The following is a 51,112-nucleotide window of genomic DNA, read 5'->3' on the forward strand; positions in this document are numbered from 1 at the left end:
CGCCACGGGGGCCCCAGGGGGCGCGGGGACACCCCCACCTTGCCATCGGGGCGGGCGTTGAGGGGGGCCCCCCTCGCCGGGGGGCCGGTGCTCCGCGGGGGTCGCGGCCCCCCGACCCGCGACCTCGACGCGGCCCGCGTCGCCTGGGACGCGGCACGCCGCGCGCAGACGCGGTCCGCCCGGCGCCGCTGACCGCAGGGGGCGCCCCCGCCCGACCATGGACGGGAGCGGGGACCGACACCCGGTCGGTCCCCGCCCGCTCGTTCCTGCTGCCGCCGCTCAGGCCGTGCGGTCCCGCGTCCCGGCCACGGAGCTGGATGCGCTCCAGATCGCCAGGGCCGCGATCACGATGCCGGTGATCACCTGGTTCCACACGCTCAGCGCAGTGACGCCGGTGTGCAGGTTCGGGAGCCACGGAGCGACGATCATCCACGCTCCGAGCACCAGGTTGACGAGGCTGAGCATCATCGTCGAGATGGGCGCGAGCATCCGGCAGAGGCCGATGAGGGAGACCGCCACCCCGACCGCGACCTCGTTCCAGGTCGCGCCGGTCTGGCCGCTGTAGCCCGCGACCCACGGCGCGACGATCAGCCAGAGGCCCGCGAGGACGTTGATGCCGCTGGACGCGCTGACGATCGCGCCGGCTCGGCCGACGGCACCCCCTCCCGGAACGACGTCGGGGGCGGCGAAGCCCCTGGTGATGCGCTCGAACTGCGCGTCCGTGTCGTGCGTCCGCTGCACGGGCTGTCCGGTTTCGGTGTTGATGCGCTGGCTCATGTCCTGACCGTCCTTTCGTCGTCGGAGGAACCAGTGCACGTCCTGCGTCTGAGCCTCAGGCGGCAGTTCGGTCGGTACGCCCTGACCGTCCGGCAGCGCCAGATCGATTCGACCACTGATCAGGCACTCCGCGCCTCGGCTCGCTGCCGCGGATCCGACGGCGGCACGACGGGCCTGTCGAGTGGTTGACATCGGAGCACCGACCGGCCAGGCGTGTCGCCGCGGAATCCGTCGATCAGGCGAGCCGGCGCTTCACCGCCGCAAGGCGGCCGCCTCCTGTGGCCGAGAGCGCCACCGCGGCGCCACCGAAGAGCAGCGACATCACCGCCGCCGACCTGCCGAGACCGATGCGCTCGCCCAGACCGCGCCACACGCCGAGGGAGCCGAACAGGAGGGCCATCATCCCGGCGATCGAGGCACCCCCGAGCAGGCCCGCACCCGCGGCGCCCTGCTTGGCGGACCCGGAGAGGTCCTGCTTCGCCGCATCCAGCTCCCTGCGGACGAGGCCCGAGACGTCCTCCCCCATCCGCTGGGCCAGATCCCCCAACCCGTCCTGGGCTCCTGCGTCGTTCTTCGCGTCCGTCATCTCGTCCCTCCGTTCGTCGTCGTGCACGACCACCGGCCGGTCCGGTCGGCTTCCGGTCGCCGGCCGAGGGTGCGCCTGCAGTTCGAGAGACGCCCGAACGCGCGGTGTGAGGGCACGGACTCCTCCGCGCCCGGGGCGCGGGACGTGTGGCGGAGGCAAGACGCAGAGAACCCGGCCCGACCAGGCCTGACGCCTGGTCGATCCGGGTTCGTGCGATGGGGTGGCTCCCCGACTTGGACTCGAACCAAGAACCTGCCGGTTAACAGCCGGCTGCTCTGCCAATTGAGCTATCGAGGATCAGCGGTGGCGCACCACCGCGGCCAGACGAGTGTAGCCCACCGGCCGGCGCAGGCCCGACGGCATCGACCGCGTGGCGCGGCGGTCAGCGCGTGGCCGGCACGCTGATCGCGCCGGTGCGGAGGAAGTAGTCGTCTCGCAGGCCGCGCACGTACGGGTGGGTCGGGTCGGCGAGCACCTGCTCCGCGGTGCCTGCGGCGATGAGCAGGCCGCGGTGCATCACCAGGACCCGGTTCGTGGTCCGGTGCATCACCGCTGCGTCGTGGCTCACGATCACGGCGGAGAACACCCGCTCGCGGTGCAGCTCGAGCAGGGTGTCCAGCACCGGCCCTCTCGTCGCCACGTCGACGCTCGAGGTGGGCTCGTCCGCGATCCAGAGCATGGGCTGCAGGATCAGCGACCGCGCGATCGCGACCCGCTGCCGCTGGCCCGCCGAGAGCTCCCACGGGTAGCGCGACATGATCGCGAGCGGCAGCTGGACGGCGTCGACGAGCTCGGCCGCGCGGACACCGGCGTCGCGCTGGTCGAAGCGGCGGTCGCGCTCGAACAGCGGCGCCGTCACGTTCTCCGCCACGGTCAGCCCCGGCACCAGGGCGCGTCCCGCGTGCTGCGGCAGGTACCCGACCTGCGCGCCGAGCACGCGGGTGGTGGCACGGCCTGGCCGTTCGACCCGCATGCCGAGCACGGAGGCGGACCCGCCCACGACCCGCGGGCCGCCCTTCGCGGTCGTGCGTCCCGCGAGCACCTGCGCGAGGGTCGACTTACCTGCGCCGGTCTCGCCGACGACGCCGACGAGCTCGCCCGGTTCGATGCGCAGGTCGACCCCGCGCACCGCGTCGAACCGATGCGCTCCCGGATACCCCACGGTGAGGTCGCGGGTGACGACCACTGCGCCGCTGTCGACCATCGCGCCTCCTCGTCGGTGGTCCGGAGCGTAGCCCGCGGGCGGCGCGCCGGGTCCGCGACACCCCAGGACTGGGGTGCTGCGCCGGTCCGGTGCGGTCAGGCGCCTCGCAGGGTGCGCCGGTCGGCCTCCACGCCGACGAGGCGGCGGCGGAGCTCCCGGACCCGGTCGGCGTCCGCGGCGCCCTCCGTCCGCTGCAGCTGCCGCACGAGGTCGGCCTTCTGACGCAGGAGGTGGCGGTCGACGAGCGCAGCCACCGTCGCCTTCGCGGTGCGGGTCAGCTGGTCCTCCTGGCCCTCGCGGACCGGCAGGGGCAGGAAGGCGAGCTCCTGCACGATCGGGGCGATCGGCTCCGGGACCTCTGCGGTGAGGCGCTCCAGCCAGCCGGCTCCGCCGAGCTGCGCGAGCTGCGAACCGACCGCGTCGCGCACCACCGCGAGCGTCGCGTTGTGGAACCCCGCCTCCGTCGACCGGCGGATCAGATCCCCGCCGACGAGGTGCGGCACCTGCACGATCATCATCAGCGCCTCCCGCTCGAGCCGGGTCGCCGGATCGTCGGGGAGCGCCCGGAGGGAGGCGGGCGGCCTCGGCGGCCGCTGCGGCGCTTCCGCGTCGCGCGAGCCGCGGCGGTCGGGCGGTGCCGTGGCCGGGCGGTTGCGCCCGCGCTTCACGGCGCGCTCGACGGTCGGCAGGTCCATCGCGAGCCAGCGGGCGAGGAGGCGCACGTAGGCGGGCCGCACGTTGTCGTCGCGGATCGTCGCGACGATCGGCACGGCGGCCTCGAGCGCGGCCACCTGCCCCTCCACGGCGTCGAGGTCGTGCATGTCGAGCACCCGCCGGATCATGTACTCGAACATGGGGTGCTTCGCCTCGAGCATCGCCCGCACGGCCGCGTCGCCGCGCTGCGCCCGGAGGTCGCACGGGTCGAGGCCGTCGGCGCCGACCGCGACGAACGTGCGGGCGGAGAACCGCTGCTCCTCCGCGAACGCGCGGACCGCGGCCTTCTGCCCCGCGGCGTCGGGGTCGAAGGTGAACACGACCTCGCCGTTCGCGCTCGCGTCGTCGCCGAGCACCCGGCGGATGACCTTGATGTGGTCCGCGCCGAACGCGGTGCCGCAGGTCGCGACCGCGGTCGGGACACCGGCGAGGTGGCAGGCCATGACGTCGGTGTAGCCCTCGACCACGACCACGCGGTGCTCCCGGGAGATGTCGCGCTTCGCGAGGTCGAGCCCGTACAGGACCTGCGCCTTGTGGTAGATCGCGGTCTCGGGGGTGTTCAGGTACTTCGGGCCCTGGTCGTCCTCGAGCAGTCGACGCGCGCCGAACCCGACGACCGCGCCGGTGAGGTCGCGGATCGGCCACACGAGCCGCCCCCGGAAGCGGTCGTAGACGCCCCGGTCGCCGCTCGACACGAGTCCCGCCGCGGAGAGCTCCGCATCCTGGAAGCCCTTGCCGCGCAGATGCTTCGTGAGGGCGTCCCACGACTTCGGCGCCCAGCCGACCCCGAAGTGCGCCGCCGCGGCGGCGTCGAACCCCCGCTCCGTGAGGAACTGCTGCCCCGGCGCGGCGGCGGGAGTCGCGAGCTGCTCCGTGAAGAACTCGGCGGCGAGCCGGTTCGCCTCGAGGAGCCGCACGCGGTTCGCCGAGTCCTGCTGGGGCTGCCCGTCCTCGTACGTCAGCGTGAAGTTGATGCGGGCCGCCAGCGACTCGACCGCCTCGGTGAAGGAGAGGTGGTCCAGCTCCATCAGGAAGCTGATCACGTCGCCGTCGACCCCGCACCCGAAGCAGTGGTACCGGCCCACCGCGGGTCGCACGGTGAAGCTGGGACTGCGCTCGTCATGGAACGGACAGAGGCCCTTCAGCGAGCCGACGCCCGCCGGCTTGAGCGCGACCTGCTCCCCCACGACCGCCGCGATGTCGGTGCGGCTGCGGACCTCGTCGACGTCGCTTCGACGGATCCGGCCTGCCACGGCGGAATTCTAGGTTCGCGGGCGGACAGCCTCGGCGGCTGTGCACAGCTCGGGGTGATCTCGAGGCTCGCTCAGCGAGCCTCGAGACCACCGGACCTCAGACGGGCGGCGGCGAGGAGGCGCCTGGCCGGCAGCGTGCGCAGCCGACGAGGGAGAAGGCGCCAGGCCGGTGCGAGCGCACGGGCGAGCGGCAGCAGGTCGGGTCCGCGGCCGACGAGCGGCGCGAGCTGGGCGCGGAGCGCCGGCACCGTGCCGAACGTGGCTCGCGCGAAGGTCGGCATCACGAGTCGGACCCAGGCGGGGACGGCGCGGGCATGGACGAGCGCCCGGACGACCGACAGCGTCGCATCGTCGAAGCGCAGGACGCGCGCGGCGTCGGCGAAGGCGGCGTCGAACGCCGGGCTGGTGCGCGGCCACTCCTCCTCCGGCAGCCCGAGGGCGATCGCGAGCCGGCCGTTCCTGGCGAGCAGCTCGTCGGCCAGCGGGAGCGGGAGCGGCCCCCACACCGCCTCCACGATGCGGACGGCGGTGTCGTGGATCGTCGCCGCCACCCAGAACTGCAGCGCCGGGTCGCGGGCGTCGTAGGCGACGGGCGCGTCCGGGCCGCTCACCACCGGCCGGTGTGCGGCGCCGACCGCGCGGGCGACGCGGCGGACCAGGACGTCCTCGCCGGCCGCGACGACGTAGATGTAGGACAGCGTCCCCCAGAGCCGTCCGAGCGGGTCCGTCTCGAAGGCGCTGTGCCGGGCCACGCCGTGCCCGACCGCCGGGTGCGCGAGCTGCAGCAGGAGCGCCCGGAGGCCGCCGGCGAGCAGCACGCCCTCCAGCTGCAGCGCGGCGGCGGACGGGATGCGCCTCCCCCTCACCGCACGAGCCGCCCGTGCCACGCGAGGGCGGACTGGTCGGTGAGGCTCGCGACCTGATCGACGATGACCCGCTTGCGCGCGCGGTCGTCCTCGGCGGCCGCCCAGTCGGCGGCGAACGCGGTGTCGAGGTGCTGCGGGGCGGCGTGGAGGGTGTCCGCGAGCTCCTGCAGCAGCTCGCGCTGTCGCGCGTAGACCGGCCGCCGGTCGTCGTTCGCCATCACGAACGCCGCGACGATGCCCTTGAGGGCGGCGATCTCGGCGGCGATGCCGCGGGGCACGACGACGTCCGCACCGAACCGCACCAGGTCGTCCGCGGGGTGGGCGCGCCGCGTCGCGGACGTGGCGTTGCCGGCGAACCGGCCGATCAGCTGGCTGGTCAGGTTCTTCAGCGCGGCGTGCGCGCGCCGCGACCCGTCCCACTCCACGATCCAGGAGTCCATTGCCCTGAGCCGGTGCAGCGCCTCGACCAGCTCGTCCTGGTCGAACGCGCCCCCGACCCACGCCCACATCGCGCGGACGACGTCGCGCTGCGACGCGTTCCCGCGCAGCGCCGCCACGTCGACGGAGCCCCCCACCACGGCGTCCTCGAAGTCGTGGACCGAGTAGGCGATGTCGTCCGACAGGTCCATCACCTGCGCCTCGATGCAGGGCCGCCGCGCGGGGGCGCCCCGCCTGAGCCAGGCGAACGCGGCCTCGTCCTCCGGGTAGTACCCGAACTTGGCCCGACCGCTGGGGTCGCCGACGGGCGCGTCGAGCCCCCACGGGTACTTGACGGAGGCGTCCAGGCTCGCCCGCGTGAGGTTGAGCCCGTACGGCTCGCCGTCGGGGCCGAACACCTTCGGCTCGAGCCTGGTCAGCAGGCGCAGCGACTGCGCGTTGCCCTCGAACCCGCCGATGTCGGCGCTCCACTCGTGCAGCGCGCGCTCGCCGTTGTGACCGAACGGCGGGTGGCCGAGGTCGTGCGCGAGGCAGGCGGTGTCGACCACGTCGGGCGCGAGGTCGAGGTTGCCGGCGAGCTCCCTGCCCACCTGCGCGACCTCGAGCGAGTGCGTGAGGCGGGTCCGCGCGAAGTCGAGGCCGAGCGTCGGGGACAGGACCTGCGTCTTCGCGGCCAGCCGGCGGAGCGCCCCCGAGTGCAGGAGCCGGGCCCGGTCGCGGGCGAAGTCGCTGCGGCGGGAGGAGTGCTCCTCCGGCAGCCACCGCTCCCGGTCGGCTTCGCCGTAGCCGCGGTCGGCGTCGGTCGGTTCAGCCACCGCTCGAGTCCAGCTCGGCGCCCGCCACGACGGCCCGGTCGGCCGCGTCGAGGGTGCGGGACTCGAGCCAGCGGTCCGGCAGCGCGGGGGTCTTGGGGCTGCCCGCCCGGCCACGCTGCCCCTCAGCGGCCTCCCCGGGGTACGGCTGCTCGCGGTCGAGCTGCGCGAGCAGCTCGTCGAGGTGGGCGAGCGACTCGACCTGCGCGAGCTGCGAGCGCAGCTGACCGCCCACCCCGTAGCCCTTGAAGTACCACGCGACGTGCTTGCGGATGTCGCGGCACCCGCGGTGCTCGCCGCCGTCCGCGTCGTCGCCGAAGAACTCGACGAGCAGCTCGGCGTGGCGGCGGAATGCGTCGGCGACCTGCCCGAGGCTCGGCGGCTCCGGCGCGACGCCTGCGCCGAACGCGGCCGCGAGGTCGCCGAACAGCCACGGCTTGCCGAGGCAGCCGCGCCCCACGACCACGCCGTCGCACCCGGTCTCGCGCATCATGCGCACGGCGTCGTCGGCGCTCCAGATGTCGCCGTTGCCGAGCACCGGGACGCTCGTCACGGTCTCCTTGAGCTTCGCGATCGCGCTCCAGTCGGCGTGCCCGGAGTAGAACTCCGACGCCGTCCGGGCGTGCAGCGCGATGGAGGAGACGCCGGCCCCCTCCGCGATCCGGCCGGCCTCGAGATAGGTCAGGTGGTCGGCGTCGATCCCCTTGCGCATCTTCACCGTGAGCGGCAGTGGCCCAGCGGCCCGCACCGCGCGCTCGACGATGTCGCGGAACAGATCGAGCTTCCAGGGCAGCGCGGAGCCGCCGCCCTTGCGCGTCACCTTCGGCACCGGGCACCCGAAGTTGAGGTCCACGTGGTCGGCGCGGTCCTCCTCCCGCAGCATGGTCACCGCCGCCTCGACCGTGGCCGGGTCGACGCCGTACAGCTGGACCGACCGCGTGGTCTCCGACTCGTGGAACCGGATGAGGCGCATCGACTCGCGCGTGCGCTCCACGAGAGCGCGGCTCGTGATCATCTCGCTGACGTAGAGGCCGGCGCCGTACTCGGCGCAGAGCCGCCGGTAGGCCGTGTTCGTGATGCCGGCCATGGGCGCGAGCACGACCGGCACATCGAGATCGAGGGGCCCGATCCGGAGGGCGGGCGCGGGCGCGAGTGCCGTGGTCACGCCCCCATTCTCGCCGACGCGTCGGACAGCGCCGTCCGCTCCGCTCCTCCGCAGCGGGCGCTCGAGCACGTGAGCAGGCCGCACTCGCTTCAGCAGGCCGGAAGCGACGTCACGAGCCTGCCGAAGGAGAATCGGCCTGCTGAAGCGCGTCGGGCGCGGGGAGGCAGTCGTCGCCCTCGCACGCAGGCCCCGCCCCCGGCAGCATCGTGAACGGGCGGATCTCCGGCTCGCCGCTCACCTGGCGGCCGCCTGCTCCGCCGCCACCTGCGTCAGGGCGCCGGCGAACACCTCCGGTGCCTGCGCGCCGGAGACGCCGTAGCGCCCGTCGATGACGAAGAACGGGACGCCGCGGATGCCGTACGCGACGGCCTGCGCGAGGTCGGCCTGGACGTCGCCCGCGTACCGGTGGTCCTCCAGGGCCGCGCGGGCGGCGGCGCCGTCGAGCCCGGCAGCCTCCGCGATCGCGACGAGGTCGTCGATGTGACCGACATGGCCGCCGTCGACGAAGTAGGCCGCGAACAGCGCCTCCGTCACCTCGAGCTGCTTGCCGTTCGCCTTCGCGAAGTGCGACAGCTCGTGCGCGAGCAGCGTCTTCGTGTGCCGGATGGCGTCGTAGTGGTAGTCGAGCCCGACCTCGGCGGCGATGGCGGAGACCTGATCCGTCATCTGCTTCGCCTGGGCGACCGGGATGCCCTTGTGGCCGGAGAGGAACTCGACCGCGCTGCCCTCGAAGTCCACGGGCGTGTCCGGCGACAGCTCGAAGGAGTGGTACTCCACCTCCACGGGGACGCCCGAGGCCGCCGCGCCGGCCTCGAACTTCCGCTTGCCGATGTAGCACCAGGGGCATGCGACGTCGGACCAGACGTCGACCTTCACGGGATCCGTCACGTCGGCCGCAACCGCGCCTCCGGTCGCCGCATTCCCGCGGCTAGCGTGCACGCATGCGGGAGCGGGAGATCGTCATCGTCGGCGGCGGGATCATGGGCGCGGCCGCCGCCTGGGTGCTGGCGCGACGCGGGCGGGACGTGGTGCTCCTCGAGCGCTTCGAGGCAGGACATCATCGCGGCTCGTCGCACGGCGCGTTCCGCAACTTCAACACGAGCTACGCCGCCGAGCCGTACGTGTCGCTCCTCGTGGAGGCGCGACGGGGCTACGCGGAGCTCGGGGACGAGCTCGGCCGGCCGCTGATCGAGCCCGTCGGGCTGGTCCGGCACGGCGGCGCGCCGGAGTACCGGTCGATCGTGGCCGCGCTCGCCTCGGTCGGGCAGCGCGCCGAGCTCCTGCCGGCGGCCGAGGCGCAGGCCCGCTGGCCGCAGTTCCGGATCGACCGCGAGGCGCTGTGGATCCCGGAGGCGGGCCGGATCCGCGCGGAGGACGCGTGGCGCGGGTTCCTGGCCCGAGCCGAGCAGGCGGGAGCGGAGGTGCGCTTCGGCTCGCCGGCGCTGCGGCTGGAGGCGCAGGGCGATCGGGCCGCGGTCGTCCTGCACGACGAGACGCTCCTCGCTCGCCGGGCGATCGTCACGGTCGGTGGGTGGACCGCGAAGCTGCTGCCCGCGGCGATCCGGCTGCCTGGCCTCCGGGTCACGCAGGAGCAGCCGGCGCACTTCCGGCCGCTCGACCCCGGGCTCGAGTGGCCGACGTTCATGCACGACCTCGACCGGACGCGGCACGTCGGCTGGCTGTCGGGGATCTACGGGATGCGGACGGCCGGTGAGGGCATCAAGGCCGGCTGGCACGGCACGGGTCCGGTCGTGGACCCGGATCACCGGGACTTCGCGCCGGTCGCCGCCCAGCTCGCCGCCTTGCAGGAGTACGCCAGGACCTGGCTGCCGGGTGTCGACGCCGACGACGCCGCGCCGATCAGCTGCACCTACACGGCGACGCCGACCGAGCACTTCGTGCTCGACCGCGTCGGACCGATCGTCGTCGGCGCCGGCTTCTCCGGGCACGGCTTCAAGTTCGCACCGGCCGTCGGCCGGATCCTGGCGGACCTCGCGACGCACGACGACGCGCGCGCGCCGGCGGCGTTCGCGCTCGGTGCTCCGGGCGGCCGGATGGTCGTCTGACCGCACCTAGGCTCGTCGCGTGGGCGTCGAGCGGGTGACGGAGGCGGCGAAGACGCTCGGCATCCAGGTCGAGCTGGTCGAGCGGCCGGCCGCCGATTCGCTCGAGGGCGCAGCGGCGCTGCTCGGCCTCGACCCGTCCTCGATCGTGAAGTCGCTGGTCGTCGCACGGAGCGACGGCTCCTTCCTGTTCGCCCTCGTGCCCGGCGACCGGCAGATCGCCTGGGCGAAGCTCCGGGCCGTCGTCGGCGTGAACAAGCTGCGCCTCCCGAGCGCCGAGGAGGCACTCGCGGCGACCGACTACGAGCGCGGCACGATCACCCCGCTCGGGTCGAGCACCGCATGGCCGGTGTTCGCGGACGAGCGCATCAGCGGGCGCATCGCGATGGGCGCGGGCGCGCACGGCTTCAGCGCGTTCGTGGATGCGGCGGCGCTCGTCACGGCGCTCGACGCGACCGTGGCGGACATCTCGAACTGACCGCGGGCTCCTGTCGTCGCTGGACCGGAGGCGTCGGCTCCGGCAGAGGTCGTCGCGTCCGGCAGCGCGTTCCCTCGGTCAGCGGTGGAGCAGGCGCAGCCCCGCCTCTCCGCGGCTGAAGCGCACGAACCGGCTGGCGCCCGCGCCGGTCCTCGTCACCACGACGTGGGTCAGCGCCGGCGCGTGCTCGAACACCCGGAGCAGCCGCGCACCCGCGCGCTGCTCCGGCTCGAGCGCACGGGCGACGTACGCCTCGTACCCGGCCAGGTCGCCGGTCGCCGCGGCGGCGCCCGCGGCGAGCCCGGAGCGCAGCGCGAAGCTGATGCCCTCCCGCGTCCACGGCTCGAGCAGCCCGGCTGCGTCGCCCGCCACCAGCACCCGGCCGCGACGCGTCGGCGAGCCCGGCCGGCGCCATCGGGTGAGGTGCCCGGAGTCGTGGAGGCGCTCCCGGTCCGCGAGACCGAGGCCGTCGAGGAAGCGGGCGAGGTAGTCCCTCGTCGCGGCGCCCTCCCCCTTGCGCTGGATCACGCCGACCGTCAGGCGGTCGGCCTTCGGGAACACCCATCCGTAGGTGCCCGCGTCCCGTCCCCAGTCGAGGTGGATCCGGTGCTCCCAGTCCGCCCCGACCCCGTCGAGCTCGACCTCGAGACCCAGGTCGCTCCGCTGCACGTCGACCCCGACGTATCGGCCCACGGCCCCGGAGGTGCCGTCGGCCCCGACCACGACGTCCGCGCCGATCCGGCCGGCCGCGGTCGTCAGCGCGACCCCGTCGGCGTCCTCCTCGAGCCTCGTGACCCTTGTGTGATCGCGGAACTCGACGCCGGCAGCGATCGCGGCGTCGACCAGGGCCTGGTCGAGCACCTCGCGCCGTGCGAGCGAGAGGAACGGACGCGCCGAGCGCACCCGCCGCGCGGGGCCGCCGTGCAGCGCGAAGGACGCCGTCGCGACCGTCCGCTCGACCGCGGTGAGCGCCTCGGCCGGCAACGCCGCCAGGGAGGTCCCGACCAATCCCCCGCCGCAGGTCTTGTAGCGCGGGAAGCGGGCCGCGTCGAGCAGGAGCACGCGCGCGCCCCGCTCCGCCGCGACGCGTGCGGCGCTCGCGCCGGCCGGCCCCGCGCCGACCACGGCGACGTCCCAGCGCTCCACCACCACCCGCTCCCACCTTCCGGCCGCCGCAGGGACCCGTGCGCCGAGGCGCCCGCGGTCACCTGCCCCGATTCTCGTCAGTCGCGGACCGGCGCGGCGAACCTCGTCGTGACGCCTGGCGACACGAGCACCGAGTCCGGCGCCCGGTCGGCGAGCCCCGGGAACCCGGCCGCGTCGAGCAGCTCGTCCTCGAGGTCGAGCAGCTCGCCGCGGAACAGCGGCCACGGCTCGTGCTCGTTGCGCCAGTAGCGGGTCCCGGCCCACCGACCGACGTGCATCGCCCACCTCGCGGTGAGGAAGTCCGCGAGTGGATCCCCCTCCACCCGCTCGGTCGAGCGGCGCACGGCGATCCGGGTGCGCGGGCGCACCGCACCCTCGATGCGCTCCGACGCGTAGCGCAGCACGGCGCCGTGCCGCTCCCCGCGCATACGCGCCCACCGGTACGGCAGCCCGAGCCCGATGCGCGCCGCGAGCACCGGGAGGAGGTGCTCCGCGTCGAGGCTCCGGAACACGACGCTCCTCCTGCCGCGCTCGTCGACCGCGTACAGCCGGACGTTCGTCTCGAGGAAGCTGCCGAGCCACGGCACGGGAGGCAGCGGCGGGAAGGCGCTGCGTTCGAGGCGGAACGGGATGAGGCCGACCCAGGTGGCGCCGTCCTCCGTCGTGTCGGGCCGGGTGCCGGGAGGCAGCCATCCGACCACGGCGTCCGGGTCCACGCGCCAGTGGAGGAACACGGCGTCCCGCCACCGCTGCCGGATGACCGCGCGCGCCCGGAGGGCCGGAGCGGCCGGGGTGACCGCCTCCGCCTCCGCACCGCTCATCGACGACCGCTCAGGCGCCGACGAGGGCCTGCGCGAGATAGCCGTGCAGCTTGTCGAGGCTGACGCGCTCCTGCTGCATCGTGTCGCGGCCCCGGACCGTGACCGACTGGTCCTCGAGCGAGTCGAAGTCGACCGTGATGCAGAACGGCGTGCCGATCTCGTCCTGTCGCCGGTAGCGCCGGCCGATCGCGCCCGCGTCGTCGAACTCGACGTTCCAGTCCTGCCGGAGGTCCGCCGCGACCTGCTTGGCGAGCGGCGAGAGCTGCTCGTTGCGGCTGAGGGGGAGCACCGCCGCCTTCACGGGTGCGAGCCGCGGGTCGAGCCGCAGCACGGTGCGCTTGTCGACGCCGCCCTTCGTGTTCGGGGCCTCGTCCTCGGAGTAGGCGTCGACGAGGAACGCCATGAGGGAACGGGTGACGCCCGCCGCCGGCTCGATGACGTAGGGCGTCCAGCGCTCGCCCGCACCCTGGTCGAAGTAGCTGAGATCGGTGCCGGAGGCCTTCGAGTGGGTGCTCAGATCGAAGTCGGTGCGGTTCGCGATCCCCTCCAGCTCACCCCACTCGCTGCCGGTGAACCCGAACCGGTACTCGATGTCCACGGTCCGCTTCGAGTAGTGGGAGAGCTTCTCCTTCGGGTGCTCGAACAGCCGCAGGTTGTCGGGGGCGATGCCGAGATCCGTGTACCAGCGGTGCCGCTCGCCGATCCAGTACTCGTGCCACTGCTCGTCGGTGCCCGGCTCGACGAAGAACTCCATCTCCATCTGCTCGAACTCGCGGGTGCGGAAGATGAAGTTGCCCGGCGTGATCTCGTTCCGGAAGCTCTTGCCGATCTGGCCGATGCCGAACGGCGGCTTCATGCGCGCGGACTGCAGCACGTTCGCGAAGTTGACGAAGATGCCCTGCGCCGTCTCGGGCCGGAGGTAGTGCAGGCCCGCTTCGTCGTCGACCGGGCCGAGGAAGGTCTTCATCAGACCGGAGAACGCCCGCGGCTCCGTCCAGGCACCCGGCTGCCCCGTCTCGGGGTCGCGGATGTCCGCGAGCCCGTTCACGGGCGGGTGGCCGTGCTTCGCCTCGTACGCCTCGATGAGGTGGTCCGCGCGATAGCGCTTGTGCGTGTGGAGGCTCTCCACCAGGGGGTCGGAGAAGACCTCGACGTGCCCGGACGCCTCCCACACGCGGCGCGGGAGGATGACGGAGGAGTCGATGCCGACGACGTCCTCGCGGCCGCGGACCACCGTGCGCCACCACTGGCGCTTGATGTTCTCCTTCAGCTCCGCGCCGAGCGGGCCATAGTCCCACGCCGACCGGGAACCGCCGTAGATCTCACCCGCCTGGAAGACGAAGCCCCGCCGCTTGGCGAGGGCGATGACGCTGTCGAGCGACGTGGCGGCCACGGTTCTCCCGTTCCGGGCCTCGCCGGCTGCGGGGCCCCTGTGTGTGGATGTCCGGCAAGCCTACCGACCGCCCGGCGCGCCGATCCGGCGAGCAGTGTTGCGCCCCGTGACCGCCCGACTCCGGGTCCTGAACGGCTCCGCCTAGCGTGTCGGAACGCCGGACGGCCCGGCGATTCAGGAGCGGACGATGACCCACCACACGCGCGCGCAGCAGGCCTCGACGGCATGCGAGCAGGGCGCGATGTGCATCGACGACCGCCCGGGCCACGCGGTGACCCTGATGCACCTCCGGCTCTCGCACCTCCACCCGGGAGGCTGGGTGGACGCCGTCGTCGACGAGGTCCGGGACGACGGGGTCGTGGTGATGCGGAGGTGGACGGACGGCGAGCCCCTCCGGGTGTGGCACCACGTCGACCGCCGCGATCTGCTCGTGCCCGGCTCCGCCGTCTCGGTGCACGAGCGCTACGGCGTCCTCGCCGCCGGCGAGCACCGGCTCAACGTCGCCCTGCGCTGAGCGGGCTCAGGCGTCGGCCATCGCCGCGAGCAGCGCACTGCACGCGCCGTCGCACGCCTCGCAGGCGTCGGCGCACATCGCGCAGGTGGCGCTCTCGTCGGCGTGCGCGCGGCACTCCGTCATGCACGCCGCGCACATCGCGATGCACGCCTCGAGCATCGCGACCATCGCCGTCCGGTCCATGCCGGCCGGCCGCAGCATCATCCGCATCGTCGTGGCGCAGACGTCCGCGCACATCGCGCTGCGGGAGGCGCACGCCGCCATCCCGGCCGTGCCGCCCATCGCGTCGGCGCACATCGTGCACGCCTGCATGCACATCGAGCAGGCGTCGATCGCCTCCTGCATCGCCCGCTGATCCAGGCCCATGCCCGCCGGCATCGCCATGTCCCGCATCATCGCGGTGGTCGTCTCCATCATGTGCGCGTCCCCGTTCCCCGTGCCGACGGTCCGCCCGGACGGGCGGTGTCGCGAGCCGTCGACCGCATCCGCGCGTCACGGTAGGAACGGCGGCTTGAGATCCCCTGCGGCCGGGACACGACGCGGGCGAGCGCGGCCGGCGCGGAGGATCCGCGGTGCGACGATGGCGGCGTGGCCATCTCCGCTCGGCGCATCCTCGTGGCCGGCGCGGCGGGAGCCGGGAAGACGACGCTCGCGGCACGGATCGCCGCAGCGACCGGGTCGCCGCACATCGAGATCGACGCCGTGCACTGGCGGGCCGGCTGGACGGTGAACCCGACGTTCGTCGACGACGTGGACGCCCTCGCCGCGGGCGACGCCTGGGTGACCGAGTTCCAGTACCGCGCAGTGCTGCGGCTGCTCGCGGAACGGGCCGAGCTCCTCGTCTGGGTCCGCCCGCGCCGCGCCGTCGTGCTCACCCGGGTGCTGCGCCGCACGGTGCGCAGGCGGCTCCGCCACGAACTGGTCTGGGGCACGAACGTCGAAGCGCCCCTGCGGACGATCCTCACCGACCGGGACCACATCGTCCGCTGGTCGATGCGTACCTTCCACGAGCCGGAGGAGCGGATCCGGGAGGCGCGTCGGGCGAACCCGGGCCTCCGTCTGGTCCAGGTGCGATCAGGCCGCGACGCCGCCCGGCTGCTCGCCGCCCTGCAATCCGGGCGTGATCGGTCGATCCGGGCGTGAAAAGACGCCCGGGATGACCGATCACGCCCGGGTTCAGGGCGCGTCGGCGGTCGGGGCGTCGACCGCGCCGCCGAACCGTCGATCGCGCGCGTTGTACTGCGCGATCGCGTCCCACAGGTGCGTGCGGCGGTAGTCGGGCCAGAGCGTGTCCTGGAAGACCAGCTCGGCGTACGCGGACTGCCAGAGCAGGAAGTTGGAGGTGCGCTGCTCCCCCGAGGACCGCACGAAGAGGTCGACGTCGGGCATGTCGGGGAGGTAGAGGTGGCGCGCGATCGTGCGCTCCGTGATCGCGTTCGGCTTCAGTCGCCCGGCGGCGACCTCCTTGGCCACCTCGCGCACGGCGTCCTGGATCTCGACACGACCGCCGTAGTTGATGCACATCGTGAGGGTGAGGGTGCGGTTGTCGCGCGTGAGCTCCTCCGCCGCCTTGAGGTCGCCGATCACCGTGCGCCACAGCCGCGGGGTCCTGCCGGCCCACCGGATGCGCACCCCCCACTCGTTCAGCTGCTCGCGACGACGGCGGAGGACCTCCCGGTTGAAGCCGAGGATGAACCGCACCTCGTCCGGCGACCGCGCCCAGTTCTCGGTCGAGAACGCGTACGCCGAGATGTGCTTGACCCCGGCCTGCAGACCGCCCGCGACGACGTCGAGCAGCGACGCCTCCCCCGCCCGGTGTCCCTCGATGCGCGGCAGGCCCCGTCGGTTCGCCCAGCGGCCGTTGCCGTCCATCACGATCGCGACGTGCTCGGGCACCCTCGCGAAGGCGGGCGGGTACTCGTGGGTCCAGTCGACGGGGCGGATCGGGTCCAGCTGCACGCGGGCCATCAGAGGGTGACAGCTCGGTCGAGGTGGTGCAGCGAGCGCAGCCCGCGCTCGAGGTGCCACTGCACGTAGGCCGCGATGATCCCGGAGGCCTGACCGCGGGTCGAGGCGCCGGCCGCGTCGGCGACCGCCCAGTCGCCCGTGAGCAGCGCCCCGAGCAGCTCGAGCGCCTCCGAGGTGAGCCGCGGCGCTCCGGGAGGCGCCACCTCGTCCGCCACCACCCCGCCGAGCTGCGCGACGAAGGCGGTGTGCGGGCCGGGCGCCCCGGTGACCGCGCAGTCGCCGAAGGTCGGCGCCCAGCCGGCGATGGAGAGCGCACGCAGCAGATACGAGTCGAGCACGAGCGACGGGCCGTGGTCCCCTCGCGCGAGCGCACGGAGCGCCCCCACCAGCAGGAGGTACTGCTGCGGCGAGGCCTCGTCCGTGAGCCGGTCGGCGGTCTCGACGATCACGTTCGCGGCGGTGAACGCGGCGTAGTCCGCCGCGATCGGCGACCCGTACGAGCCGAGCGACTCGGCCTGCTGGATCACGTCGAGACTGCGCCCCTCGTAGCACTGCAGGTCGACGACCATGAACGGCTCGACGTGCGAGCCGAAGCGGCTCGACGTGCGGCGCACGCCCTTCGCGACGGCGCGGATCTTGCCGCGGTGCTTGCCGAGCATCGTGATGATGCGGTCCGCCTCCCCCAGCTGGTGGGTGCGGAGCACGACGGCTTCGTCGCGATAGGTCGGCACCGATCGATTGTCGCAGGCCTCACCGACGCCGAGGATGCTCGGACGACGAAGGGGCGCCGCGTCGCTGCGGCGCCCCTTCCCCGTCGTCGATCAGGCGGCTGCGGCGAGCGGGAACGCCCGCGCCTCCTCCAGGGAGGTGAACCGGTGGATGCTCGAGATCGAGCCGTTGCGCAGCCCGAAGGCCGAGTAGACCGTCAGGGGCGTGTTGGTGGTGTCGCTGTTCCAGGTCGCGTCCTGGGCGACGACGATGCCACCCGGCACGTCGTAGCAGTCCCGCGGCATCAGCCGCACGCCGGCCGTCTCCACCCACCTGACCATCTCGTCGCGACCGGTGGACTCGCCCTTGGGTCCCGCGACCACGACGTCGTCGGTGCAGGCGGCGGCGGCGGTCGCCCCGTCCCCGTTGTTCACCGCCACGTGCCAGATGACGATGACGGAATCGAGCGTCGAAGTCGTGAGCGTCATGGCCCCAAGGGTGCCCGACGGGGTGACGGCACGCCAGCAGCGTTCACGGAATGTTTCCTACGAGTCGCCGAAGTTCGCGCATAACGAACACATCACGACCGCTTGTTCGGGATCCATGCCCTGGAAAGCAACGGCACCCGCCTTCGTGGATCAGGAGTTCTGGTCTGCTGGAGACCAGAACTCCTGATCGACGAAGGGTTCAGGCGAGGGCGAGCGCCTCCACCTGGGCGCGCACGGCGCGGTTGACGGACGACACGATGGCCTTCAGGGAGGCCGTGGCGATGTCGGCGTCGATCCCGACCCCCCACAGCCGCACCCCGTTGACCTCGAGGTCGACGTACGCCGCCGCCTTGGCGTCGCCGCCCGCGCTGAGCGCGTGCTCGACGTAGTCGTAGAGCGAGATGCGGAAGCCCTGGTCGCCCATGACCCGGAGGAACGCGTCGATCGGGCCGTTGCCGCGCGCGGTCACGTCCTGCACCTCGTCGTCGATGCGGAGGCGCACGCCGAGGTCCACCTCCCCGTCGAGCTCGCTCGAGGTGCGGGTCCGCAGCACCTCGAACCGGCCCCACTTCGCCGCGGGATCCGGGTGCGGGAGGTACTCGTCCTGGAACGCGGTCCAGATCTCGTCGCTCGTGACCTCGCCGCCCTCGGCGTCGGTCTTCGCCTGCACCACGCCGGAGAACTCGATCTGCAGCTTGCGCGGCAGGTCGAGGGCGTGATCGGTCTTCAGCAGGTAGGCGACACCACCCTTGCCCGACTGCGAGTTGACCCGGATCACCGCCTCGTAGCTGCGGCCGAGGTCCTTCGGGTCCACCGGCAGGTACGGCACGGCCCACTCGAGCTCCTCGACCGGCGTGCCGGTGCGCTCCGCGGCCGCCGCCATCGCTTCGAAGCCCTTCTTGATCGCGTCCTGGTGGCTGCCGGAGAACGCCGTGTACACGAGGTCCCCCGCCCACGGGCTGCGCTCGTGGACCCGGAGCTGGTTGCAGTGCTCGGCGGTCGCGCGGATCCGGTCCAGGTCCGAGAAGTCGATCTGCGGGTCGATGCCCTGGGTGAACAGGTTGATGCCGAGCGCGACGATGTCGACGTTGCCGGTGCGCTCGCCGTTGCCGAACAGGCAGCCCTCGATGCGGTCCGCGCCCGCCAGGTAGCCCAGCTCGGCCGCGGCGATCGCCGTGCCGCGGTCGTTGTGCGGGTGGAGGGACAGGATGACGTGCTCGCGGTGGTCGAGGTGGCGGTTCATCCACTCGATCGAGTCGGCGTACACGTTCGGCGTCGCCATCTCGACGGTCGCGGGCAGGTTGATGATGACGTTGCGCTCCGCGGTCGGGACGAACACCTCCATCACCCGGTTGCAGACCTCCGCCGCGAACTCGAGCTCGGTGCCCGTGTAGGACTCGGGCGAGTACTCGTAGTAGACGGTCGTGCCCGGCACCGTCGCCTCGTACCGCTTGCAGAGCTTCGCGCCCTCCACGGCGATGTCGATGATCCCCTGCCGGTCGGTGCGGAACACCACGTCGCGCTGCAGGACCGAGGTCGAGTTGTACAGGTGGACGATCGCCTGCTTCGCGCCGGCGATCGACTCGTACGTCCGCGCGATCAGGTGCTCGCGCGCCTGGGTCAGCACCTGGATGGTGACGTCGTCGGGGATCGCCCCCTCGTCGATGAGGCTGCGGACGAAGTCGAAGTCGGTCTGGCTCGCGGAGGGGAAGCCGACCTCGATCTCCTTGTAGCCCATCCGCACGAGCAGGTCGAACATGATGCGCTTGCGCTCGGGGCTCATCGGGTCGATGAGCGCCTGGTTGCCGTCCCGGAGGTCGACGGCGCACCAGCGCGGCGCGGTGGTGATGCGATTGCCCGGCCAGGTGCGGTCGGGCAGGTCGACCCGGAACTGGTCCAGGTACGGGCGGTACCGATGCGTCGGCATCGGGGACGGCTGCTGCCGGTTCTGCATGAGAGCGATTCCTTCGACTCGTCGGGTCCGGCCAACGCGAGGACTCCGCGACGAGGAGGGCCTGGAGTGTTAGGCCTCGTCGCGGCAGCGAAGGAGGAGGAGCGCCGTCAGCACGTCGGCCACGGTACCACTCGCGCCCGCGGGCCGGGTCAGCGCTGCGTCGCCCGGGCGGCCCTCCGCTCGTCCGGCACCTCGGGACGGAGCGCCCCGAGCACCCGACCGAACCCGGCCAGGCCGATGTCGGGCAGATAGGCGCGGGCCACGGCGACGCCGATCGCAGGCAGGGCGACGGCGTCCGGGTACGCGAGCACCTGGGGCCGGTGCTCCGGCTTGAACTTCTCCTTGTACGCGGCGAGGGACGCGAAGCCGTATGCCGGCTCGAGCAGGTTCGCCATGCCGCCGAGGAGCCGCTGGAGGCGGTCGTCCTGATCGGCGCCGACGCCCGCGAGCGGCGCGACGGAGAGGCTGACGAAGCGCAGTCCGCGCTGCTGGGCGATGCCGACGACGGAGGCGATCACGAACTCCATGACCCCGTTCATCGAGTCGGGACGACGGCGCATGAAGTCGAGCGTCAGCCCGGCGGGCTCACCCTCCTCCCACGTGGGGAGCCAGGAGGTCACCGCCTCCACCCGGTCGCCGGGGCCGACCGCGAGCATGAGGTGCACGTCCGGGTCGGTGAGCTCCTCGATGCCGCCGAGGGTGAAGCCGAGCTCCGGCAGCCGCTTCTCGGCGACCCACTCCTCGCTGATCGCCTCCACCTGCGTGCGCTGCCCGATCGGCAGCGACGACCAGTCCGTCCACACCGACCGGATCCCGGCCCGGTCGGCCCGGTTGAACGAGGACCGCACGTCCTGCCAGTGCTTGCCCTTCATCGTGAACGCCGCGGGATCGATGACCGTGTCCTCGCCGACCTCGACCGTGGCCCAGGCCGCGCCGCTCCCGCCGAGCGCGTCAGCGAAGTCGGGGCCGACCGAGTAGAACGCGGGGATGAGCCCCCGGTCGTCGCAGTCGACGGCGAACGCCCTCGCCGCCTCCTCGCGCCCGTCCGCCGGGCCTGCCGGCTCGCCCACGGTGAGGGCGACGCCGGAGCCCTCGCGATAGGCGATCGCGTGCCGCCCGTCGGCGCTGAACCAGGTGCGGTTGCCGGGCCAGGTGGTCATCCAGGAGAGCGAGCCGCCCGCGCCGCCGCGGAGGACGGCGCGCAGCCGCGTCCCGGCCGCCACCCCGGTCGTCCGACGCACGCTGCCGGTGAGCGCGACCGCGACCAGCAGGAGGGCGAGCCAGGGCAGCACGCCGACCCATCCGTCGAGGATCCGCGCGGCGGGCCCGATCGGCACGAAGTCGATGCGGCGGAAGCGGAGGAACCCGACGGGCACGAAGCGCTGCGGGAGCTCGACGAGCAGATCGGCCGGCGTCGGCGCGGGGCTGAACTGGCCGCGCAGCAGCACCCCGACCCCGACGAAGAGCGCTCCCGCGGCGACGACGGCGGCCCCGAGCACGGTCGCGGCGAGCACGAGGACGCGGCGCTCCGGCAGCACCGGGCAGTGCCGCCGCAGCAGCACCGCCGCGACCGCGATCGAGAGGGGAACGAGCACCGCGAGCGCGGACTGGACGGTCACCTGGCCGCGGAGGTCCTGGATCTGATCCGCGTCGCCGAGGACCGGGTACAGGCCGTAGTAGACGGCGCCGAGCAGCGCCAGGAGGCCGTTGACCCCCGCTGCGAGCCAGATGCCGACCTGTCGCCCGTGCTGGATCGCGAACGCGGCGACGAGCAGGACGAGCAGCGGCAGGACGGGCAGCAGCAGCGCGCCGGGCCCGTTCAGGTGCGCGAGCTGATCCCCTCTGAGGCACTGCGCGGTCCCGATCACGTCGGCGCACGAGCGGATGCGGCCCTGGGGCGGGAGCGTGTCGCGGAAGAGCCGGCCGAGCGGACGCAGCAGCCCGTACCCGCGCGGCTGCAGCACCGCGACGACCGGCCCGAGCGCGGCGACCGCGACGACCGCCGCGAGGAGTCCTCTGGTCTCGTGGTGGGAGCTGCGGAGGAACTCGATGCGCGCTCGCCGCCTGGTGAGCAGCAGGCCGAGCAGGAGGCCCACGACGGCACCGGCGAGGTGGTCCAGGTCCTCCGGCTGCCCGGAGTACAGGAGCAGCACGAGGAGGGCGGCGAGTCCGACGACGCGGATGCGGCGCCGCCACAGCGGGCCCATGAACGCGCTCGTGACGAGGAGCACGCCCAGCACCGGGGTCTCCGGGTGCAGCACGAGCAGGGTCGCGGGCGGCGTCGTCCAGAACCCGTGGGCGAGCAGGCCGGCGCCCTGCAGCACCGTGCCGGCGGCACCCCCGAGCACCGCGGTCGCGATCCACGCGAGCAGGACCCGGCCGTGCCCGATGAGGCGCTCGCAGGCCCCCACGACGAGCACGATGGCGGCGAGCGCGAGCAGCAGCTCGGGGCCGCTCCCCGCGAGCAGGACGCTCGTCACGAGCGTCTGCACGCGACCGTGCACGAGCCCGTCGACGCCGAGCCCGAGCTGCGCCCGGACCGCGGGCCCCGGGCCGCGCAGCGCCGAACCGGTGGTCACCGCGGCCACCAGGGTGACCACCGCGAGCGTCAGGGCGACGGCGCGGTCCCGTACCCAACCGCTCACGGCAGCTTCCACCAGGACACGAGCTGCTGCAGCCCGAAGTCGAGCCCGGCGGCGCCCGTGTTCCAGTTGTGCGCGAGATCCGGCAGCACGCGGTAGGAGACCCGCATGCCGACCTCGCGCGAGACCACGGCGAGGTCGCCGGCGTCCTTGCCGTAGCGGGTGTCGAGCGCGCCGACGCTGTAGACCGCGCGGGTCGCCCGGTAGTGCTTGACCTTGCGCATCACCGTGATCGGGAGCGCCGCCTCGTAGGCGGCCCGGTTGCCCTTGAACGCGACCTTGATCGTGTGCGCCACCGACTTGTTCAGCGGCCCGAGCTCGGGCGACACGGCGACGAACGAGCTGAAGACGGCGGGGGCCTCGGTCGCGAACTGCACGGCGCAGGTCGCGCCCTCCGAGAAGCCCGCGACCGACCACTCCGTGCGCGACGGCGAGACCGGCAGGTTGCGCAGCACCCAGTCGCGCACGTCGACGAGCACGTAGGTCTTGACCTGCCCGAGCGGCGAGTTGAGGCACATCGGGTTGGCGTCGTACGACCCGAGCTGGTCGGGCACGACGACGATCGGCGCGATGCCCTTGTGCTTGGCTGCCAGCGCGTCGAGCCGGGCCTGCATGTTCCCGGCCAGGAAGACGTCCGAAGGACCTCCGGGCTGCCCGGGGAACGCGATCATGACCGGGAGTCGGGGCGGGTTCTTCACCCGCGCGGCCGGCGGCAGGTAGATCCACGCATCCCGGGCCTGGAACTTCGAGACCGTGCCGGGGATCCGCGCGGTGCTGACGATGCCGCTCGACGGCATGTCCGCAGGCGGGCGCCAGTTCGCGAGGGACCGCCGATCGCCGTGCACCGGGTCGAGCGCGAGCGAGCCGACACCGGTCACCCCGTACACGTCGCCGAGCTTCGGGTAGTAGGCGACGTCCCGGTTGATCATCAGACCCGCGGAGGCGGCGAACACGAGCACGCCGACGACGGCGAGCACCTTCCGCCACCAGCGGCTGCGGACCAGGTTCCCGACGGTGATGCCGATCCCGGCGCCGCCCGCGGTCGCGGCTCCCCGGATGACATCGGAGGCGGGGGCACCGAAGACGTCCTGCACGTCGACGACCCAGTACACGAGCAGCCAGCCGGCGAGGGCACCGATCCCGGCGAGCAGCCCGAGCCGCCCCAGCCGGTAGCGCATCCGCCCGCGCCACCCGATCACGGGCGTCGCGAGCACGATCAGCAGGACCGCGGCGAGGAGGTAGACGGGCAGGAGGACCCGGGTCGCCTCGATCGGCAGATCGTTGAACCAGTTCTGCACCGCGCGCAGCTCCTTCTCATCGGGGACGGGCCAGCCCGACGGAGGGCCACGGAACGCTATCCGGGCCCGACCGTGCGAACGCGGCGGCGCGCGCAGGCCGGTCAGGTGGCGTGCACGCAGGTGCGAACGCCGCCGTCGGCGAGCAGGTCAACCGCGACCCGAGACGGCGCCGGCTCCCCGGTCGCGGGCGGGAGGAGCGGCGGCCGGCTCGCTCTCGGCCCGGATCGCGCCGATCGCGCGGGCGAGCGCCCGCAGCGATCGATCGGGCAGGTAGGCCATCGCGATCGCGAGCGAGATGGCGGGCAGCGCGACCGCGTCCGGGAACACGAGCAGCTGCGGCCGGTGCACGGGCTTGAACTTCTCCTTGTACGCCGCGAGGGACGCGAACCCGTACGCGGGCTCCAGCATCCGCGCGACGCCGCCGAGCATCCGCTGCACGGGCTCGTCCCCGCCGGCCCCGGAGAGCGGCGCGACCGAGAGGCTCACGAAGGAGAGGCCCTGCTCCCGCGCGAGACCGACCACCGACGCGATGATGAACTCCATCACGCCGTTCATCGAGCCGGCGCGTCTGCGCATCACATCGAGGGTCAGGCCGACGGGACGGCCGTCCCGCCACGTGGGGAGCCAGGAGGTGAACGCCTCGACCCGGTCCTCCGGACCGACCGCGAGCATCAGGCGCACGTCGCGGTCGCGGAGCTCCGGCAGCGCACCCAGGGTGAACCCGAGCTCGGGCAGGCGCCGGTCGGCCACCCACTCCTCGCTGATCGCCTCGATCTGACGCCGCTGCCCGAGCGGCAGGGAGGCCCAGTCGGTCCACTCGGCCCGGATCCCGGCCCGCTCCGCGCGGTTGAACGACGACCGGATGTCCTGCCAGTGCTTGCCGCGCAGCGTGAACGCCTCGGGATCGATCAGGGTGTCGTCGCCGACCTCGAGCGACGACCACGCCATGCCGGTTTCGCGGAGGCCGCGGAGGAACGCGGGATCGACGGTGTAGAACGCGGGCACCAGCCCGCGGTCGCCGCAGTGCAGCGCGAACTCGTGCGCTGCGGCCGCGGTCCCCTCCCGGTCCCCGACCGGCGCGCCGAGGGTGAGCGCGACGCCCGCGCCCTGCCGGTAGGCGATCGCATGGCGGCCGTCCTGGCTGAACCAGGTCCGGTTGCCGCTCCAGGTCGTCATCCATGCGACCGAGCCCATCGAGCCGACCCGGAGGAGCTCGCGCAGGCGCGCCTGCTCGCGACCCGTCACCGGGCTCCCCGCCCTCGTCGCGAGGGCGACGGTCACGGCGAGCACGGCGGCCCAGGACCCGGCACCGACCCAGCCCTGCAGCAGCGCCGCGAGCGGCCCGATCGGCAGCAGGCCGCCGCCGCCGTGCAGGAAGCCGACGGGCACGAACCGCTCGGGCAGGGTCCGCAGGAGCACGAGGACGTTCGCGCGCGGGAAGAACTGGGCCGGCACCAGCGCCCCGACGATGAGGTCCGTCGCGACGAGCGCGGCCGTGACGCCCACGACGGCGCCGACGCCGACCTTGAACGCGCGACGCGACGGCAGCACCGGGCAGTTGCGGCGCAGCACGAAGGCCGCGACGGCGACCCCGAGCGGCACGAGGACCGCGAGCGCCGACTGCAGGGTGAGGTCGCCGCGCATCTGCACGAGGCGATCGGGATCGCGGAGCGCCGGGAGCAGGCCGTAGTAGACGGCGCCGAGCGCGGCGAGCAGGCCGTTCACGGCGACCGCGAGCCAGGCGCCGATCCGGCGCCCGCGCTCGATCGCCACCGCCGCGACGAGCAGCACGACGAGCGGCAGCAGCGCGAGCGCGACCGTGCCCGACCACTGGAGCGGGGCCACCGTGGCGGCGCGCGCGCACAGGGCCTCCGGGAAGCGGAGCTCGCAGCGGTCGAGGACGATGTCGCCGATGGGGAGCGGATCCTGGAACAGCCGCCCGAGCGGCCGGAGCAGGCCGTAGCCGGCGGGCTGCACGACGGCGATGAGCGGGCCGACCGCGCCGATGACGACGACCGTCGCCAGCAGCGCCCTGGTCTCCTGGTGGGACGTGCGGGGCACCTCGAGCCGCGGCAGCCGCCTGCCGAACGCGACGCCGAGCGCGAGCCCGCTCAGCGCCCCGAGGAGGTGGTAGAGGTCCTCGGGCTGGCCCGAGTAGAGCAGCAGGACGATCAGGGCCGCGAGCACGCCGAAGCGGATCCGCCGCCGCCAGAGCGGACCGCTGAACGCGGTGGCCGCGAGCAGCACCCCGAGCACCGGCGTCTCCGGGTGGAAGACGCGCAGCGTCAGCGGCGGGGTGGTCCAGACCCCGCGCGCGAGCAGACCCGCCTCCTGCAGCGCCGTGCCGACCAGGCCACCGGCCACGGCCGTGGCGAGCCACGCGACGAGCGTGCGGCCGTGGCCGAGCACCCGCTCGGCCGTCCCGACCACCAGGACCAGCGTCGCGAGGACGAGCAGGAGCTCGGCGAGCCCCTGAGCGACGAGGACGCTGGTGACGAGCGGTGCGACGCGGCCGTGCGCCCACAGCCCGTCCGGCCCGAGCCCGGCCGCGGCCCGGACGGCCGCGCTCGGGCCGATCAGGGCGGAGCCGCTCGCGACGGTCGCGAGCAGCGTGACGATCGCGAGCGATACGGCCACCGGGCGGGCCCGGAGGAAGCGGCCCGTGGCGGCCGCCATCGCCCCGGCTCGACCGATCCCGCGGCGCCCGCCCCGGTCCGGAGCGTCGCCGGTGCTCACGGCAGGCGCCACCAGGACGCGAGGACCTGCAGGCCGTAGTCGAGGCCGGCGGCGCCGGTGTTCCAGTTGTGCGCGAGGTTCGGCAGGACCCGGTAGGAGACGTGCATGCCGACCGCGCGGGACGCCGCAGCGAGCGTGCCCGCGTCCTTCCCGTACCGACGGTCGTTCTGCCCGACGCTGTAGGCGATCGCGGTGGCCGGATAGCGCTTCGTGCGGTGCATGACCGCCACGGGCATCGAGGCGAGGTAGCGCTTCCTGCTCCCTCCGAAGCCGACCGCGATCGTGTGCGCGACCGAGCCGTTGAGGGGACCGACCTCCGGGGACACGGCGATCGCCGAGCCGAAGATCGCCGGATCGGCGCTCACGAACTGCACGGCGCAGGTCGCCCCCTCCGAGAAGCCCGCTACGGTCCACGCCCGCCGGTCCGTCGAAGCGGGCAGGTGCTGGAGGATCCAGTCGCGCACGTCGACCGTGACGTACGTGGCGACGTTCCCGAGCTTGGAGTTCACGCACATCGGGTTCTTCGTCGAGGCGCCGAGCTGATCTGGCACGACGACGATCGGCGCCACCCCGCGGTGCTTCGCGGCGAGGGCGTCGAGCCGCTGCTGCATGTTCCCCGCGAGGAACACGTCGGACGGTCCACCCGGCTCTCCGGAGAACGCGACGACCACGGGCAGCTTCGGCGGGTGCTTCACCTGCGCGGCCGGCGGGAGGTAGATCCACGCCGGTCGGGCGTGCCACCCCGACACGGTGCCGGGGATGTCCGCCGTCCCGAGCGTGCCCTGCTTCGGCATCCCGGCGGGCGGCAGCCACGAGCTGAGCGATCGCCCGGCGACGCTCCCCTGGCTCAGCGCCAGGTTCTTCACCCCGGTGATGCCGAACACGTCCCCGAAGCGCGGGTAGTACGCCACGTCCCGGTTGATCATGAGCCCGGCGCCCGCGATGAGCGCCGGGACGGCGAGCACCGCGATCACCTTGCGCCACCACCTGGTGCCGAACAGGTTGACCACGGCGAGCCCCAGCCCCGCACCGGCGGCGGTCGCCGCCCCGCGGATCACGTCCGAGGCGGGCGCACCGAACAGGTCCTGGACGTCCACGGTCCACCAGACCGCGAGCCAGCCGACGAGCGCACCGATGCCGCTCGCGAGGGCCATGACGCCGATCCGCGTGCGCAGCCGCCAGGCCGTGCCGATGCGCGGCACCAGGAGGACGACCAGCAGGGCCGCGGCGACGAGGTACACCGGGACGAGCACCGCTTGCTGCTCGATCGGCATCGCGCTGAGCCAGGTCGGCATGCTCGGTCTTCCTCTCCTCCCGCCGCTTGCGGCGTCGTCCAATGGTGCGGGCGATCCGCGCCGCCCGGTGTGCGCGAACCGCAACGATCTCGCATCGCGGTCCGCACCCTGCGTACCCGTTCGGCGCCGGCTCGGGACCGGCCTCAGCCGCCGTGCCAGTGCACCACGAGCTGCACCCGGTCGCGGAGCCCCAGCTTCGCGAGCACACGCGACACATGGGTCTTCACGGTCGCCTCGCTGACGTACTCGTGCGCCGCGATCTCGGCGTTGCTGAGGCCGCGCCCGGCGAGATCGTAGATCTCCCGCTCGCGAGGGCTCAGGACGGTCAGCGCGTCGTCGCGATGGGGCCGCCCGGTGCCGAACGTCTCGAGGAGGTGCCCGATCGCGGCCGGCGCGATGACCGCGGCGCCCGCGTGCACCGTGCGGACCGCCGCGAGCAGGAACTCCGGTCTCGCGTCCTTCAGCACGAACCCGGAGGCGCCCGCGCGGAGGGCGCGGGCCGCCCCCTCGTCGAGATCGAACGTGGTGAGCACGAGGACCTTCGGGCGCGCGCCCCGGGCGGCCAGGTGCTCGGTCGCGGTGACGCCGTCCATCCCCGGCATCCGCACGTCCATGAGCACCACGTCGGGATCGGTGCGCGCCACCTCGGCGAGCGCGGCCTGGCCGTCCGCCGCCTCCCCGACCACGTCGAGGTCCGGCTGGGAGTCGAGCAGCATCCGGAGGCCGGACCGGAACAGCGCCTGGTCGTCGACGACGACGATCCGGATCGGCGCCTCAGGCACGGTGCACGGTCAGCGGCGCGAACAGCTCGGCGAGCGAGTCGGTCCTCGTCGTGGCGTCGGGGGCCGGTTCGGAGCCGGTGCCCCTCACGACGGGGAGCGCGACCCGGACGCGGTACCGGCCGTTGCTGCCGATCCCCGCCGAGCAGTCGCCGTCGGCGTCCGCGGCGCGCTCGAGCATGCCGGTCACCCCGTGCCCGGCGCGCTCGCTCGCCGGCACCGCGTCCATCGGGACCGCGTTCGTGACGACCAGCACCACCTCCCGTGCTCCCCAGTCGAGCTCGAACCCGACCGGCTCGCTCCGGTCGCCGTGCCGCATCGCGTTCGTCAGCGCCTCCTGCGCGATCCGGTACAGCGCGAGCCCGCTCCGCTCGTCGAGCCGTCCGGGCTCGCCGAACGTCGCGTCCTCCACGTGCACGTCGAGCGCCCTGATCCCCTCCACGAGCCCCGCGAGGTCGTCCGGGCCCGGGATGACCGCGCCCTCCCCGCTGGTGCGGAGGTCGTGCAGCATCGTGCGGACCTCGCCGAGCGCCCGCCGGGCGGTGTCCGAGATCGCCTCGAGGGCCGGAGCGACGGACTCGGGGCGCGCCTCCGCCGCGAACCTCGCGCCGTCCGCCTGCGCGATCACGACGGCGAGCGAATGCGCCACCACGTCGTGCACCTCCCGGGCGATGCGGTTCCGCTCCAGCTCGAGCAGGATGTCCCGCTCGGCCGCTTCGCTGCGGGCGGTCGTGACCTCGAGGCGCTCGCGGAGGGCGGTCGACACCCGCGACTGTCGCCACAGCCAGCCGAGCCCGACCGCGACCGCCATGGAGAACGCGGCGAACACGAAGAGGAACTCGGATCCGTAGCCGAACGTCGCGACCAGCACCACCAGCACGTCCGCGGCCGCCAGCCCCGCTCCCGCCCAGCGCAGACGGCGGTCGAACGAGGCCGAGGCGCCGAGGACCGCGAACCAGCCCGTCGACGCGAGGATCAGCGCGCTCCGCCCGGAGGACATCGCGATGATCGGGACGAGCAGGAGGGCGACCGCCGACAGGACCAGCGCTCGAGTCGGACGGACCCGCCACCAGATCACGACGAGCGCAGCCGGCACACCGATGACCACGGCCGGAGCCGCGTTCTGCCCCGCCTCGCCCAGGATCCCGGCGACGTACCAGCTGAACGCGACGACGCACGCGAAGCCGAACCGGACCCGCTCGTCGAGGACGGCGGCCCTGAGCACCTGGGGAACCTGCACGGCGTCAGGCTAGGTCGAGGGAGCGCGGCCGCGCCCGGGATCGGCACCCGAATCATCCTCCGGGATGACCGCGATCAGCCCGGCGGCGCTGCCGTCGGTGCACTTCGGAGCGACCCGGGCCTCCGGGCGCTCGGGGCACGGGTCGGACAGCGGCGCACGAGCGCTGCACGCGGATCGACGCTCGATCCGGACACGCCGGCGGACCCGGCGCTAGAAGGGGCAGTCGTCGAGCTCGTCGAGCAGGTCCGGTGGAACCGGGTCGAACGGGTCGGGCGGCGGGTCCGAGAGGATGCGGCCCCACAGGGTCTCCCAGTCGACGCCGTCGTCCTCGCGGAGGCGCTCGGCCACGAGCCCCGCCGACTTCCCGTTGTGATCGTCTCGGCACAGCGACACGAGGTTCGTCGCCTTCGTGACCCCGAGCTGATGCCATTCCTGCGCGTGGTCGATGTCGCACGAGTGCGCCGGGCGTTCGCAGCCGGGGAACCGGCAGACGTCGTCCCGCAGCTGCACCCACAGGCGCAGATCCGCGGGGGGCGCGTAGGTGGTGCGGTCGAGGTCGAGCCGAACGCCGGTGACCGGGTGGGTCAGGAGGCGGTGGAACGAGGGGGCGGCCGCGGCGAGCCGCCGTGCGGACTCGGGGTCGATCGGACCGTAGCCCTCGAGCCTGGCCGGCTCGTCGGTGTGCCCGAGCAGGCTGAGCACCGGGACGGTCACGACGACCTTCGGCACGACGCCCTTCCGAGCCGGCACGGCCGCGGTGGTGCTGGACGGGTCGGCCGCCGTCTTCGCGCCCTCGAGGATCAGGTCCCGCGCGATGTCGTACTGCAGCTGGCCGAGCGTGCGCGTCTCGTCCTCGGCACCGTGGGCGGCGATGGCGCCGAGCCGGATCGCGCTCTCCATCGCGACGATGTCCACGATCGGCCCGGTGACGGTGAGCGATCCCTCGCCGTCGAGCCCGTGGTCCACTGTCAGCGAGCGGCGCTCGTGCACGGTCTTCGCCACCTCGGCGGCGTCCCCCTTCCGCACATCCGCGCGGATCTTCCGGAGCTTCTTCTTCAGGGACGCGAACGGCGTGGTTCCGACCACACGCGCGGTCCGCTCGTCGAACGCGTCGCGCTGCTCCGCGGTCAGCCCGTCGGTCATCCGGACGGCGAGGTCGACCGCCTGCCAGGACGCGCCCCACGAGACGTACTCGCGCCAGATGCGCGGCAGCGAGATCTGCAGCGTCTCGATCGCGTCGATGCGATGCGACACCTGGCCGGGACGCATCCCCAGCTGCAACGCGGTCTGCCGGAAGAACAGTCGCGCCGCTCGCGAGTCGCGGCGCCCCTCCGCCGCACCGAACCGCACCGCGGCGTCCCGGAGGGAGGTCCGGTACGCGAGCAGCAGGGCGCGCGACTGGCGCACGTGCTGCACCCGGACGCAGGTCTCGATGTCGTCGAGCTCGTCCTGCGTCCACTCGGCGGCGGCCTGCCAGGCCTCCCGGGACTCCTCCGGCGTCGCGTCCTCGACGACCGCGACCTCGCCGTCGGCCAGCGCCCACAGCGGCCGCGGGACCAGATCGCCGCGCTCGTCGAACTCCCATCGCAGTGGACCGAGCCAGCCGGGCCTCGGGTCGGGGACGAGTGCGTCGAGCACTGCCCCACCGTCGAACTCCGGACCTCCGAACACGCCTTCGATACTACCCGAACGACGCGCGTCCCGGGCTGAGAACATGCTGATCGTGGCGGTGTTTCGGCATACCACGGAACGCGGTCGAGAAGTCTCGCACGGGGGTACGACGGCGGTCGGGGACGGGCTCCGAGATGGCCTCGAGGCTCGCTGCGCTCGCACCTCGACCATCGGAATCACTCGACACGACGACCGGCGCAAGGCGCACACCGCCCGCACGTCGCCCACCCGGTGATCGAGGTGCGAGCGCCAGCGAGCCTCGAGATCACCCCGACACCCGCGACAGGCGCGATGGCCTCGAGGCTCGCACCTCGACCATCGGGCGGGGGCGCGGGTCAGAAGCCGAGGCGGCCGAGCTGCTTCGGGTCGCGCTGCCATTCCTTCGCGACCTTCACGTGGAGGGAGAGGAACACCTTCGTGCCGACGAGCGGCTCGATCTGCGCTCGGGCCGCGGAACCGACCTCCTTCAGACGGGCACCCTTCCGGCCGATCATGATGATCCGCTGGCTGTCGCGCTCCACCCAGACGTTGGCGAAGATCCGGGTGAGCCCGTCCTCCTCCTCGATGTCGTCGATCGTGACCGCGAGCGAGTGCGGCAGCTCCTCGCGCGCACCCGCGAGTGCGGCTTCACGGATCAGCTCCGAGACGCGCTGCTCGAGCGTCTCGTCGGTGACCGCCTCCGCGGGGTACAGCGCCGGCCCCTCGGGCATCAGCCGGAGCGCCTCCTGCGCCAGCACGTCGAGCTGGATGCCGTCCTGCGCGGACACCGGGATGATGCTGTCCCACTCCCCCAACCGGCTCACCGCGAGCAGCTGGTCCCCGACCCGGTCCCTCGGCACCGCGTCGATCTTCGTGACGATCGCGATCCGCTTCGCCCTGGGCGCCTCGTCGAGGCGACCGTGGAGGAAGCGGTCGCCTGGACCGATCGGCTCGCCCGCCGGCACGCAGAAGCCGACCACGTCGACGTCGGACAGCGTGGTGGCCACCACGTCGTTGAGCCGCTCGCCGAGCAGGGTCCTCGGTCGATGCATGCCGGGGGTGTCCACCACCACGAGCTGCCCCTCTGGACGGTTGACGATCCCGCGGATCGCGCGCCGCGTCGTCTGCGGCTTCGGCGAGGTGATCGCGACCTTCTCGCCCACCAGGGCGTTCATCAGCGTCGACTTGCCCACGTTCGGACGTCCGACGAAGGTCAGGAACCCCGACCGGAACCCCGCATCGCTCATGCTCCCAGCACCTTCGCGTCCTCCTCCGACTGCTCGTCGTTCGCAGCGATCCGTTCGACGCGCACGCGGCTCAGCCCGCGCCGACGCCCCTCGATGAAATCCGCGGTCAGCCGGAGCCCGTCGACCTCCACCCGGTCGCCGAGCATCGGCAGCCGGTCGAGATGCTTGGTCAGCAGGCCGCCGACGGAGTCGACGTCCTCGTCCTCGATCGCGATGCCGACCAGGTCGGAGAGCTCGTCCAGCTGCATCCGCGCCGGGACGAGCCACGTGCGCTCCCCGAGCTCGACCGCTTCCGGCGCCTCGCGGTCGGACTCGTCGGTGATGTCGCCGACGAGCTCCTCGATCAGGTCCTCGAGCGTGACGAGGCCCGCGATGCCGCCGTACTCGTCGACCACCATCGCGAGATGGTTCGACGCCTGCTGCATCTGCCGCAGGGTCTCGTCGGCCTTCTTCGAGTCGGGCACGAACAGCACCGGCCGCGCCAGCTCGGCGGCCGTCGGCGCCTTCGGTCCCTTCTTCGGGTGCTCGGTGAGCACCCGGGCCACGTCCCGGAGGTGCAGCACGCCGACGATGTCGTCCGCGTCCTTGGCCCGCACCGGCACCCGGGAGAGGGCTCGGTCGAGGAGCAGCCGCATCGCCTTCTCCGGCTTCGCCGTGGCCTCGATCGTCACCATGTCGGTGCGCGGCACCATGACCTCGCGCACCGCGGTGTCGCCCCACTCGAAGATCGAGTGGATCAGCTCGCGGTCGTCCTGCTCGAGCACGTCGAGCTCGGTCGCCTCGTCGACCATGCTGAGCAGCTGCTCCTCCGACGTGAACGTGGAGGCGGCGCGGGCGCGACCGGGCGTCACCCGGTTGCCGAGCCACACGAGCAGGTTGGCGAGCGGCCCGAGGATCACGCGGGACAGGTGCACGAGCGGGGCGGTGACCCGCAGCAGCACCCGAGGGTGGGTCCGACCGACGCTCCTGGGGCTCGCGCCGACCAGCACGAACGACACGCCGGTCATGATCACCGCCGCGATCAGGAGCACGAGCCACGGGTTCGCGACGATCCCCGCGAACGCGAGCGTGACGAGCACCGCGGCGCTCGTCTCCGCGAGCACCCGGAGGAAGTTCACCGCGTTGATGTGCGCCCCGGTGTCGGCGGCGATCGCGAGCAGCGAGACGCGGAACCGGGCGCGGATCGCGGTCTCCTGCAGCTCCGCCCGCGACAGCGTGACCATCGCGGCGTCGCACGCGGCGAGGAGGCCGCCGATCGCGACGAGCACGAGGGCGGCGACGAGGAGGAGGGCGGTCATACCCGCTTCTGCTGCTTCTCCTGCACCGCGAAGCCGACCAGGATGTCGCGCTGCACCCCGAACATCTCGCGCTCGTCCTCGGGCTCGGCGTGATCGAAGCCGAGCAGATGGAGCAGGCCGTGCGCGGTGAGCAGCTTGATCTCGTCGAGGACGGAGTGGCCGGCCGTCTTCGCCTGCGCCTCCGCGACCTGGGGGCACACCACGATGTCGCCGAGCAGGCCCGCGGGGGTCGGTGCGTCGGCGGTGCCCGGCCGCAGCTCGTCCATCGGGGAGCTGAGCACGTCGGTCGGCCCGGGCTCGTCCATCCACTGCACGTGCAGCTGCTCCATCGCCGCCTCGTCGACGAACAGGATGGCGACGTCCGCGTCCGGGTGGACGTGCAGGAGGTCGAGACCGAAGGTCACGAGCCGCTGGATCGCGGCCTCGTCGACGGGGATCCCCGACTCGTTGTTCAGCTCGACGCTCATCGGTGCCGCCCGTCGCCGCGGTCCTGCGCTCGCCGCTCCGCCCGGTTCTGCGGAGGACGGAAGTCCGTGGGAGGACGGGAGGGGCCCGCCTCCGCGCCGTCCCGCTCGATCCGCTCGCTGCGCCGCGCGGCCGCGAGCGCGAGCCGCTCCTCGTCGTACCGGCTGTACGCGTCGACGATGCGGCCGACGAGCGAGTGCCGCACGACGTCCTCGCTGCCGAGCATCGAGAAGTGGATGTCCTCGATGCCCGTCACGATGCGCTGCACGGTGCGGAGGCCGGAGACGTTGCCGGGCAGGTCGACCTGGGTGATGTCGCCCGTGACGACCATCTTCGAGTTGAACCCGAGCCGTGTGAGGAACATCTTCATCTGCTCCGGCGTGGTGTTCTGGGCCTCGTCGAGCACCACGAAGGAGTCGTTGAGCGTGCGGCCGCGCATGTATGCGAGCGGTGCCACCTCGATCGTGGAGGTCGCCATGAGCTTCGGGACGAGCTCCGGATCCATCATCTCGTTCAGCGCGTCGTAGAGCGGGCGGAGGTACGGGTCGATCTTGTCCGTCAGCGTGCCGGGCAGGTACCCGAGCCGCTCGCCCGCCTCCACGGCCGGCCGCGTCAGGATGATGCGGTTGACCTGCTTGCGGGTGAGGGCCTGCACGGCCTTCGCCATCGCGAGGTACGTCTTGCCCGTGCCGGCCGGCCCGATGCCGAAGGTGATCGTGTTGTGGTCGATGGCCTCGACGTAGGCCTTCTGACCGAGCGTCTTCGGGCGGATCGCGCGCCCGCGCGCGGTGAGGATCGCCTGCCCCAGCAGCTCGGAGGGATGCGAGTCGCGGTCGCCCTCGAGGATCCGCGCGGACGAGTCGACGTCGACGGGCGCGAGCTCGTGGCCGTTGCGGACCATCTGCAGGAGCTCCTCGATGAGGCGCTGGGCCGCGGCGACCTGCCCGGGCTCGCCGTCGAGCGTGATCTCGTTGCCGCGCACGAGCACCTCGACCAGCGGGAACTGGTGCTCGATCTGCCCGAGCAACCGGTCCTGCGGGCCGAGGAGGCGCACCATCGCGATGCCGTCCACGGACATCGTGCGCGTCTCGGACGCCGCGGCCGGGTAGCGGCGGGTCACGGAGGAGGAGGTCCGGCCCGCGGTCGGGCGCAGGTCGTCGGCGTCCGTCACGCGCCCTCTCCCGCGGGCATGCCGCCCGCCATCGTCCGCTCCCCGAGCGGGACGGCCTGCGAGGCGAGGACATGCGCGTGGACGTGGAAGACGGTCTGGCCGGCGCCCGCCCCGGTGTTGAAGATGAGGCGGAAGTCGGTCGCGCCCGCCTGGGCGGCGGCGACGTTCGCGACCTCGACCATGTGCGCGAGGAGCCGCGGGTCGTGGGCCGCGAGCGACACGACGTCGGGATGCTCGTCCGTCTTCGGGATGACGAGCAGGTGGATCGGCGCCTGCGGTGCGATGTCGCGGATGACGAACACGTCGTCGGTCTGCAGCACGATCTCGCTCGGGATCTCCCCGCGCAGGATGCGCGTGAACACCGAGGGCTCCGTGCCGACGCGCTCCGTCATGGCCGAGGAGTCTACGTCGCCGCGCCGACGCTCCGGAGAGCCCGCGAGGGGCGCGCGAGCGAGGGCGGGCCGCGGAACGGTAGTTTCGACGGTCGTGTCGAAGATCCTCTCGGACCTCCCCGTCGGCAAGCGCGTCGGCATCGCGTTCTCCGGAGGGCTCGACACCTCCGTCGCGGTCGCCTGGATGCGCGAGCACGGCGCCGTCCCGTTCGCCTACACCGCGAACCTCGGTCAGTACGACGAGCCCGACCTGCCGTCGGTGCCGGGGCGCGCCAAGGAGTACGGCGCGGAGGGCGCCCGGCTCGTGGACTGCCGAACGGCGCTCGTCGAGGAGGGGTTCGCGGCGCTCGCCTGCGGCGCCTTCCACATCCGCTCCGGCGGCACGCCGTACTTCAACACGACGCCGCTCGGCCGCGCGGTGACCGGCACGATGCTCGTGAAGGCCATGGAGGAGGACGGCGTCGCCATCTGGGGCGACGGCTCGACCTTCAAGGGCAACGACATCGAGCGCTTCTACCGGTACGGCCTGCTCGCGAACCCCGACCTGCGCATCTACAAGCCGTGGCTCGATCGCCGGTTCGTCGAGGAGCTCGGCGGCCGGGCGGAGATGTCGGCGTGGCTGACCGAGCGCGGGCTCCCCTACCGCGCCTCCGCGGAGAAGGCGTACTCGACGGACGCGAACATCTGGGGCGCGACGCACGAGGCGAAGAAGCTCGAGGAGCTCGACAGCTCCATCGAGCTCGTGGAGCCGATCATGGGCGTGAAGGCCTGGGATCCGAACGTCGCGATCGAGCCGGAGGACGTGACGGTCGGGTTCGAGCGCGGTCGTCCCGTCTCCGTGAACGGGAAGCGGTACGACGACCCGGTCGCCCTCGTCGAGGCGGTGAACGCGATCGGCGGCCGGCACGGGCTCGGGATGACCGACCAGATCGAGAACCGGATCATCGAGGCGAAGAGCCGCGGCATCTACGAGGCCCCGGGCATGGCGCTGCTGTTCATCGTCTACGAGCGGCTCGTCTCGGCCATCCACAACGAGGACGTGCTCGCCGCCTACATGACGGACGGACGCCGCCTCGGTCGGCTGCTGTACGAGGGCCGCTGGCTCGAGCCGCAGTCCCTGATGATCCGCCAGTCGCTGCAGCGCTGGGTCGGGGCGCCGATCACGGGCGAGGTCACGCTGCGTCTCCGGCGCGGCAACGACTGGACGATCATGAACACCGTCTCGCCGAACGCGACCTACCAGCCGGAACGGTTGTCGATGGAACGCACGGAGGACGCCGCGTTCGACCCGAACGACCGGATCGGGCAGCTCACGATGCGGAACCTCGACCTGGCGGACTCTCGCGCGAAGCTCGAGTACTTCGACGGGCTCGGGGTGTTCGGGGGTACCGTGCACGCGCTGGTCGGCGAGCTCGAGGCGGGACGGGCGGCGAGCATCGCCTCCTCCGGTCACGACGACAGCGCGGAGGACGCGCTCGACGCGGCCGCCATGGAGTCCGGCACGGACTGACCCGGGCGGTGCGTCCGTCGCCCGCGCGCGTGGCGTCTGGTCAGGGCCAGAGGTCGAGCTTCGGGGCGAGCGCGGCGATCGCCGCGGGGCCCGCGGTGGACGTGCGGAGCACGTGCGGCCCGAGCCGCACGGGGAGCGCGCCCGCGCCGGAGAGGCGCTCGAGCTCCTCCGGTGCGATGCCGCCCTCGGGTCCGACGACCAGCACGAGCTCGAGTCCGGGTGCGACGTCCACGTCGACGAGGCGCGTGTCGGCCTCGGGCTCCAGCAGCAGCATCCTCGTGCGCCCGGCGAGGGAGGCGAGGTCGGCGGTCGACGCGAGCGGCCGCACCTCCGCAGCCCACGGCCGCATCGACTGCTTCCCGGCCTCCCGCACGATCGCGGACCAGCGGGCGACGCCGCCGTCCACCTTCGCGCCCGCCCAGCGCGTGACGCTGCGTGCCGCCTGCCACGGGATCACGGCGGCGGCGCCGAGCTCCGTCGCGGCCTGGATCGCGGCCTCGTCGCGCCCGCCCTTGGCGAGGGCCTGCGCCAGCACGATGCGCGGGAAGGGTTCCGGCTCCTGGCGCAGCGCCAGCACGCGGAGCGCGACGCGGTCGCGTGCGACCTCGATCGCCTCCGCCTCGGCGATCCGACCGGCGCCGTCACCGACGAAGAGCCGCTCGCCGACGCGGAGCCTGGCGACCTGCGCGGCGTGCCGCGCCTCCTCGCCCGTCAGCTCGGCGTGCTCGGCGTCGAGCGCCGATGCGAGGTAGAAGTGCGCCATCAGCGCGGGGTGGTCTCGAGGCTCGCTGCGCTCGCACCTCGACCAGCGGAACTCACCCGACGCGGGGTGGACCCGCCGGCCGCTGCGCTCGCAGCTCGACCAGCGGGGCGGCGGGAGATGGTCATCAGACGCCGAGGAAGCGGTCGCGGAGCTTCGCGAACAGGCCCTGCTGGAAGTGCGCGAACTGCGGCGGCTTCTGCTTGGTGCGACCGGCCAGCTGCCGCACGAGCTCGGTCGCCTTCGCGTCGAGCTTCGTGGGGGTCACCACCTGCACCCCGATGCGGAGGTCGCCGCGGCCGGATCCGCGCAGCCGCGTGATGCCGCGCGCGGGCACGGTGATGACCTCGGCGCTCTGCACGCCGGGCTTCACCTCGACCTCGACCGGGCCGTCGAGGCCCTCGAGCGTCGCGGTCGTCCCCAGCACCGCGTCGGTCATCTGCACCTCCAGCGTCGCGAGCAGGTCGTCGCCCGCACGGCTGAAGACGTCGTGATGGCGCACCTTGATCTCGAGGTACAGGTCGCCGGAGGGGCCGCCCGCCTGCCCGACCTCGCCCATCCCCGCCAGCTGGAGGCGCAGCCCCGTCTCGACACCGCCGGGGATGTCGACCGGGATGGTCGTGCGCGCGCGCACCCGGCCCTGGCCGGCGCAGTTGGTGCACGGGTACGGGATCACCGTGCCGTACCCGCGGCACACCGTGCAGGGGGTGGAGGTCATCACGTTGCCGAGCAGCGAGCGGACGGCGCGCTGGATCTGGCCGGTGCCGTGGCAGATGTCGCAGGTCGCGACGGAGGTGCCGGGCTGCGTGCAGGCGCCGTGGCAGACGTCGCAGAGCACCGCGGTGTCGATCTCGAGGTCCCGGTGGGTGCCGAAGACGACGTCCTCGAGGTCGATCTCGACCCGGAGCAGGGCGTCCTGCCCGCGCTCCTGCCTGGACTTCGGCCCTCCGGTGCGCATCCCGCCGCCGAAGAACGATTCGAAGATGTCCCCGAACCCGAACGACTGGGCGCCCTGCGAGCCGCCCATGTCGTACTCCTGCCGCTGCCGCGGATCGGAGAGCACGTCGTAGGCGTGCGTCACGTCCTTGAACCGCTCGGAGGCCTCCGGGCCCGGGTTCACGTCGGGGTGGAGCTGGCGGGCGAGCCGCCGGTACGCCTTCTTGATCTCGTCGGCCGAGGCGTCGCGGGCGACGCCCAGCACTTCGTAGTGGTCAGCCACGTGGGCCCTCCTCGTCACCGCGACCCGTCGCGGCGACACGTCGTGGCCGCCTGGCGGCCGGGTGGGTCATTCCTCGCCGAGGAGCTTCGACAGGTAGCGGGCGACGGCCCGCACGGCGGCGATGTTCTGCGAGTAGTCCATGCGCGTCGGGCCGAGCACGCCGATCCTGGCCAGCTCGCCGGCCGACGAACGGTAGCCGCCCGCGAGGATCGAGGTCTCCGCGAGGCCCACGAGCGGGTTCTCGCGCCCGATCGAGATCGAGACGCCGCGCTCGTCGAGCTCCATCTCGCGGAACAGCCGCAGCATGACGACCTGCTCCTCGATCGCCTCGAGCACGGGGAGGATGCTGCCGGGGAAGTCGCGCTCGGTCCGCGCGAGGTTCGCGGTGCCCGCGAGGAGGAGCCGGTCCTGCCTGCGGTCGTCGACGGTCGCAGCGAGCGCCGAGGCCACCCGCTCCAGCACCGCGCGCTGCGCGACCTGCAGCTGCTCGGCGAGCGCCTCCAGGGTCGGGCCCACGTCGGTGAGCAGCTTGCCGACCAGGGTCGCGTTGATCCGCGCACGGAGCTCCGCCAGCTCGACCTCGTCGAGCCGTTCCCGCTCGCCCTGCGCGAGCTCGACGACCCGCTGGTCGACGCGGCCGGCGTCCGTGATCAGCACCACGAGCATGCGGCTCGGAGACAGGGACACGAGTTCGACGTGCCGGACGTAGGACCTGGGGACGACGGGCACCTGGACGAGTGCGACCTGGTTGGTCAGCTGCGCGAGCATCCGCACGGTCCTCGCGAGCACGTCGTCGAGGTCGGCCCCCTCCTCGAGGAAGGTCTGGATGGCGACACGCTGCGCCGGCGACAGGGCGCGGACCTCCGCCAGGTGGTCCACGAACATCCGGTAGCCCTTGTCCGTCGGCACGCGGCCGGAGGAGGTGTGCGGCGCGGCGATCAGGCCGTCCTCCTCCAGCGCGGCCATGTCGTTGCGGATCGTCGCCGCGGACACGCCGAAGGCGTAACGGTCGACGATCGTCTTGGACCCCACGGGTTCACGGGAGGCCACGTAGTCCTGCACGATCGCCCGCAGGACGTCGAGGCCGCGTTCCGAGACCATCGCACCTCCTCCATCTGGCACTCGCTCGGCCGGACTGCCAATTCTACTGCGCGTCTCCCGTGGGTCTGGCGTTGCACACGGGCCTGTCGATATCCTGAGCGTCGGTCGACGGCGCGACGTATGCACCCCGAGAGGTCAGGAGCACCCGCGATGACGCAGTCCCAGCCCGGCGGGGTGGGCCAGCCGCTCTCGCCCGGAGACGAGCGCCTGTGGTCGACCCTCGCCCACGTCGGCAACATCGTCGGCTTCCTGCCGTCGCTGCTGATCCTGCTCATCCTCGGGCCGCGCAGCGCGAGGGTGCGCGAGGAGGCCAGGGAGGCGCTCAACTTCGTGATCACGGCGACCATCGTCTGGGTCGCGCTCTTCCTCGTCGGCCGCATCCTCGGCGCCCTCTACGGCGCGCTGCCGACCGGGCTCGACATCGTCCTCCTGCTCCTCGGCTTCCTGATCGGGTTCGCGCAGTTCGCCGTCTGGGTGATCGTCGTCGTGCTCTCGATCATGGCCGCGGTGCGGGTCAACGGCGGCGGCACCTTCCGCTACCCCATCGCGCTCCGGCTCGTCCCGTGACCGGGCCATCCGCCCCTCTGACAAGGAGATCATCATGACCAGCAACCAGCCTCCCGCCTACGTCCCCGCGCAGCCGCTCAGCCCGAGCGACGAGCGGTTGTGGGCGACGCTCATCCACGTGGGCGGCATCATCATCGGCTTCATCGCGCCGCTGCTCGGCTACCTGCTGCTGAAGGACCGCAGCTCGTTCGTCGGCGAGAACGCCAAGAACGCGCTGAACTTCCAGCTGACGGTGCTGATCGGGTACATCGCGTCGGGCATCCTGATGTTCGTCCTGATCGGATTCCTCACCTACCCGCTGGTCTGGGTGCTGAGCATCGTGTTCTCGATCCTCGCCGCCGTGGCGGCGAACCGCGGCGAGGTGTACCGGTACCCGCTGACCATCCCGTTCATCAAGTAGCGGATCCGGGTGCGGGAGGCGCCGTCAGGCGACCGCCCGCACCCGCATCCGACGAAGGAGCACCCGATGACGAACGAACCCCCCGCGGCGGTCGTGCCGCCCAGGCCGCTGAGCCCGAGCGACGAGCGCACGTGGGCGGTCCTCACGCACATCAGCGCACTGGTCGGCATCGTCGTCGGCGCCGGCTTCATCGGCTGGCTCGGGCCGTTGATCATCCTGCTCGTGCTCAAGGACCGCAGCGCCTTCGTCGCCGAGCACGCGAAGACGACGCTGAACTTCCAGATCACGATGTTCATCGCCGCCGTGATCGCGTTCTTCCTCTGGTTCGTGCTGATCGGGTTCCTCATCACGGCCGCGATCTACGTCGTGGTGATCGTGTTCTCGATCATCGCCGCGGTGGCGGCGGGCCGGGGCGAGCGGTACGAGTACCCGCTCAGCATCCGCTTCATCCGGTAGCGGGCCCGGAGGGGAGCAGCCGGCGCACCACGGCGTCGGCGAGCAGCCGCCCGGATCGGGTGAGCACGACGCGGCCCGCGAAGGCGGCGGCCGGTTCGACCAGCCCGTCGGCGATGAGCCCGGCGACGGCGCGCCTCCCCTCCGGCTCCAGCCGGTCCACCGGCAGCCCCGCCGCGAGTCGCGTCTCGAGCAGCACCCGCTCGAGCGCGCGCGTCGCGTCGTCGAGGGTCTCCCGTCCGGCTGCGGGCGAGGTGCCAGCCGCGAGGCGCTGCGCGTACGCGGCCGGGTGCTTGACGTTCCACCAGCGGACGCCCCCGACGTGGCTGTGCGCGCCGGGGCCGATCCCCCACCAGTCCTCACCGGTCCAGTAGGCGAGGTTGTGCCGGGAGCGCGCGGACGGCCGCCGCGCCCAGTTGCTCACCTCGTACCAGTGGTAGCCCGCCGCCGCGAGGCGGTCGTCCGCGAGCTCGTACATGTCGGCCTGCAGGTCGTCGTCGGGCGCGGGGAGCTCGCCCACACGGATGCGGCGGGCGAGCGCGGTCCCCTCCTCGACGATGAGCGCGTAGGCCGAGAGGTGGTCCGGCTCGAGGGCGAGCGCCGCGTCGAGGCTGCGCCGCCAGTCGTCGAGGGTCTCCCCCGGTGCGCCGTAGATCAGGTCGAGGCTCACGTCGAGCCCAGCGTCTCGGGCCCAGCCGACGACGAGCGGAACCCGCTCGGGATCGTGGGTCCGGTCGAGCACGCGCAGCACCTCCGGCACGGCGGACTGCATGCCGAACGAGACGCGCGTGAACCCCGCAGCGGCGAGCGCGGCGAGCCCGGCGGCGTCGACCGAATCCGGGTTCGCCTCCGTCGTCACCTCGGCGTCCGGGGCGAGACCGAAGCGGTCGCGAACGGCCGCGAGCAGCGTCGCGAGGTCCTCGGGCGGCAGGAGGGTCGGGGTCCCTCCGCCGAAGAACACCGTGCTCGCGGGGCGCTGCGGCAGCTCGGCGGCGGCGAGCACCCGGGCCGCGAGGGCGACCTCCTCCTCCGCCTGCCCCGCGAAGTCGCCTCGGCGCGCGCCCCGCAGCTCGTCCGCGGTGTACGTGTTGAAGTCGCAGTACCCGCAGCGGACGCGGCAGAACGGCACGTGCACGTACACCCCGAACGCGCGCTGCTCGGCGCCATCCGCCACGGAGCCCGGCAGCCGTCCGTCGGCGGGGGCCGGGTCGGCGAGCGGGAGCGCACTGGGCATCAGCCCATTCTGCGGGTCCGGAAGACTGGGGCGATGCGCATCGTGCTCTGGGACATCGACGGGACGATCCTCACGAACTCCGCGAAGGCGGGGTCGTTCTACCACGACGCGATCCGGGAGGTGGCGGGCGTCGGCCCGGCGCCCGGCGAGGCGCACGCCGTCGAGCACGGCAAGACCGACGGCCAGATCCTCACCGAGCGGCTCGAGCGCTGGGGCGGCGATCCCGCGCTCTTCGACGCGGTCTCGGCGCGGATGGACGAGCTCTCCGACGCCTACCTGACCGACGCGGCGAGGCGGCAGGCGACGCCCGGTGTCGATGCGGCGGTGCGCGCGATCGCCGCCGCCGGCTGGGCGAACGGGCTGCTCACCGGCAACTCCCGCCACCGGGCGCGGGTGAAGCTGGTGGGCGCGGGGGTCGACGTCGACGCGTTCGACTGGGACCGGTCGTTCTTCGGGGACCGCCACCTGCGGCGCAGCGACCTCACGCGCGCCGCGCACGACGCGCTCGCCGGTGCGACCGCGGTGATCCTCGGCGACACCCCGGCGGACGGCGAGGCCGCGGACGCCGTCGGATTCCCGTTCCTCGCGGTCGCCACGGGCGCCTACGAACAGGACGCGCTCGAGGCGACCTCCGCGCGCGTGGTCGTGCCGGACCTGGTCGAGGGCCTGCCCAGCCTGCTCGACGCCCTCGAGCGCCTCTGACCGGGCGGCCGGTTCAGAGCAGCGCGCGGAGGTAGCGCTCGGTGAAGCGCTCCTGGAGCGCCGCGCCGACCGGCGCCGCCAGCGAGTACGGGAACGCCGGGCGGGACAGCGCGCGCAGCTCGAAGACCGTCTCGAGGCCTTCCCGCCGCACGAGGAAGGCCTCCTCCCCCACCTCCGGATGCCCGGGCAGCGTGCCGTAGGCGAAGCCCACGCGATCCGGTTCCTGCACCACGCGCGTCACCCGGAACGGGGCGCGCACGGCCCGGCCGAGCACGGGCACGAGCACCGCGCCCTCCAGCCCCTCGGACACCCGCGGGGCATCGTCCCCGCTGTCCGCGAGCACCCGGATCCCGCTGCGGCGCTGGACCGCCCAGTCGAGCACCGCATCGGCCGCCGAGTCGAAGCGCGCGGCGGTGCCGATCACGGCCTCCCGGTGCAGCCGGCGGTAGCCGCGCGGCGTGGCGTCCCCGAGGGCGCTGCCGGGCAGGAATCCGAAGGTGAACCGGCGCATGGTCCCGCCGCCGCGCTCAGCCGACGGAGAAGGAGGGGTGCAGCGCTCGCACGATGCGCTCGTCGAGCTTGCGCTGGCGCGCGTCCGCGGCCCGCGCGAGGCGGCCGAGGCGCGACGACGGCGCCTCCCACAGCGAGCGCAGGATCACGTGCACGGCGTCGTCCTCGCCGTGCTCCACCAGCAGGAACCGCTCGGACACCTCGGTGCTGCCGGTCATCGTGCCGAACACGTAGCCGATGCGACCGGGCTCGTCGAGCGTGGTCAGCACCTTCACGCGGCCGGTGACGGCGGCCGGGTCGTCGGAGGCGAGCCGGGCGGTCATGCCCGGGGTGATCCACGGCGTGCCGTCCTCGAGGAACAGCGGCCCGGCGCCCCGCGGGGACTGCGACACGGGTTCCGCGCGGACCTCGTCGACCTGGAACCCGGCGTGCCGGAGCGCGCCCCAGGTCATGAGCGCCCGCCCGGCGAGATCGAACCGCCTGGCACCGCTGCCGATCCGGTGCCGGTACTCGGCGGCGTGGAAGCCGGAGGGCGGGAACGGCACCACGTCCGGTCTGCTCGTCGCCCCGAGCGCGGCGTAGTTCATGCCGCTGTCGGCGGTGACCGCGCCGCCTCGACGCATCGGCCCGACCCGGACCGTGCTCACTTCTTCGCGACCTCGGTGTCGCCGGACAGCGCGGCGATGAACGCCTCCTGGGGGACGTCGACGCGGCCGATGGTCTTCATGCGCTTCTTGCCCTCCTTCTGCTTCTCGAGCAGCTTCCGCTTGCGGGTGATGTCACCCCCGTAGCACTTTGCTAACACGTCCTTCCGCATGGCCCTGATCGACTCGCGGGCGATGATGCGGGCTCCGATCGCGGCCTGGATCGGGACCTCGAACTGCTGCCTCGGGATGAGCTTCTTCAGGCGCTCCGTCATGAGCGTCCCGTATGCGTAGGCCTTGTCGCGGTGGACGATCGCGCTGAACGCGTCGACCCGCTCGCCCTGCAGGAGGATGTCGACCTTGACGAGGTCCGCGACCTGCTCGCCCACCGGCTCGTAGTCGAGCGACGCGTAGCCCGCCGTACGGCTCTTCAGCTGGTCGAAGAAGTCGAAGACGATCTCGCCGAGCGGGATCGTGTACGAGATCTCGACGCGCTCCTCCGACAGGTACTCCATGCCGATCAGCGAGCCGCGGCGGCTCTGGCAGAGCTCCATGACCGTGCCGACGTAGTCCTTCGGCGCGAGGATCGCGGCCTTCACCATCGGCTCGCGCACCTCCGCGACCTTGCCGACCGGGTACTCGCTCGGGTTGGTGACGGTGACCTGCTTGCCGTCGTCGGTCGCGACCTCGTAGATCACGGACGGGGCGGTCGCGATGAGGTCGAGCCCGAACTCGCGCTCGAGCCGCTCGGTGACGATCTCGAGGTGCAGCAGCCCGAGGAACCCGCAGCGGAACCCGAAGCCGAGCGCGACCGAGGTCTCCGGCTCGTACACGAGCGCGGCGTCGGAGAGCTTCAGCTTGTCGAGGGCCTCCCGCAGCTCCGGGTAGTCGGAGGCGTCGATCGGGTACAGCCCGGAGAACACCATCGGCTTCGGCTCCGTGTAGCCGGCGAGGGGCTCGGAGGCGGGCTTCGCGGCCGTGGTGACGGTGTCGCCGACCTTCGACTGGCGCACGTCCTTCACGCCCGTGATCAGGTAGCCGACCTCGCCGACCCCGAGCCCCTTCGTCGGGGTCGGCTCGGGAGCGGAGACGCCGATCTCGAGGATGTCGTGGGAGGCGCGCGTCGACATCATCTGGATCCGCTCGCGCGGGTTCAGCTTCCCGTCGACCATGCGGACGTAGGTGATGACGCCGCGGTACGCGTCGTACACCGAGTCGAAGATCGCGGCCCGCGCGGGCGCGTCCGGGTCCCCCTTCGGTGCGGGGATCCGCTCGACCACTCGGTCGAGCAGCGCCTCGACGCCCATGCCCGTCTTGCCGGAGACGCGGAGCACGTCGGCGGGGTCGCCGCCGATGAGGTTCGCGAGCTCGGCCGCGTACTTCTCGGGCTCCGCGGCGGGGAGGTCGATCTTGTTGAGGACGGGCACGATCTCGAGGTCGTTCTCGAGCGCCAGGTAGAGGTTCGCGAGCGTCTGCGCCTCGATGCCCTGCGCGGCGTCGACGAGCAGGATGGCACCCTCGCACGCCGCGAGCGAGCGGGACACCTCGTACGTGAAGTCGACGTGGCCAGGGGTGTCGATCATGTTCAGCGCGTACGTGTCCGAACCCACCTGCCACGGCATGCGCACCGCCTGGCTCTTGATGGTGATGCCGCGCTCGCGCTCGATGTCCATCCGGTCGAGGTACTGGGCGCGCGCGTCGCGGTCGGACACGATGCCCGTGATCCCGAGCATCCGGTCGGCCAGCGTCGACTTGCCGTGGTCGATGTGGGCGATGATGCAGAAGTTCCGGATGCGCGACGGATCCGTCGCGGCGGGCTGCAGGGGGGTCTGGGCGCGGGGCATGGCGCCGACAGTCTCCCCCATCGGGCCCGCGGGACGCGGCACGCCGGCAGCCCGATCCGGAGGAACGCGTAGGTTCGGGACGTGCCGACGCCCGAGTTCATCCTGCGCCTCCGCGAGTCGATCGGGCACGACCCGCTCTGGCTGGTCGGCACCACAGCCGTGGTCGTGGACGGCGAGCGGCTGCTGCTCGTCCGCCGTGCGGACACGGGCGAGTGGTCGCCCGTCGCGGGCATCGTCGAGCCCGGCGAGCACTCGGCCGACGCGGCGGAGCGCGAGGTGTGGGAGGAGGCGCGGGTGCGCGCGGTCGTGGAGCGGCTCGCCGCGGTCGGGGTGACCCAGGAGTACGCGTACCCGAACGGGGACCGCTCCCGGTACACGGACCACACCTACCTCCTGCGGTACGTGGCCGGGACGCCGGAGGTCGGCGACGACGAGTCGCTGGAGGCCGCGTGGTTCCCGATCGACGACCTGCCCCCAATGCCGCAGCGCTACGCGGACCGCATCGCGCGCGCCCTCGCCCCGGGGACCGAGACCCTCCTGATCCGCGACGTCGAGGCCTGACCCGTGGACTGTCACCGGGGCGTGACACCGTCTCCGCCGTGACCGACCCGAGCCGCGACACCCGCTCCGCCGCCCTCGAGGTGCTGCGCACCCTCGTCGGCCGGTCCGACGCCGACTTCCACGACGGCCAGTGGGAGGCGATCTCGGCGATCGTCGACGACTCGCGCCGCGCGCTCGTGGTGCAGCGCACGGGCTGGGGCAAGTCGGCCGTGTACTTCGTGGCAACGCGCCTGCTGCGGGACCGCGGCGCGGGCCCGACCGTGCTCGTCTCCCCGCTGCTCGCCCTCATGCGCGATCAGGTCGCGGCGGCCGCGCGCGCCGGCATCCGTGCCGAGTCGATCGACTCCTCGAACCAGCACCGGTGGGACGAGGTGCGCGCGCGGCTCGACGCCGATGCCGTCGACGTGCTGCTCGTGTCGCCAGAACGGCTGAACAACCCGGAGTTCCGGGAGACGCGCCTGCCGTCCCTCGTCGCGCGCACCGGGCTCGTCGTCATCGACGAGGCCCACTGCATCTCCGACTGGGGACACGACTTCCGCCCCGACTACCGCCGCCTGCGCGACCTCATCGGCACCGTCGGCGGCACACCCGTCCTCGCGACGACCGCGACGGCGAACGGGCGGGTGGTGAACGACGTGGTCGCCCAGCTCGGCGCTCCGACCGCGGCAGGAGCGCCGGCCGGAGCGGACGTGCTCACCATCCGCGGTCCGCTGGCGCGCGCCTCCCTCCGGCTCGGCGTGCTGCGCACCCCGGATCAGGCGACGCGCCTCGGATGGCTCATCGAGCACCTCCGGGACCTGCCGGGCTCCGGCATCGTCTACACGCTGACGGTCTCCGCGGCGGAGGACACCGCGCGACTGCTGCGGCAGGCCGGCTACGACGTCCTCGCGTACACCGGGCAGACCGAGACCGCGGAACGGGAGGCCGCCGAGCAGGCGCTCAAGGAGAACCGCGTGAAGGCGCACGGCGCGACGAGCGCGCTCGGGATGGGGTTCGACAAGCCGGACCTCGGCTTCGTCGTGCACCTCGGCGCCCCGTCCTCCCCGGTCGCGTACTACCAGCAGGTCGGGCGAGCGGGCAGGGCGACCGCGAGCGCGGACGTGCTGCTGCTGCCCGGCGCGGAGGACGAGGCGGTCTGGCAGTACTTCGCCACCGCGAGCATGCCGACGCAGGAGCGGGCGGAGGCGGTCCTGGCCGAGCTGGACCTCGAGCGCCCCCTCTCGACGCCCGCGCTCGAGGCGCTGGTCGACGTCCGGCGCAGCCGGCTCGAGCTGCTGCTCAAGGTGCTCGACGTCGACGGCGCGGTGCGACGCGTGCGGGGCGGCTGGGTGTCGACCGGGCAGCCGTGGACGTACGACGCCGAGCGCTACGAGCGGATCGCCGCCGCACGGCGGGCCGAGCAGCAGCACATGCTCGACTACGAGTCCCTCCCTCCCGGGCCGGAGGGCTGCCGCATGCAGTACCTGCAGCGGGTGCTCGACGACCCGACCGCGGCTCCCTGCGGGCGCTGCGACCGCTGCGCGGCGCCCTGGTACCCGACGGCGGTGTCGGTCGACTCGTCCGGCACGGCGGGCGCCGCCCTCCGGCGCGTCGGCGTCCCGATCGAGGCACGGAAGCAGTGGCCGCCCGGCGCGGACACGCGGGGGCTGCCGGTCAAGGGGAACATCGCCGTCGGCGAGCGCCCGGAGGAGGGGCGCGCCGTCGCCCGCCTGACGGACCTCGGCTGGGGCGGCGTCCTCCGGCAGCTGCTGGCGGCGGGCGCGCCGGACCGGGAGGTGCCGCAGCAGGTCGTGGACGCCGCGGTCGAGGTGCTCCGGGAGTGGGACTGGGCGGAGCGGCCGCTCGGGGTCGTCGCGATGCCGTCCTGGTCGCGTCCGGTCCTCGTCGCCTCGACGGCGCAGGCGCTGTCGACGATCGGCCGGCTGCCGTTGCTGGGCACGCTCGAGTCGACGACGGAGGAGCCGCCCGGTGGCAGCGGCGGCGCGAGCCTCGCGCGGCTCGCCGGGGTGTGGTCGGCGGTGCGGGTGGCGGCCGGGCTCGCCGACCGCCTCGCCGGATCCCGCGGACCGGTCCTGCTCGTCGACGACGTCGCCGACAGCCGCTGGACGTTCACGGTCGCCGCGCGCCTGCTCCGCGAGGCGGGCGCTCCGGCGGTGCTGCCGTTCGCGCTCGCCCTCCGCGCCTGAGTCGTCGACGCGCGGCGACGTGGTCTCGAGTTCCGCCCCGACACCACGCAGATCGCTCCCACCCGGTGATCGAGGTGCGAGCGCCAGCGAGCCTCGAGATCACCCCGGACCTCCGCGGCCGGTCTCGAGGCCCACCCCGCTCGCACCTCGAGCGCCGGCATGCGGCGCGGATCAGGGGCGCGTCAGGGGGTGGGGAGGCGCGAGAGGCCCTCGAGCAGGTCGTCGCGGGCGGCGGCGGCGCACACGCGGATCCACCCCTCGCCCCCGCGGCCGAAGGCGCTGCCCGGGGCGACGGCGACCCCGCGCTCGCGCAGGAACTCCTCCGCCCAGCGCGCCACGTCGCCTCCGGAGGCGTACGCCACGTCGACCCACAGGTAGAAGGCGCCGTCGGGCTCGCGGTAGCCGATCCCGCGAGCATCGAGCAGCGCCGTCGCGGCCCGGAGGTTCTCGCGGTAGTGCCGCGCCCCCTCCACCACGGCGTCCTGCGGTCCCTCGAGCGCGGCGAGCGCCGCGCGCTGCGCCGGGGTGTTCACGCAGGAGATCAGCGCCTCCTGGAAGTTCCGGAGGAGGCCGGTCGGCCCGGGCGGGGTCACCAGGTAGCCGACCCGCCCTCCAGTGAGCGCGTGGGTCTTCGAGAACGACTGCACGGTCAGCACCCTCGACGGGTCGATCGACGCCGGGCTGATGTGCGGGAGGCCGTAGGTGAACGCCTCGTACACCTCGTCGCTCAGGATCCAGAGGTCGTGCCGCTGCGCGAACGCGACGAGCTCGCGCACCACGGCCTCGGGGAAGACCACGCCGAGCGGGTTGGACGGGGAGTTGAGGATGATCGCCCGCGTGCGCGGGGTCACGAGCGCGTCGAGCTCCGCGGCGAGCGGGAGGAAGTCGTGCTCGGGCGCGAGCCGGTACGGGACCGGCTCGGCGAACTGCATGCGCGGCGCCATCGTGAAGGTGGTGTAGCCCGGATCCGGGATCAGCACCTCGTCGCCGGGCGCGAGGATCAGCGCGAGGGCGAGGTACAGCGCCTCCGTCGCGCCGGGCGTGACCCACACCTGGTCGGGGCCGCATTCGATGCCGTTGTCGCGGCGCAGCTTGGCGGCGATCGCCGCCCGGAGCGGCGGGATGCCGCCGTTGGCGGTGTACCGGGTGTCGTCCTCGAGCCAGGCGTCACTCGCGGCGCGCAGCACGTGGGCGGCGACCGGCAGGTCCGGCTCGCCGACGGCGAGGGAGACGACGTCGTCGAGGGTCAGCGCGATCTCGTGGATGCGGCGGATGCCGCTCTCGGGCACGGCGAGCGCGTTCGGGGTGTAGGACGGCACGCGCCCATCCAAGCGCCGTCGCGGGCGGCGCGGCGGACTGATAGGCTGCCGGTCGGCTTTCGGGCATCCGCGCGCCCTCCGCGCCGCCCGTCGAGGCTCCTCCCCCACTGGAGCGGCCTCCCACCGTTCTCGAGCACAGGAGCATCCGCATGGCCAACATCAAGAGCCAGATCAAGCGCATCGCCACGAACAAGAAGGCGACCGAGCGCAACAAGGCCGTGAAGAGCGAGCTGAAGACGCACATCCGCGCCGTCCGCACCGCGGTCACCGCCGGCGACAAGGACAAGGCGATCGTGGCGCTCGGCGTCGCGTCGAAGAAGCTCGACAAGGCCGTGTCCAAGGGCGTCATCCACAAGAACCAGGCCGCGAACCGCAAGTCGGCGATCGCGAAGGCCGTCAGCTCGCTCTGAGCCGCAGGTCCACGACGTGCCCGTCCCCATCGGGGGCGGGCACGTCGTCGTTCAGGAGAATCGGGGCCGACGCCGCCGTTTCTCCTGAACGACGAAGGAGCGGCTCAGGCGGGCTCGCCGCGGTGCGCGAT

At 73.1% G+C, this 51,112-nt stretch carries 48 protein-coding genes and 1 tRNA gene; 12 read left to right on the forward strand and 37 right to left on the reverse strand.

Annotated elements, in window-relative coordinates; genetic code table 11:
- Positions 1–279: 279 nt before the first annotated feature.
- From ACTHLI_RS04875 to ACTHLI_RS04915, 9 genes are all read right to left on the reverse strand, one after another.
- Entirely contained in the window at positions 280–777 is a 498-nt protein-coding gene (locus tag ACTHLI_RS04875) for an SPW repeat protein (RefSeq protein ID WP_440181902.1), read from the reverse strand.
- A 235-nt stretch (positions 778–1,012) separates the two neighbouring features.
- Positions 1,013–1,363: a phage holin family protein gene (locus tag ACTHLI_RS04880; protein ID WP_440181904.1), complete on the reverse strand. Its 351-nt coding sequence runs from the start codon at positions 1,361–1,363 to the stop codon at positions 1,013–1,015.
- A gap of 221 nt (positions 1,364–1,584) precedes the next feature.
- A tRNA-Asn gene (locus tag ACTHLI_RS04885) sits at positions 1,585–1,660 on the reverse strand.
- A gap of 85 nt (positions 1,661–1,745) precedes the next feature.
- On the reverse strand, positions 1,746–2,567 hold the full coding sequence (locus tag ACTHLI_RS04890; RefSeq protein WP_440181905.1) for an ATP-binding cassette domain-containing protein: 822 nt from the start codon (positions 2,565–2,567) through the stop codon (positions 1,746–1,748).
- A gap of 95 nt (positions 2,568–2,662) precedes the next feature.
- On the reverse strand, positions 2,663–4,534 hold the full coding sequence (dnaG, locus tag ACTHLI_RS04895; RefSeq protein WP_440181907.1) for a DNA primase: 1,872 nt from the start codon (positions 4,532–4,534) through the stop codon (positions 2,663–2,665).
- A gap of 71 nt (positions 4,535–4,605) precedes the next feature.
- On the reverse strand, positions 4,606–5,400 hold the full coding sequence (locus ACTHLI_RS04900) for an oxygenase MpaB family protein (protein WP_440181909.1): 795 nt from the start codon (positions 5,398–5,400) through the stop codon (positions 4,606–4,608).
- Entirely contained in the window at positions 5,397–6,653 is a 1,257-nt protein-coding gene (locus ACTHLI_RS04905; protein ID WP_440181910.1) for a deoxyguanosinetriphosphate triphosphohydrolase, read from the reverse strand. The genes ACTHLI_RS04900 and ACTHLI_RS04905 overlap by 4 nt, the downstream gene beginning before the upstream one ends.
- Positions 6,646–7,815 carry a tRNA dihydrouridine synthase DusB gene (gene dusB, locus ACTHLI_RS04910; RefSeq protein ID WP_440181912.1) on the reverse strand — a complete coding sequence of 390 codons (1,170 nt, stop codon included), beginning with the start codon at positions 7,813–7,815 and terminating at the stop codon, positions 6,646–6,648. The genes ACTHLI_RS04905 and dusB overlap by 8 nt, the downstream gene beginning before the upstream one ends.
- A 234-nt stretch (positions 7,816–8,049) precedes the next feature.
- Positions 8,050–8,703 carry a DsbA family oxidoreductase gene (locus tag ACTHLI_RS04915; RefSeq protein ID WP_440181914.1) on the reverse strand — a complete coding sequence of 218 codons (654 nt, stop codon included), beginning with the start codon at positions 8,701–8,703 and terminating at the stop codon, positions 8,050–8,052.
- A 53-nt stretch (positions 8,704–8,756) separates the two neighbouring features.
- On the opposite strand from ACTHLI_RS04915, the gene ACTHLI_RS04920 reads away from it, so the two are divergent.
- Positions 8,757–9,881: an FAD-dependent oxidoreductase gene (locus ACTHLI_RS04920; protein WP_440181915.1), complete on the forward strand. Its 1,125-nt coding sequence runs from the start codon at positions 8,757–8,759 to the stop codon at positions 9,879–9,881.
- A gap of 19 nt (positions 9,882–9,900) precedes the next feature.
- Positions 9,901–10,356 carry an aminoacyl-tRNA deacylase gene (locus tag ACTHLI_RS04925; protein ID WP_440181916.1) on the forward strand — a complete coding sequence of 152 codons (456 nt, stop codon included), beginning with the start codon at positions 9,901–9,903 and terminating at the stop codon, positions 10,354–10,356.
- A 78-nt stretch (positions 10,357–10,434) separates the two neighbouring features.
- Here ACTHLI_RS04925 and ACTHLI_RS04930 read toward each other — a convergent pair whose 3' ends face one another.
- The 3 genes from ACTHLI_RS04930 to ACTHLI_RS04940 all read right to left on the reverse strand — a co-directional run bounded on the left by ACTHLI_RS04930 (position 10,435) and on the right by ACTHLI_RS04940 (position 13,716).
- Positions 10,435–11,508 carry a geranylgeranyl reductase family protein gene (locus ACTHLI_RS04930; RefSeq protein ID WP_440181917.1) on the reverse strand — a complete coding sequence of 358 codons (1,074 nt, stop codon included), beginning with the start codon at positions 11,506–11,508 and terminating at the stop codon, positions 10,435–10,437.
- 71 nt (positions 11,509–11,579) lie between these two features.
- A complete protein-coding gene (locus ACTHLI_RS04935; protein WP_440181919.1) occupies positions 11,580–12,323 on the reverse strand; it encodes a YqjF family protein in 744 nt (247 codons plus the stop codon).
- 10 nt (positions 12,324–12,333) lie between these two features.
- Entirely contained in the window at positions 12,334–13,716 is a 1,383-nt protein-coding gene (locus ACTHLI_RS04940; protein ID WP_440181921.1) for a glycine--tRNA ligase, read from the reverse strand.
- 187 nt (positions 13,717–13,903) lie between these two features.
- Here ACTHLI_RS04940 and ACTHLI_RS04945 point away from each other — a divergent pair, with 187 nt between their 5' ends.
- A complete protein-coding gene (locus tag ACTHLI_RS04945) occupies positions 13,904–14,230 on the forward strand; it encodes a hypothetical protein (RefSeq protein WP_440181923.1) in 327 nt (108 codons plus the stop codon).
- Positions 14,231–14,236: 6 nt separating this feature from the next.
- Here ACTHLI_RS04945 and ACTHLI_RS04950 read toward each other — a convergent pair whose 3' ends face one another.
- Positions 14,237–14,647 carry a hypothetical protein gene (locus tag ACTHLI_RS04950; protein ID WP_440181925.1) on the reverse strand — a complete coding sequence of 137 codons (411 nt, stop codon included), beginning with the start codon at positions 14,645–14,647 and terminating at the stop codon, positions 14,237–14,239.
- A gap of 171 nt (positions 14,648–14,818) precedes the next feature.
- Here ACTHLI_RS04950 and ACTHLI_RS04955 point away from each other — a divergent pair, with 171 nt between their 5' ends.
- Complete coding sequence (locus ACTHLI_RS04955; protein ID WP_440181927.1) at positions 14,819–15,373, forward strand: AAA family ATPase; 555 nt, start codon at positions 14,819–14,821, stop codon at positions 15,371–15,373.
- 33 nt (positions 15,374–15,406) lie between these two features.
- Here the strand turns inward: ACTHLI_RS04955 and ACTHLI_RS04960 are convergent, their stop codons facing one another.
- The 16 genes from ACTHLI_RS04960 to ACTHLI_RS05035 all read right to left on the reverse strand — a co-directional run bounded on the left by ACTHLI_RS04960 (position 15,407) and on the right by ACTHLI_RS05035 (position 35,561).
- Positions 15,407–16,198: an isoprenyl transferase gene (locus ACTHLI_RS04960; protein ID WP_440181928.1), complete on the reverse strand. Its 792-nt coding sequence runs from the start codon at positions 16,196–16,198 to the stop codon at positions 15,407–15,409.
- Positions 16,198–16,929 carry a DNA repair protein RecO gene (recO, locus tag ACTHLI_RS04965; RefSeq protein WP_440181929.1) on the reverse strand — a complete coding sequence of 244 codons (732 nt, stop codon included), beginning with the start codon at positions 16,927–16,929 and terminating at the stop codon, positions 16,198–16,200. The genes ACTHLI_RS04960 and recO overlap by 1 nt, the downstream gene beginning before the upstream one ends.
- Positions 16,930–17,019: 90 nt before the next feature.
- Entirely contained in the window at positions 17,020–17,394 is a 375-nt protein-coding gene (locus ACTHLI_RS04970; protein WP_440181930.1) for a hypothetical protein, read from the reverse strand.
- Positions 17,395–17,593: 199 nt separating this feature from the next.
- Entirely contained in the window at positions 17,594–19,348 is a 1,755-nt protein-coding gene (gene leuA, locus ACTHLI_RS04975; RefSeq protein ID WP_440181932.1) for a 2-isopropylmalate synthase, read from the reverse strand.
- 149 nt (positions 19,349–19,497) lie between these two features.
- Entirely contained in the window at positions 19,498–21,993 is a 2,496-nt protein-coding gene (locus tag ACTHLI_RS04980) for a bifunctional lysylphosphatidylglycerol flippase/synthetase MprF (RefSeq protein ID WP_440181933.1), read from the reverse strand.
- Entirely contained in the window at positions 21,990–23,288 is a 1,299-nt protein-coding gene (locus tag ACTHLI_RS04985; protein WP_440181935.1) for an alpha/beta hydrolase, read from the reverse strand. The genes ACTHLI_RS04980 and ACTHLI_RS04985 overlap by 4 nt, the downstream gene beginning before the upstream one ends.
- Positions 23,289–23,435: 147 nt before the next feature.
- Entirely contained in the window at positions 23,436–26,024 is a 2,589-nt protein-coding gene (locus ACTHLI_RS04990) for a bifunctional lysylphosphatidylglycerol flippase/synthetase MprF (RefSeq protein ID WP_440181937.1), read from the reverse strand.
- Entirely contained in the window at positions 26,021–27,319 is a 1,299-nt protein-coding gene (locus ACTHLI_RS04995; RefSeq protein ID WP_440181938.1) for an alpha/beta hydrolase, read from the reverse strand. The genes ACTHLI_RS04990 and ACTHLI_RS04995 overlap by 4 nt, the downstream gene beginning before the upstream one ends.
- A gap of 143 nt (positions 27,320–27,462) precedes the next feature.
- The gene (locus ACTHLI_RS05000) at positions 27,463–28,101 is read right to left on the reverse strand and encodes a response regulator transcription factor (RefSeq protein ID WP_440181940.1); all 639 of its coding nucleotides are present in this window, start codon (positions 28,099–28,101) and stop codon (positions 27,463–27,465) included.
- Positions 28,094–29,338 carry a sensor histidine kinase gene (locus ACTHLI_RS05005; protein WP_440181941.1) on the reverse strand — a complete coding sequence of 415 codons (1,245 nt, stop codon included), beginning with the start codon at positions 29,336–29,338 and terminating at the stop codon, positions 28,094–28,096. Before ACTHLI_RS05005 ends, ACTHLI_RS05000 begins: the two co-directional genes overlap by 8 nt.
- Positions 29,339–29,548: 210 nt before the next feature.
- The gene (locus tag ACTHLI_RS05010) at positions 29,549–31,009 is read right to left on the reverse strand and encodes an HNH endonuclease signature motif containing protein (RefSeq protein WP_440181942.1); all 1,461 of its coding nucleotides are present in this window, start codon (positions 31,007–31,009) and stop codon (positions 29,549–29,551) included.
- A gap of 335 nt (positions 31,010–31,344) precedes the next feature.
- Positions 31,345–32,235, reverse strand: coding sequence for a GTPase Era (gene era / locus ACTHLI_RS05015; protein WP_440181943.1), 891 nt, complete (start codon positions 32,233–32,235; stop codon positions 31,345–31,347).
- Positions 32,232–33,533: a hemolysin family protein gene (locus tag ACTHLI_RS05020; protein ID WP_440181944.1), complete on the reverse strand. Its 1,302-nt coding sequence runs from the start codon at positions 33,531–33,533 to the stop codon at positions 32,232–32,234. Before ACTHLI_RS05020 ends, era begins: the two co-directional genes overlap by 4 nt.
- Positions 33,530–34,000 carry an rRNA maturation RNase YbeY gene (gene ybeY, locus ACTHLI_RS05025; RefSeq protein ID WP_440181945.1) on the reverse strand — a complete coding sequence of 157 codons (471 nt, stop codon included), beginning with the start codon at positions 33,998–34,000 and terminating at the stop codon, positions 33,530–33,532. The genes ACTHLI_RS05020 and ybeY overlap by 4 nt, the downstream gene beginning before the upstream one ends.
- A complete protein-coding gene (locus ACTHLI_RS05030) occupies positions 33,997–35,076 on the reverse strand; it encodes a PhoH family protein (RefSeq protein ID WP_440181970.1) in 1,080 nt (359 codons plus the stop codon). The genes ybeY and ACTHLI_RS05030 overlap by 4 nt, the downstream gene beginning before the upstream one ends.
- A gap of 89 nt (positions 35,077–35,165) precedes the next feature.
- The gene (locus ACTHLI_RS05035; protein ID WP_440181946.1) at positions 35,166–35,561 is read right to left on the reverse strand and encodes an HIT domain-containing protein; all 396 of its coding nucleotides are present in this window, start codon (positions 35,559–35,561) and stop codon (positions 35,166–35,168) included.
- A gap of 94 nt (positions 35,562–35,655) precedes the next feature.
- Here ACTHLI_RS05035 and argG point away from each other — a divergent pair, with 94 nt between their 5' ends.
- Complete coding sequence (gene argG, locus ACTHLI_RS05040; protein WP_440181947.1) at positions 35,656–37,071, forward strand: argininosuccinate synthase; 1,416 nt, start codon at positions 35,656–35,658, stop codon at positions 37,069–37,071.
- 40 nt (positions 37,072–37,111) lie between these two features.
- Here the strand turns inward: argG and ACTHLI_RS05045 are convergent, their stop codons facing one another.
- The 3 genes from ACTHLI_RS05045 to hrcA all read right to left on the reverse strand — a co-directional run bounded on the left by ACTHLI_RS05045 (position 37,112) and on the right by hrcA (position 40,151).
- Positions 37,112–37,834 carry a 16S rRNA (uracil(1498)-N(3))-methyltransferase gene (locus ACTHLI_RS05045; RefSeq protein ID WP_440181948.1) on the reverse strand — a complete coding sequence of 241 codons (723 nt, stop codon included), beginning with the start codon at positions 37,832–37,834 and terminating at the stop codon, positions 37,112–37,114.
- A 124-nt stretch (positions 37,835–37,958) separates the two neighbouring features.
- A complete protein-coding gene (gene dnaJ / locus ACTHLI_RS05050) occupies positions 37,959–39,050 on the reverse strand; it encodes a molecular chaperone DnaJ (protein ID WP_440181950.1) in 1,092 nt (363 codons plus the stop codon).
- Positions 39,051–39,116: 66 nt separating this feature from the next.
- Positions 39,117–40,151: a heat-inducible transcriptional repressor HrcA gene (gene hrcA / locus ACTHLI_RS05055; protein WP_440181952.1), complete on the reverse strand. Its 1,035-nt coding sequence runs from the start codon at positions 40,149–40,151 to the stop codon at positions 39,117–39,119.
- Positions 40,152–40,301: 150 nt separating this feature from the next.
- Between hrcA and ACTHLI_RS05060 the strand changes: the two genes are divergently transcribed.
- From ACTHLI_RS05060 to ACTHLI_RS05070, 3 genes are all read left to right on the forward strand, one after another.
- Positions 40,302–40,718, forward strand: a complete 417-nt coding sequence (locus ACTHLI_RS05060) for a DUF4870 domain-containing protein (protein ID WP_440181953.1) — start codon at positions 40,302–40,304, stop codon at positions 40,716–40,718.
- Positions 40,719–40,752: 34 nt separating this feature from the next.
- Complete coding sequence (locus ACTHLI_RS05065) at positions 40,753–41,118, forward strand: DUF4870 domain-containing protein (protein WP_440181954.1); 366 nt, start codon at positions 40,753–40,755, stop codon at positions 41,116–41,118.
- A 66-nt stretch (positions 41,119–41,184) separates the two neighbouring features.
- Positions 41,185–41,574, forward strand: coding sequence for a DUF4870 domain-containing protein (locus ACTHLI_RS05070; RefSeq protein ID WP_440181956.1), 390 nt, complete (start codon positions 41,185–41,187; stop codon positions 41,572–41,574).
- On the opposite strand, the gene hemW is transcribed toward ACTHLI_RS05070, so the two are convergent.
- On the reverse strand, positions 41,564–42,805 hold the full coding sequence (gene hemW, locus ACTHLI_RS05075; RefSeq protein ID WP_440181957.1) for a radical SAM family heme chaperone HemW: 1,242 nt from the start codon (positions 42,803–42,805) through the stop codon (positions 41,564–41,566). The genes ACTHLI_RS05070 and hemW overlap by 11 nt on opposite strands.
- Before the next feature lie 33 nt (positions 42,806–42,838).
- On the opposite strand from hemW, the gene ACTHLI_RS05080 reads away from it, so the two are divergent.
- Entirely contained in the window at positions 42,839–43,507 is a 669-nt protein-coding gene (locus ACTHLI_RS05080; protein ID WP_440181959.1) for an HAD family hydrolase, read from the forward strand.
- Positions 43,508–43,520: 13 nt separating this feature from the next.
- Here the strand turns inward: ACTHLI_RS05080 and ACTHLI_RS05085 are convergent, their stop codons facing one another.
- Genes ACTHLI_RS05085 through lepA form a run of 3 tightly spaced genes read right to left on the reverse strand, consistent with a single transcriptional unit; the run spans position 43,521 to position 46,505 of the window.
- A complete protein-coding gene (locus ACTHLI_RS05085; RefSeq protein ID WP_440181961.1) occupies positions 43,521–44,018 on the reverse strand; it encodes a DUF1990 family protein in 498 nt (165 codons plus the stop codon).
- 16 nt (positions 44,019–44,034) lie between these two features.
- On the reverse strand, positions 44,035–44,664 hold the full coding sequence (locus ACTHLI_RS05090) for a DUF1990 family protein (RefSeq protein WP_440181963.1): 630 nt from the start codon (positions 44,662–44,664) through the stop codon (positions 44,035–44,037).
- Complete coding sequence (gene lepA, locus ACTHLI_RS05095) at positions 44,661–46,505, reverse strand: translation elongation factor 4 (RefSeq protein WP_440181964.1); 1,845 nt, start codon at positions 46,503–46,505, stop codon at positions 44,661–44,663. Before lepA ends, ACTHLI_RS05090 begins: the two co-directional genes overlap by 4 nt.
- A gap of 81 nt (positions 46,506–46,586) precedes the next feature.
- Here lepA and ACTHLI_RS05100 point away from each other — a divergent pair, with 81 nt between their 5' ends.
- On the forward strand, positions 46,587–47,066 hold the full coding sequence (locus ACTHLI_RS05100; protein ID WP_440181965.1) for an NUDIX hydrolase: 480 nt from the start codon (positions 46,587–46,589) through the stop codon (positions 47,064–47,066).
- A gap of 38 nt (positions 47,067–47,104) precedes the next feature.
- Positions 47,105–49,252 (forward strand): DEAD/DEAH box helicase, encoded by a 2,148-nt coding sequence (locus ACTHLI_RS05105; RefSeq protein WP_440181967.1) that lies wholly within the window; start codon positions 47,105–47,107, stop codon positions 49,250–49,252.
- Positions 49,253–49,434: 182 nt separating this feature from the next.
- On the opposite strand, the gene ACTHLI_RS05110 is transcribed toward ACTHLI_RS05105, so the two are convergent.
- Positions 49,435–50,571 carry a pyridoxal phosphate-dependent aminotransferase gene (locus ACTHLI_RS05110; protein WP_440181968.1) on the reverse strand — a complete coding sequence of 379 codons (1,137 nt, stop codon included), beginning with the start codon at positions 50,569–50,571 and terminating at the stop codon, positions 49,435–49,437.
- A gap of 149 nt (positions 50,572–50,720) precedes the next feature.
- On the opposite strand from ACTHLI_RS05110, the gene rpsT reads away from it, so the two are divergent.
- Entirely contained in the window at positions 50,721–50,981 is a 261-nt protein-coding gene (rpsT, locus tag ACTHLI_RS05115) for a 30S ribosomal protein S20 (protein WP_440181969.1), read from the forward strand.
- The last annotated feature ends 131 nt before the right edge of the window (positions 50,982–51,112 follow it).

It is taken from the genome of Amnibacterium sp. (assembly GCF_051956055.1).
Classification (GTDB): Bacteria; Actinomycetota; Actinomycetes; order Actinomycetales; family Microbacteriaceae; genus Amnibacterium.

Bases quoted from the DNA above. Each gene is read 5' to 3' on its own strand.
- ACTHLI_RS04995 (WP_440181938.1), bottom strand. From the start codon at position 27,319: ATGCCGACCTGGCTCAGCGCGATGCCGATCGAGCAGCAAGCGGTGCTC.
- ACTHLI_RS05020 (WP_440181944.1), bottom strand. From the start codon at position 33,533: ATGACCGCCCTCCTCCTCGTCGCCGCCCTCGTGCTCGTCGCGATCGGC.
- era (WP_440181943.1), bottom strand. From the start codon at position 32,235: ATGAGCGATGCGGGGTTCCGGTCGGGGTTCCTGACCTTCGTCGGACGT.
- ACTHLI_RS04880 (WP_440181904.1), bottom strand. From the start codon at position 1,363: ATGACGGACGCGAAGAACGACGCAGGAGCCCAGGACGGGTTGGGGGAT.
- hrcA (WP_440181952.1), bottom strand. From the start codon at position 40,151: ATGGTCTCGGAACGCGGCCTCGACGTCCTGCGGGCGATCGTGCAGGAC.
- ybeY (WP_440181945.1), bottom strand. From the start codon at position 34,000: ATGAGCGTCGAGCTGAACAACGAGTCGGGGATCCCCGTCGACGAGGCC.
- ACTHLI_RS05060 (WP_440181953.1), top strand. From the start codon at position 40,302: ATGACGCAGTCCCAGCCCGGCGGGGTGGGCCAGCCGCTCTCGCCCGGA.
- ACTHLI_RS05045 (WP_440181948.1), bottom strand. From the start codon at position 37,834: ATGGCGCACTTCTACCTCGCATCGGCGCTCGACGCCGAGCACGCCGAG.
- ACTHLI_RS04890 (WP_440181905.1), bottom strand. From the start codon at position 2,567: ATGGTCGACAGCGGCGCAGTGGTCGTCACCCGCGACCTCACCGTGGGG.
- ACTHLI_RS04920 (WP_440181915.1), top strand. From the start codon at position 8,757: ATGCGGGAGCGGGAGATCGTCATCGTCGGCGGCGGGATCATGGGCGCG.
- ACTHLI_RS04945 (WP_440181923.1), top strand. From the start codon at position 13,904: ATGACCCACCACACGCGCGCGCAGCAGGCCTCGACGGCATGCGAGCAG.
- ACTHLI_RS05035 (WP_440181946.1), bottom strand. From the start codon at position 35,561: ATGACGGAGCGCGTCGGCACGGAGCCCTCGGTGTTCACGCGCATCCTG.
- ACTHLI_RS04935 (WP_440181919.1), bottom strand. From the start codon at position 12,323: ATGAGCGGTGCGGAGGCGGAGGCGGTCACCCCGGCCGCTCCGGCCCTC.
- ACTHLI_RS04960 (WP_440181928.1), bottom strand. From the start codon at position 16,198: ATGGCCCGCGTGCAGCTGGACCCGATCCGCCCCGTCGACTGGACCCAC.
- lepA (WP_440181964.1), bottom strand. From the start codon at position 46,505: ATGCCCCGCGCCCAGACCCCCCTGCAGCCCGCCGCGACGGATCCGTCG.
- ACTHLI_RS05080 (WP_440181959.1), top strand. From the start codon at position 42,839: ATGCGCATCGTGCTCTGGGACATCGACGGGACGATCCTCACGAACTCC.
- ACTHLI_RS05070 (WP_440181956.1), top strand. From the start codon at position 41,185: ATGACGAACGAACCCCCCGCGGCGGTCGTGCCGCCCAGGCCGCTGAGC.
- leuA (WP_440181932.1), bottom strand. From the start codon at position 19,348: ATGCAGAACCGGCAGCAGCCGTCCCCGATGCCGACGCATCGGTACCGC.
- ACTHLI_RS04875 (WP_440181902.1), bottom strand. From the start codon at position 777: ATGAGCCAGCGCATCAACACCGAAACCGGACAGCCCGTGCAGCGGACG.
- ACTHLI_RS04970 (WP_440181930.1), bottom strand. From the start codon at position 17,394: ATGACGCTCACGACTTCGACGCTCGATTCCGTCATCGTCATCTGGCAC.
- rpsT (WP_440181969.1), top strand. From the start codon at position 50,721: ATGGCCAACATCAAGAGCCAGATCAAGCGCATCGCCACGAACAAGAAG.
- hemW (WP_440181957.1), bottom strand. From the start codon at position 42,805: ATGCCCAGTGCGCTCCCGCTCGCCGACCCGGCCCCCGCCGACGGACGG.
- ACTHLI_RS05030 (WP_440181970.1), bottom strand. From the start codon at position 35,076: ATGTCCGTGGACGGCATCGCGATGGTGCGCCTCCTCGGCCCGCAGGAC.
- ACTHLI_RS05085 (WP_440181961.1), bottom strand. From the start codon at position 44,018: ATGCGCCGGTTCACCTTCGGATTCCTGCCCGGCAGCGCCCTCGGGGAC.
- ACTHLI_RS04950 (WP_440181925.1), bottom strand. From the start codon at position 14,647: ATGATGGAGACGACCACCGCGATGATGCGGGACATGGCGATGCCGGCG.
- ACTHLI_RS05065 (WP_440181954.1), top strand. From the start codon at position 40,753: ATGACCAGCAACCAGCCTCCCGCCTACGTCCCCGCGCAGCCGCTCAGC.